This is a genomic window from Brevibacillus panacihumi (genome assembly GCF_003710985.1).
Classification (GTDB): Bacteria; Bacillota; Bacilli; order Brevibacillales; family Brevibacillaceae; genus Brevibacillus; species Brevibacillus panacihumi.
In genome coordinates, this window is record NZ_RHHT01000015.1 from 1 (window position 1) to 57,671 (window position 57,671).

At 48.2% G+C, this 57,671-nt stretch carries 53 protein-coding genes and 6 pseudogenes (1 of these 59 running past the window's edge); 40 read left to right on the forward strand and 19 right to left on the reverse strand.

From position 1 onward, the window contains the following. The 4 genes and pseudogenes from EDM58_RS07765 to EDM58_RS07780 form a co-directional block, all read left to right on the forward strand. Positions 1–1,949 (forward strand): chitobiase/beta-hexosaminidase C-terminal domain-containing protein (locus tag EDM58_RS07765; protein WP_183187448.1); only part of this gene is annotated, 1,949 nt, incomplete at its 5' end. Positions 1,950–2,222: 273 nt separating this feature from the next. After that, positions 2,223–3,423, forward strand: a pseudogene (gene istA / locus EDM58_RS07770) (IS21 family transposase). Further along, positions 3,420–3,791 (forward strand): ATP-binding protein, encoded by a 372-nt coding sequence (locus EDM58_RS07775; protein ID WP_024985588.1) that lies wholly within the window; start codon positions 3,420–3,422, stop codon positions 3,789–3,791. The pseudogene istA and the gene EDM58_RS07775 overlap by 4 nt, the downstream one beginning before the upstream one ends. Next, a pseudogene (locus tag EDM58_RS07780) lies at positions 3,760–4,140 on the forward strand (radical SAM family protein); the annotation flags it as partial. The gene EDM58_RS07775 and the pseudogene EDM58_RS07780, both read left to right, overlap by 32 nt. On the opposite strand, the gene EDM58_RS07785 reads toward EDM58_RS07780, so the two are convergent. The 5 genes and pseudogenes from EDM58_RS07785 to EDM58_RS07805 all read right to left on the reverse strand — a co-directional run bounded on the left by EDM58_RS07785 (position 4,122) and on the right by EDM58_RS07805 (position 7,823). Then, entirely contained in the window at positions 4,122–4,289 is a 168-nt protein-coding gene (locus EDM58_RS07785) for a macro domain-containing protein (protein ID WP_081787894.1), read from the reverse strand. The pseudogene EDM58_RS07780 and the gene EDM58_RS07785 sit on opposite strands and share 19 nt — an antisense overlap. Positions 4,290–4,472: 183 nt before the next feature. After that, positions 4,473–5,689: pseudogene (locus tag EDM58_RS07790) on the reverse strand (IS256 family transposase). Positions 5,690–5,799: 110 nt separating this feature from the next. Next, a pseudogene (locus EDM58_RS07795) lies at positions 5,800–6,003 on the reverse strand (macro domain-containing protein); the annotation flags it as partial. After that, the gene (locus tag EDM58_RS07800; RefSeq protein ID WP_122912846.1) at positions 5,993–7,135 is read right to left on the reverse strand and encodes a sensor histidine kinase; all 1,143 of its coding nucleotides are present in this window, start codon (positions 7,133–7,135) and stop codon (positions 5,993–5,995) included. The pseudogene EDM58_RS07795 and the gene EDM58_RS07800, both read right to left, overlap by 11 nt. A gap of 1 nt (position 7,136) precedes the next feature. Beyond that, a complete protein-coding gene (locus EDM58_RS07805) occupies positions 7,137–7,823 on the reverse strand; it encodes a response regulator transcription factor (RefSeq protein WP_122913040.1) in 687 nt (228 codons plus the stop codon). Positions 7,824–8,104: 281 nt separating this feature from the next. On the opposite strand from EDM58_RS07805, the gene EDM58_RS07810 reads away from it, so the two are divergent. The 8 genes from EDM58_RS07810 (at position 8,105) to EDM58_RS07845 (ending at position 15,178) form a co-directional block, all read left to right on the forward strand. Further along, positions 8,105–9,127, forward strand: a complete 1,023-nt coding sequence (locus tag EDM58_RS07810; RefSeq protein ID WP_122912847.1) for a DJ-1/PfpI family protein — start codon at positions 8,105–8,107, stop codon at positions 9,125–9,127. Between the two features lie 43 nt (positions 9,128–9,170). After that, a complete protein-coding gene (locus EDM58_RS07815; RefSeq protein ID WP_122912848.1) occupies positions 9,171–9,815 on the forward strand; it encodes a DUF2306 domain-containing protein in 645 nt (214 codons plus the stop codon). Beyond that, on the forward strand, positions 9,812–10,582 hold the full coding sequence (locus EDM58_RS07820) for a DJ-1/PfpI family protein (protein ID WP_122912849.1): 771 nt from the start codon (positions 9,812–9,814) through the stop codon (positions 10,580–10,582). The genes EDM58_RS07815 and EDM58_RS07820 overlap by 4 nt, the downstream gene beginning before the upstream one ends. Positions 10,583–10,927: 345 nt before the next feature. Beyond that, complete coding sequence (trxA, locus tag EDM58_RS07825; protein ID WP_122912850.1) at positions 10,928–11,242, forward strand: thioredoxin; 315 nt, start codon at positions 10,928–10,930, stop codon at positions 11,240–11,242. A 25-nt stretch (positions 11,243–11,267) separates the two neighbouring features. After that, a complete protein-coding gene (locus tag EDM58_RS07830) occupies positions 11,268–12,170 on the forward strand; it encodes an NAD(P)/FAD-dependent oxidoreductase (protein ID WP_122912851.1) in 903 nt (300 codons plus the stop codon). 111 nt (positions 12,171–12,281) lie between these two features. Next, positions 12,282–13,190: a class I SAM-dependent methyltransferase gene (locus tag EDM58_RS07835; protein WP_122913041.1), complete on the forward strand. Its 909-nt coding sequence runs from the start codon at positions 12,282–12,284 to the stop codon at positions 13,188–13,190. Between the two features lie 78 nt (positions 13,191–13,268). Then, a complete protein-coding gene (locus EDM58_RS07840; protein ID WP_036628256.1) occupies positions 13,269–14,654 on the forward strand; it encodes a DHA2 family efflux MFS transporter permease subunit in 1,386 nt (461 codons plus the stop codon). 122 nt (positions 14,655–14,776) lie between these two features. Next, complete coding sequence (locus tag EDM58_RS07845; protein WP_036623450.1) at positions 14,777–15,178, forward strand: Rrf2 family transcriptional regulator; 402 nt, start codon at positions 14,777–14,779, stop codon at positions 15,176–15,178. Positions 15,179–15,719: 541 nt separating this feature from the next. Here EDM58_RS07845 and EDM58_RS07850 read toward each other — a convergent pair. Beyond that, positions 15,720–16,313 carry a TetR/AcrR family transcriptional regulator gene (locus tag EDM58_RS07850; protein ID WP_122912852.1) on the reverse strand — a complete coding sequence of 198 codons (594 nt, stop codon included), beginning with the start codon at positions 16,311–16,313 and terminating at the stop codon, positions 15,720–15,722. An 89-nt stretch (positions 16,314–16,402) separates the two neighbouring features. On the opposite strand from EDM58_RS07850, the gene EDM58_RS26515 reads away from it, so the two are divergent. From EDM58_RS26515 to EDM58_RS26155, 4 genes and pseudogenes are all read left to right on the forward strand, one after another. Continuing rightward, positions 16,403–16,723, forward strand: coding sequence for a hypothetical protein (locus EDM58_RS26515; RefSeq protein WP_425455607.1), 321 nt, complete (start codon positions 16,403–16,405; stop codon positions 16,721–16,723). Continuing rightward, positions 16,659–17,114, forward strand: a complete 456-nt coding sequence (locus EDM58_RS26520; protein WP_425455608.1) for a GAP family protein — start codon at positions 16,659–16,661, stop codon at positions 17,112–17,114. The genes EDM58_RS26515 and EDM58_RS26520 overlap by 65 nt, the downstream gene beginning before the upstream one ends. A gap of 31 nt (positions 17,115–17,145) precedes the next feature. Beyond that, a complete protein-coding gene (locus tag EDM58_RS07860) occupies positions 17,146–17,358 on the forward strand; it encodes a hypothetical protein (protein WP_122912853.1) in 213 nt (70 codons plus the stop codon). A 145-nt stretch (positions 17,359–17,503) separates the two neighbouring features. Further along, a pseudogene (locus EDM58_RS26155) lies at positions 17,504–17,783 on the forward strand (SRPBCC domain-containing protein); the annotation flags it as partial. A 1,091-nt stretch (positions 17,784–18,874) separates the two neighbouring features. On the opposite strand, the gene EDM58_RS26160 reads toward EDM58_RS26155, so the two are convergent. Beyond that, a complete protein-coding gene (locus EDM58_RS26160; protein ID WP_246000569.1) occupies positions 18,875–19,198 on the reverse strand; it encodes a hypothetical protein in 324 nt (107 codons plus the stop codon). Positions 19,199–19,607: 409 nt separating this feature from the next. On the opposite strand from EDM58_RS26160, the gene EDM58_RS07875 reads away from it, so the two are divergent. The 7 genes and pseudogenes from EDM58_RS07875 to EDM58_RS07905 all read left to right on the forward strand — a co-directional run bounded on the left by EDM58_RS07875 (position 19,608) and on the right by EDM58_RS07905 (position 26,636). Continuing rightward, positions 19,608–21,074, forward strand: a complete 1,467-nt coding sequence (locus EDM58_RS07875; protein WP_122912854.1) for a spore germination protein — start codon at positions 19,608–19,610, stop codon at positions 21,072–21,074. A 15-nt stretch (positions 21,075–21,089) separates the two neighbouring features. Further along, a complete protein-coding gene (locus EDM58_RS07880) occupies positions 21,090–22,274 on the forward strand; it encodes a Ger(x)C family spore germination protein (protein WP_122912855.1) in 1,185 nt (394 codons plus the stop codon). Continuing rightward, positions 22,271–23,362, forward strand: a complete 1,092-nt coding sequence (locus EDM58_RS07885; protein WP_036623439.1) for a GerAB/ArcD/ProY family transporter — start codon at positions 22,271–22,273, stop codon at positions 23,360–23,362. Before EDM58_RS07880 ends, EDM58_RS07885 begins: the two co-directional genes overlap by 4 nt. A 7-nt stretch (positions 23,363–23,369) precedes the next feature. Beyond that, positions 23,370–23,588 (forward strand): hypothetical protein, encoded by a 219-nt coding sequence (locus EDM58_RS07890; RefSeq protein WP_007130946.1) that lies wholly within the window; start codon positions 23,370–23,372, stop codon positions 23,586–23,588. 462 nt (positions 23,589–24,050) lie between these two features. Further along, on the forward strand, positions 24,051–24,650 hold the full coding sequence (locus EDM58_RS07895; RefSeq protein ID WP_246000570.1) for an AAA family ATPase: 600 nt from the start codon (positions 24,051–24,053) through the stop codon (positions 24,648–24,650). Positions 24,651–25,534: 884 nt separating this feature from the next. Further along, positions 25,535–26,131, forward strand: a pseudogene (locus tag EDM58_RS07900) (AAA family ATPase). Positions 26,132–26,171: 40 nt separating this feature from the next. Next, on the forward strand, positions 26,172–26,636 hold the full coding sequence (locus tag EDM58_RS07905) for an aminoacyl-tRNA deacylase (protein ID WP_122912856.1): 465 nt from the start codon (positions 26,172–26,174) through the stop codon (positions 26,634–26,636). A gap of 77 nt (positions 26,637–26,713) precedes the next feature. Here the strand turns inward: EDM58_RS07905 and EDM58_RS07910 are convergent, their stop codons facing one another. The 3 genes from EDM58_RS07910 to EDM58_RS07925 form a co-directional block, all read right to left on the reverse strand. After that, the gene (locus EDM58_RS07910) at positions 26,714–26,947 is read right to left on the reverse strand and encodes a hypothetical protein (RefSeq protein ID WP_122912857.1); all 234 of its coding nucleotides are present in this window, start codon (positions 26,945–26,947) and stop codon (positions 26,714–26,716) included. An 81-nt stretch (positions 26,948–27,028) separates the two neighbouring features. Continuing rightward, positions 27,029–27,430: a YkvA family protein gene (locus EDM58_RS07915; protein WP_122912858.1), complete on the reverse strand. Its 402-nt coding sequence runs from the start codon at positions 27,428–27,430 to the stop codon at positions 27,029–27,031. A 459-nt stretch (positions 27,431–27,889) separates the two neighbouring features. Further along, complete coding sequence (locus tag EDM58_RS07925; protein ID WP_122912860.1) at positions 27,890–28,129, reverse strand: hypothetical protein; 240 nt, start codon at positions 28,127–28,129, stop codon at positions 27,890–27,892. 215 nt (positions 28,130–28,344) lie between these two features. On the opposite strand from EDM58_RS07925, the gene EDM58_RS07930 reads away from it, so the two are divergent. Together EDM58_RS07930 and EDM58_RS07935 are read left to right on the forward strand one after the other, a co-directional pair. Further along, complete coding sequence (locus EDM58_RS07930; RefSeq protein ID WP_122912861.1) at positions 28,345–29,112, forward strand: ABC transporter ATP-binding protein; 768 nt, start codon at positions 28,345–28,347, stop codon at positions 29,110–29,112. A gap of 12 nt (positions 29,113–29,124) precedes the next feature. Continuing rightward, positions 29,125–31,005 carry an FtsX-like permease family protein gene (locus EDM58_RS07935; protein WP_122912862.1) on the forward strand — a complete coding sequence of 627 codons (1,881 nt, stop codon included), beginning with the start codon at positions 29,125–29,127 and terminating at the stop codon, positions 31,003–31,005. 911 nt (positions 31,006–31,916) lie between these two features. On the opposite strand, the gene EDM58_RS07950 is transcribed toward EDM58_RS07935, so the two are convergent. Together EDM58_RS07950 and EDM58_RS07955 are read right to left on the reverse strand one after the other, a co-directional pair. Further along, positions 31,917–32,135 (reverse strand): hypothetical protein, encoded by a 219-nt coding sequence (locus tag EDM58_RS07950; protein WP_122912865.1) that lies wholly within the window; start codon positions 32,133–32,135, stop codon positions 31,917–31,919. Between the two features lie 49 nt (positions 32,136–32,184). Beyond that, positions 32,185–32,328 (reverse strand): CDGSH iron-sulfur domain-containing protein, encoded by a 144-nt coding sequence (locus EDM58_RS07955; RefSeq protein WP_425455609.1) that lies wholly within the window; start codon positions 32,326–32,328, stop codon positions 32,185–32,187. Positions 32,329–32,662: 334 nt separating this feature from the next. Between EDM58_RS07955 and EDM58_RS07960 the strand changes: the two genes are divergently transcribed. From EDM58_RS07960 to EDM58_RS08015, 12 genes are all read left to right on the forward strand, one after another. Beyond that, entirely contained in the window at positions 32,663–34,015 is a 1,353-nt protein-coding gene (locus tag EDM58_RS07960; RefSeq protein WP_183187449.1) for a M20/M25/M40 family metallo-hydrolase, read from the forward strand. Between the two features lie 4 nt (positions 34,016–34,019). Beyond that, complete coding sequence (locus tag EDM58_RS07965; protein ID WP_122912867.1) at positions 34,020–35,222, forward strand: M24 family metallopeptidase; 1,203 nt, start codon at positions 34,020–34,022, stop codon at positions 35,220–35,222. 9 nt (positions 35,223–35,231) lie between these two features. Continuing rightward, positions 35,232–36,515 carry a M20/M25/M40 family metallo-hydrolase gene (locus tag EDM58_RS07970; protein WP_122912868.1) on the forward strand — a complete coding sequence of 428 codons (1,284 nt, stop codon included), beginning with the start codon at positions 35,232–35,234 and terminating at the stop codon, positions 36,513–36,515. A 13-nt stretch (positions 36,516–36,528) separates the two neighbouring features. Beyond that, positions 36,529–37,707 carry a M24 family metallopeptidase gene (locus EDM58_RS07975; protein ID WP_122912869.1) on the forward strand — a complete coding sequence of 393 codons (1,179 nt, stop codon included), beginning with the start codon at positions 36,529–36,531 and terminating at the stop codon, positions 37,705–37,707. Between the two features lie 32 nt (positions 37,708–37,739). Then, entirely contained in the window at positions 37,740–38,702 is a 963-nt protein-coding gene (locus EDM58_RS07980) for an ABC transporter permease (protein WP_122912870.1), read from the forward strand. A 12-nt stretch (positions 38,703–38,714) separates the two neighbouring features. Continuing rightward, complete coding sequence (gene opp4C, locus EDM58_RS07985; protein WP_023557585.1) at positions 38,715–39,641, forward strand: oligopeptide ABC transporter permease; 927 nt, start codon at positions 38,715–38,717, stop codon at positions 39,639–39,641. A gap of 12 nt (positions 39,642–39,653) precedes the next feature. Continuing rightward, a complete protein-coding gene (locus tag EDM58_RS07990; protein ID WP_122912871.1) occupies positions 39,654–41,342 on the forward strand; it encodes a peptide-binding protein in 1,689 nt (562 codons plus the stop codon). Between the two features lie 71 nt (positions 41,343–41,413). Continuing rightward, a complete protein-coding gene (locus tag EDM58_RS07995; protein ID WP_122912872.1) occupies positions 41,414–42,475 on the forward strand; it encodes a M24 family metallopeptidase in 1,062 nt (353 codons plus the stop codon). A gap of 27 nt (positions 42,476–42,502) precedes the next feature. Next, a complete protein-coding gene (locus EDM58_RS08000; protein ID WP_183187456.1) occupies positions 42,503–43,480 on the forward strand; it encodes an ABC transporter ATP-binding protein in 978 nt (325 codons plus the stop codon). 15 nt (positions 43,481–43,495) lie between these two features. Continuing rightward, positions 43,496–44,464, forward strand: a complete 969-nt coding sequence (locus tag EDM58_RS08005; protein WP_031305943.1) for an ABC transporter ATP-binding protein — start codon at positions 43,496–43,498, stop codon at positions 44,462–44,464. Between the two features lie 24 nt (positions 44,465–44,488). Continuing rightward, a complete protein-coding gene (locus EDM58_RS08010) occupies positions 44,489–45,631 on the forward strand; it encodes an NAD(P)/FAD-dependent oxidoreductase (protein ID WP_122912874.1) in 1,143 nt (380 codons plus the stop codon). A gap of 17 nt (positions 45,632–45,648) precedes the next feature. Continuing rightward, positions 45,649–46,125, forward strand: a complete 477-nt coding sequence (locus EDM58_RS08015) for a DUF3830 family protein (protein WP_023557581.1) — start codon at positions 45,649–45,651, stop codon at positions 46,123–46,125. Here EDM58_RS08015 and EDM58_RS08020 read toward each other — a convergent pair. From EDM58_RS08020 to EDM58_RS08035, 4 genes are all read right to left on the reverse strand, one after another. Then, the gene (locus EDM58_RS08020) at positions 46,106–46,828 is read right to left on the reverse strand and encodes a Crp/Fnr family transcriptional regulator (RefSeq protein ID WP_183187450.1); all 723 of its coding nucleotides are present in this window, start codon (positions 46,826–46,828) and stop codon (positions 46,106–46,108) included. The two genes, EDM58_RS08015 and EDM58_RS08020, sit on opposite strands and share 20 nt — an antisense overlap. Positions 46,829–46,987: 159 nt before the next feature. Further along, a complete protein-coding gene (locus EDM58_RS08025) occupies positions 46,988–47,605 on the reverse strand; it encodes a hypothetical protein (RefSeq protein ID WP_122912876.1) in 618 nt (205 codons plus the stop codon). Positions 47,606–47,681: 76 nt separating this feature from the next. Next, positions 47,682–48,008 (reverse strand): YnfA family protein, encoded by a 327-nt coding sequence (locus EDM58_RS08030; RefSeq protein ID WP_031305936.1) that lies wholly within the window; start codon positions 48,006–48,008, stop codon positions 47,682–47,684. A 16-nt stretch (positions 48,009–48,024) separates the two neighbouring features. Then, on the reverse strand, positions 48,025–48,906 hold the full coding sequence (locus tag EDM58_RS08035) for a LysR family transcriptional regulator (protein ID WP_122912877.1): 882 nt from the start codon (positions 48,904–48,906) through the stop codon (positions 48,025–48,027). A gap of 119 nt (positions 48,907–49,025) precedes the next feature. Between EDM58_RS08035 and hutG the strand changes: the two genes are divergently transcribed. The 3 genes from hutG (at position 49,026) to EDM58_RS08050 (ending at position 51,556) form a co-directional block, all read left to right on the forward strand. Next, the gene (hutG, locus tag EDM58_RS08040) at positions 49,026–50,012 is read left to right on the forward strand and encodes a formimidoylglutamase (protein WP_122912878.1); all 987 of its coding nucleotides are present in this window, start codon (positions 49,026–49,028) and stop codon (positions 50,010–50,012) included. Continuing rightward, positions 49,996–51,183: a sodium/glutamate symporter gene (gltS, locus tag EDM58_RS08045; RefSeq protein ID WP_023557574.1), complete on the forward strand. Its 1,188-nt coding sequence runs from the start codon at positions 49,996–49,998 to the stop codon at positions 51,181–51,183. The genes hutG and gltS overlap by 17 nt, the downstream gene beginning before the upstream one ends. An 88-nt stretch (positions 51,184–51,271) precedes the next feature. Then, entirely contained in the window at positions 51,272–51,556 is a 285-nt protein-coding gene (locus EDM58_RS08050; protein ID WP_122912879.1) for a hypothetical protein, read from the forward strand. A 1,004-nt stretch (positions 51,557–52,560) separates the two neighbouring features. Here the strand turns inward: EDM58_RS08050 and EDM58_RS08065 are convergent. The 3 genes from EDM58_RS08065 to EDM58_RS08075 all read right to left on the reverse strand — a co-directional run. Then, positions 52,561–53,211, reverse strand: coding sequence for an HAD family hydrolase (locus EDM58_RS08065; protein WP_246000573.1), 651 nt, complete (start codon positions 53,209–53,211; stop codon positions 52,561–52,563). Between the two features lie 32 nt (positions 53,212–53,243). Then, entirely contained in the window at positions 53,244–53,474 is a 231-nt protein-coding gene (locus EDM58_RS08070; RefSeq protein ID WP_122912882.1) for a hypothetical protein, read from the reverse strand. Between the two features lie 148 nt (positions 53,475–53,622). Next, a protein-coding gene (locus EDM58_RS08075) for a tandem-95 repeat protein (protein ID WP_122912883.1) crosses the window boundary here: on the reverse strand, positions 53,623–57,671 show its 3' portion. 556 nt of this gene lie beyond the right edge of the window; 4,049 of the gene's 4,605 nt are visible here — the last part of the coding sequence; the start codon falls outside the window, past its right edge — the gene reads right to left on this strand; it ends in the stop codon at positions 53,623–53,625.

The window sequence follows — 57,671 nt, forward strand, 5'->3', positions numbered from 1 at the left end:
AAGTGCCGGAACAGGTCGCCAAGCCGGTGGCAGACCCGGCCGGCGGCGCAGTTCCGTCCGGCACCAAAGTGACGTTGAGCACAGCGACCGAGGGGGCGACGATTTACTACACGACAGATGGCAGCGAACCGACAAGCAGCAGTGCCGAATATACCGCGCCCATCGAAGTGACAACAGAGATGACGATCAAGGCGATTGCCGCGAAGGACGGTATGCTCGACAGCGAAGTGATGGAGGAGCATTATACGATCTTGTCTCCCGAGCAAGTCGCCAAACCGGTTGCAGATCCCTCAGGCGGTGCGGTTCCGTCTGGTACAAGGGTGACATTGAGCACGGCGACCGAGGGAGCAACAATTTACTACACGACGGACGGCAGCACGCCGAGCCGCAGCAGTATGGAATATACCGCACCAATCGAAGTTGCTTCGGAGATGACGATCAAGGCGATTGCCGCGAAGGACGGTATGCTCGACAGCCAAGTAATGACCGAGTCGTACACGATCTTGTCTCCCGAGCAAGTCGCCAAACCGGTTGCAGATCCCTCAGGCGGTGCGGTTCCGTCTGGTACAAGGGTGACATTGAGCACGGCGACCGAGGGAGCAACAATTTACTACACGACGGACGGCAGCACGCCGAGCCGCAGCAGTATGGAATATACCGCACCAATCGAAGTTGCTTCGGAGATGACGATCAAGGCAATCGCGATGAAGTCCGGCATGCTCGACAGCGAACTAATGGAGGAACAGTATACGATTGAAACGATACCTGCACCTGCGAATCTGACAGCTTCGGCAGCTAATCGTTCCGTTACATTGGAGTGGGATGCGGTCACGGAAACAGGCAGCGTGACTTACGCGGTTTACCAAGCAGAAGGCGCATCAGCTCCGGTCGATCCGGCGAACTGGAGGCTCGTTCAATCGAATATTGCAATGAACTCCTACATCGTCACCGGATTAACGAACGGAAAAACGTATGTATTCGCAGTGAAGGCTGTCTCTGCAGAAGGAACCAGTGATTTCTCCAATGTAGCGACAGCGACCCCAAGAGCATCAGGAGGTAACAGCGGTTCCGGTGGTGGTGGCGGAGGTCGCGGGTTGTCCAACAATGCGGATCTTGCGGATCTGCAAGTATGGGCGGGAGGCAAACCATTGAATCTAAGCCCTTCATTTGCTTCTGGAACAACGGCATATACGGCACGTACAACATCCGAACAAGTGGAGCTTGTAGTAAAAGAAGCGCACTCCGCAGCCAAAGTCATTCTACAGGATAAAGTCATGGCCGACAGGGCGAAAGTCGATCTGGAGGAAGGCAAAAATACGTTCGTATTAACGGTACGAGCAGAAAATGATGCGGAGAAAAACTATACGTTGACCATTTACCGCGAAACGCCACAACCGTCCGAACCGGCCATTGAATTTTCCGATATCGCCGGACATTGGGCAAAGAACTACATCCTGCGTGCTGTAGAGAAAGGCTTCGTTAGCGGTTATCCAGACGGCACATTTAAACCGAACAATCCGGTCACTCGCGCCGAGTTTACCGTGATGCTGGCAGGCGCTCTGAAACTGAAAAGTGAAGGTACAGCACTTACGTTTGCCGACAACGAACAAATCGGCGAATGGGCAAAACAAGCCGTTGCACAGGCGGTAGAGGCGAGAATTATCGATGGATACGATGATGGCAGTTTCCGGCCGAACAACCGCATCACGCGTGCAGAGATGGCGGCGATGATCGCCCGGTCCCTTACATTGCAGACGAATCCCGGCATGTCAACCGGCATTGCCGATGATGAAGTGATTCCACAATGGGCGAAAGGTGCAGTCGAAGCGATCTGCAAACTTGGCATTGTCGATGGGCGGGGAGGAAACCGTTTTGTAGCAAACGAAATCGCAACCCGCGCAGAAGCGACGGTGATTCTGCTTCGGATGTTGGAAGTCAACAAATCATAACCCCCCGTCCAACGGGTGGTTCAGACTGTCGACAAAGTACCTGTCGGCAGTTTTTATTTTGTCAAGAATCTTTATCTATTCACTGCGTTAATATGTTATAATAATATAAGATATACCGTAGGGTTTGCTGAACGGTTTTCAAACCACAAAAATGTTCCCAAATGTCACCGCCGGGATATAATTGACCCAGGTTCGCCGGAATGAAAATGACCCACCCCTGTAGAATACCTCTCTCTGAAATTACCGACCAAAGTAGCTTCAGAGGGGAGATATATGCTAAGGAGTGGGACTGTGATCAGATTACACGAACTTCAAGCGAGCGGCAAGAGTATCCGCGAAAGCACAAGAGAAACGGGCTATTCTCGTAATACCATTCGAAAATACCTCCGTGCAGACGGAATTCCGGAACCTCGTTCACGAAAGAAGAGAGTTTCCAAGCTCGATCCGTTCAAATCCTTGCTGGATCAATGCCTGGAAAAGGGGATTTTTAATTGTGAAGTTCTGCTGCGTCTCTTGTATTACGATCATCAAGGACTATGTGAAGCCCCGTCGGCCTCCAAAGCATGCACCTGCGGTGCAACGCTATGAGACAGAAGCCGGGTACCAAGCCCAAGTGGATTGGAAGATTTGCGAGTACATCGATTTAAACGGTGAAGTGCGTAAAATCCCCGTTTTTGCGATGGTGTTAGGTTACTCTCGAGCCATGTACATCGAATTTACAAAGCGTTGTGATATCCACAGTTTCTTACGCTGCCTGATGAACGGATTGGAATACTTCGGTGGTGTCCCGAAGACCATGCTGACCGACCAAATGAAGACCGTGATTCTAGGCATGGGCGATGATCGTAAGCCGAGATGGCATCCGTTGTTTGAAGATTTTGCTGCTGCAATCGGCTTGATTCCCAAGGTCTGTCGCGTTCGTCGTCCCCAAACGAAAGGAAAGGTCGAACGAAGTGTTCAGTTCATTGAGCAAAGCTTCATGCCAGGGCGATCATTCACCGATCTTGGTGACCTAAATCGCCAAGCCAGACAGTGGTGTGATGAGCAAAACCGTCGGATCCACGGTACAACTGGAGAAAGACCGATCGATCGCTTGGCACAAGAGAAGCTCGGTATGCTTCCGTCTCCGGAACGCTGGGCAAAGTACCGATTTGAACCGCGGAAGGTAAGCCGTGACGGATTTGTAAGCTACGACGGCGTTCGTTATGGCGTTCCATGGCAGTATAGCGGACGTGAAGTAAGGGTGCGAGACATAAACGGATTCATCGAAATTTACTGTGAGAAGCAGCTCATCGCTCGGCACGAGAAGCAGTACCGATCCCGAATGCTCGTCATGTGTGAGGGCCAATACGCGAATCTGAGTACGGCTCAGGGATATGCTTATCCAAAGCCGCAAGGCGTTCAGATTCCTGTTCAAGACGTGGAAGTGCGTCCGTTGGACGTGTATGAGCATCTTGTAGAGGTGGGCGTATGATCGAGCTGGAACAAGCCCGTCACCGTTTGGAGGAGCTCGGATTGGGCCAAGCGGCCCAATCGCTCGATGCCAAGCTGGAAGCCGCCAGTCGTAGCCAAAGTACGTATCTCTCTTTTCTCATTGAATTGCTGGACGCTGAGATACAAGAGCGCCAGCGCCGAAACGTAGAGGTTCGCATGAAGCTGTCCCACCTGCCTTTTCGGCGCACGCTGAACGAATTCGACTTCTCCTTTCAGCCGGGGATTGATGAGCGACTGATTCGTGAACTGGCGGCTCTTACGTTCGGAATATTTGCGCGTGTTCAAGTCCTGATCTTCCGGAAAGGTACCCAGTTAAATGAATATAGAGATCAAAGATATCCTGTCTAAGAACATTCTTAGCGAAGTGAAAGGTTATCTGGATGTCGGATTTACCCATTCGTTGAATCCGTACAGTGGCTGTGCCTTTTTTTGCACGTATTGCTACGTAAGGGAAATGCCGATTCAACGGTTTAAGGATATTCCATGGGGAGAATGGGTGGATATTAAAACGAACGCAGCAGAAAACTATCTGGCTGAGGTGGTCAGACTACGTCGCAGAAACAAATCTATTAATATCTTTATGTCCTCTGCAACGGATCCTTACCAGCCGCTCGATCGAAAGGTAGCTCTTACAAGAAGGATACTCGAAGCAATGATTGAAATGCCGCCTGACCTACTTCAAATCCAGACAAGAAGCCGCCAATCATTCACCGTTTGAACAGCTACTTTTGCAGCTTCAGGCTTGGGGAATCCAAAAACCCCTGTTGAGATCGCACAAAATGTAATACTCTTTATATCCGGGATCTTAGCCGCTAGTTCCAAACAAGCGCGATAACAAGCAGCCAGCGGGAATGTAAATTATTTTGTGTAAATGGGTTTTTAAGAAATGAAGAGTTACATCATAGGCTTTACATGGAGGGGCGGGCATGATAGGCTGGTTCGCCATGCGATGCATGGTATACTGGCATCGCCCAATCGCAAGAAATCATGCCCGCAGAGGCTCCATGTCAAGCCGGCTCAACAGTTGGATTAGGCGGACAGTTCCGCTTGCAACCGATCCCCAAAATGGATGGCAAGCTGCGATATACATTCTTTCCAACTCCTGACTGGCATAGTCCACTTCCTCGAAGCCTCAATCGTCGCAAGATAGATGATTTTACGCAGAGCATCATCAGACGGATAGGCGGTTTTCGTTTTTGTTACCTTGCGGAGTTGACGGTGATATCCCTCAATCACACTCCTGGTGTAGATCATCTTGCGAATCTCTGGAGGATAGGTAAAATAAGCGGTCAACTCAATCCAGTTATTTTCCCAGGAACGGATAATAATCGGATACTTCTTCTCCCACCTCTCTTTAAAGGCAGAGAAGGCAACTTCGGCTTCTTCTAACGTAAGAGCTTGATAGACTTTCTTTAGGTCCGCCAAGACTAGTTTCTCTTCCTTGAACGGTACATATTTCATGGAATTCCGTATCTGATGGATGACGCATAGCTGAATCTGCGTTCTCGGAAACGCGGCGTTAATGGCCTCTGAAAACCCGGAAAGCCCGTCCTTACACGCAATCAGGATATCTTCGACTCCACGACTTTTCAACTCCGTACACACATTTAGCCAAAAGCTAGCACTCTCGTGCTCGCCAATCCAGATACCCAAAATATCCTTATGTCCAGACATAGTAATTCCTAGAACGCTGTATGCTGCTTTATTGATGATCCGATTATCTTGGCAACTTTAAAGTGAATGGCATCAAGAAATACAATAGGGTAAACGCGGTCAAGTGGTCTACATTGCCATTCCGCTACCATTGGCATGATCTTATCCGTTACTTTACTGACCATCGCTGCTGATACTTCAATTCCATATAGATCCTTCATGTGCTCCTCAATGTCTCGCGTAGACATCCCTTTCGCATAGAGAGCAATGATTTGGTCCTCTAAGCCATTCACGGTAGTCTCGTGTTTTTTTACAATATGAGGTTCAAATTCGCCGTTGCGATCGCGAGGCACACGGAGTTCAGTATTGCCAAATTTGGTTTTTACCGTCTTTTTGCTGTAGCCGTTTCGACTGTTTCCAGTATGATCACCTTCAGAGCTATGCTTGTTGTAGCCCAAATGCTCATCCATTTCAGCTTCAAACAACTGCTGGATCGTGTCACGAAACAGGTCCTTCAGCATCATGTGGACATCCTCAATCGTGCGGCAATCCTTAGCCAATTCTTTAATCGTAAGATCTCTTTTGTCTTGCATAAATGATCATCTCCTTAATGGGAAGTTTAACTATTTACACAAAACTTTTTACGCTCTCCAGCCAGCTCGACACGATGTTTATCTGTTAATTTAGTTTCTTTAGGTACAATGGGACCTACCGTATGAAGCACATAATCTGACGGTAAGTTATAGCCCCTTGTGATCTTAGCCCCACCTGTTGCCTCTGTCTCGCCTTGTATTCGCATGATCGTGCTGCAATCTTCGCGTAGTTGTGGTCCTGCTGCGGAATGAATAGCATTATCGATACAAGCGTGATAGGGCTGAAAGCATCCCAGTAAATACTTATTGGCGGAAGCCCGGGCCTGTATCACGGATCATAAACTTTATTTTGTTACCTTCTTTATAACATTGAACAACAATTTCACCAAACGAGGGTGTGTGTCTGACGGCATTATCCAACAAATTGTTCATCGCTCGTTCCAATAAATGCATATCACCGCTAATGAAGCAGTCATCTACAGTATGGGTCGAGATCGAGAGGTTCTTTTGGCGAGCTAGCGGACTTAAACTGTCAATCGATTTCAGGATGATGAGTTTAAAATCAATCGTTTGCTTGTTAAGATTCATCTCCACATGCTCCATCTTTGTAAATGTGAAAAGGTCCTCTACCAACCGGTCCAATTGCGCCGATTTTTCCTTACAAACCGCCAAATACTTGGTTATTTTATCCGGAGATTGGGCAATGCCCTGCTCCAGACCATCCAAATATCCTCTTAATACGAAGAGTGGAGTCCGCAAATCATGCGCAACTGCTGCGATCACGAATCGGCGTGCTTCTTCCAATTCCGCTTGTTTTTGAAAAGCTTTTTGTATTCCATTCACCATCACTTCGAATGCATCGCGTACTTCAGAGATTTCGGTGATCCTGGATCTAGGCAACTCCACGCCCCAATCTCCTGCAGCGATTTTTCTAGCTGCAAAACTCATCTTTTCGAGAGGCTTAAGAAGAAACCTTCGCATTTCAACACCGACAATAAAAAAAGCTAACAATAGCCCGGCAAATATCGAAATGATCCGAACCCCATTTGACTTCGGAAGATAAATAATGACCTTTCCAAGTAAATGACCGTCCTCTATAATGGAGAACCGTTCGGTAGAAGGCAATATGCCATGGCTCTGCGGATTAGAACGGTAAATTTCTTGATCTGATGCAGATAGAATAGCCGCTTCCATTTTCGCTTGTTGCAACTCATGATGCAATTGGTTTTGCCAATTCGGATCCCTCCATTTGTCCGAATTGGTTTCGATCAGCTGTACGATCTTCTCGATCCATTGTCCTTGCAGAATCTCGGCTTGAGCTCCGTTTTTTGCGAAGCTGAGCGTTTTTGTCTCTATGAAGTGTGTTGTCACATAAAAGATCCACGGCACTAACATTAAGAAAAAGAAAAGCAGTATAGTAAACGAACGAATACGAAGTGTTCTCATCTTAACCTCCCTCGAAGCGATACCCTATTCCCCATACGTTGACTAGGTATTGAGGATGGTTCGGATCGGATTCAATTTTCTCGCGAAGTCGGCCGATGTGCACCCGAATCGTATGCCTGTCGCCTACCCCGTTCCAAAATTTCGAAAGTATCTGTTCATATGCAAAAACATGCCTGGGGTGTTCGGCAAATAATCGCAATAATTCATATTCCCTCGGGGTGAGCACTACACTCTTCCCATCCACGAATACTTCTCTTGTGGATAGATTTAGCTTGAGGCGGCCAAAATCCAAGATTCTCTCACTCATTTGCAGTTGGGAAACAGAACGCCGTAGTACAGCTTTTATCCTGGCTACGATCTCGCCTGGTGAAGCGGTTTTGACGATATAATCATCGCCGCCGAGCGTCAAGCCGCGAATCTTGTCTACATCGTCGCTGCGTGCGCTCAAGAAAAGGATCGGAACATTACTCTTCTCCCGAATCCGGCGGCATAACTCAAACCCGTTTTGACCCGGCATCATGATGTCAAGCACAATACAATGAATGGAATTCTGCTCAAACAATGTCCAAGCTTGAACAGAATCGCAAGCGGTTATAACGCGAAAATTTTCATACTCTAAAAAGTCGCTCAATAGTTCGACAATGCTTTGATCATCGTCAACAACCAGTATGGTACTGATTTCACTCATGAATATCCCACCTTTGAAAACTAGTTTATCATTTAACCCCATGCAACAAACAGAACCACCTAATTTGTGATGATTTGTTTATTGTTTTGTGACCTTTATCCAACTTCATTTGAGATACTCGTTTGTTACGATACTTCTTGTCGAGTCGGACAGCAAATATCACGAGTCAGGGCCCGTTCAACGCAAAAAACGGATGAAGGAGGTTGACATAAACTTTTCCCTAATACGATCCGCAGGTTCGAGGATCAATCGACTGACTTTGAATATGAGGAGGTTTATGGATGTTAACGGTTCAAGTCGTGCTTTTTGATGGCTTTGACCTTCTGGATGCCATTGCGCCTTACGAGGTTTTTTGTGCCGCGGCAATGTATGCTGAAAACGCGTTAAGCGTAGAATTCGTTACCGCTGAAGGGCCGAGAATCGTCACCAGCGGCATCAACGGGTTAAAAATTGAAGCGAGCGGCAGACTGAACCCGGAACGTACGGGCATCATTCTCGTACCTGGCGCGTCGGGTGACGTCGAAGGAGATGGGCCGAATTCGCCCCCAGCCATTCTGTCTCGGGCATTGAATACGGAATTGGCTGGATTGATTGAGCGAGCACTCGGGCAAAAAGACATCATCGTTGCCACGGTTTGCGGCGGTTCCCTGTTACTGGCCATGGGAGGGCTCTTGGAGGGCAGACCGGCGGTAACGCATCATCTGGGCATGAATGTACTTGGAGCAACCGGAGCCATTCCCGTCCCGGCACGCGTAGTGGATAGCGGCAATCTGGTTACTAGCGGCGGCGTTACTTCGGGACTCGATGCAGCGCTGTATCTGGTGGAACGCGAGCTTGGACCGCGTATCGCGCACGCGGTAGAGCAGCTGTTCGAATATGAACGGAGAGGAACGGTCTGGCGGGAAGAAGGAAGGGCGCCTAGCTCTCACAAGGCAGAGACCGACGAAGAAACGAACAATACGGGGATGATTTATGATACCTCGGAAATCAAATTACCCGGAGAATCTGAATTCGACGGGGATTGGGATACGACAATTGCTACGCCTGTTGGGAAACTGGAGGTCAAGCTCTCCATTTCCATAAGGAATGGGTTGATCCAAGGCCAGGCCACACAAGGGGATGAAACGGTCGAGTTTATAAACCCCTTACTTCAGGACAATAAGCTTACCTGGTCGCTGCGCGTCACGAAACCTATGCGGTTAAATCTAAAATTCGAAGTTATCGTGCGTGGAGATGACATGATTGGATTCGCCAGGGCCGGCATACTGCCTGCATCCAAATTAACAGGCAAGCGTGTTACCTAACCCATAAATGCGAATTGGCAATTAAAATGAGGGGATGGATCGCATGAAGGAGTGGAAAATATCATACGGACTTTTGGCCTGCATCAGTATTCTATTTATCCTTTACGCTTTGGTGGCCAATTTTATTATCGATCCTGGAGCCAAGGCGTTTTTAAGCCATAAAATCGGCCTGAAGCGCGAACTAAATCTTCCAGTCTGGATCAACGTTATGCACGTTCATGTTGCGTTTGCCTGCATCGCCATGGCGACGGGGGTGCTGAACTTCTCCAACCGCGTCTTTGAAAAAAGCCGCAAGCTCCACCGTATAAACGGCTACGTTTATTTAGTATCCGTCCTTCTTGTCGTGCTTACTTCCGGATATATGGCTCCTTATGCTACCGGAGGAAAAATAAGCAGTATGGTGTTCAACGCTCTTAATCTAATATGGCTGTTTATCGCCATTACGGCGCTTGTACAAATCAAAAAGAAACGCATCATTCGGCACCGGAACTGGATGATCCGAAGTTACGCCTTTTGTTTTACGAACATGACAATTCATCTCATCACCTCCCTTTTTTATCAGGGATTTGGTCTCATTTACGCTACCAGCTATACAATTGGCGTTTACGGCTCTATTGTGCTGCTGTTGATCATTCCTAACATCATTATCAGAAATATCAATCGATCCAGAAAGGCAGTGGTAGGATGAAAAAAATTATGGGAGTACTCATGTCGTTTGTACTAGTTCTATGTCTAGTTACCTCTGCAGCAAGTGCGAATTCAAAAGAAAATAATGATCCATTCAAAGACAAAAGGATGCATGTTCAAATCGTCTTGTTCGATGGTTTCGATCTGCTGGACGCATTAGCACCATACGAAGTATTCGCTGCTGCGGGAATGTTTTCAAACGGAGCGGTTACTGTGGAATTGGTTTCCGCAGAAGGCAAGCGTTCTGTCCCGAGCGGTCTGAACGGGCCCGCTCTCGAAGCGCAAGCTGCATTAGACCCCAAGCGTCCTGGAATCATTTTGGTGCCCGGGGCTTCGGGCAAGCCAGCGGGAAATTCGGAAGATGCCATTCCAAATATATTAAAGAAGGCCATGATGACGGGCTTGTCGGAGAAATTGAAACAAGCTTTTAACAATGAGGAAGTTATTGTAGCTACAGTATGCGGTGGTACACTGCTGCCTGCGATGGGAGGTTTGTTGAAAGATAGACATGCCGTTACCAATCAAATAGGCATGGAAGCGTTAGGAGCTCTCGGTGCAATTCCGATTGAAGCAAGAGTCGTTGAAGATGGTCCTCGCTTCGTAAGCGGGGGAGGCGTGACTTCGGGTCTTGATGTGGCCTTGTATTTGGTTGATCGTGAGTTAGGTCCTCAAATCGCGAATGCTGTAGAACAGTTATTCGAGTACGAGAAAAGAGGCACGGTGTGGCGAGCGGAAGGCATTGCGCCGATCAATTTTGACGAAAACTAATACCGATCCGATAAGAGCAACAGCGGCAGACTAGGATGCAAAAGACCCTAGCCTGTCCGCTGTTGTTGGCTCGATCACAGGCCAAAAGAATGCAACTGGCCTTGGTTTGGCTAAATTTTCATGAGATTGACTTGCATCTTATACAAAAAAAGTTATCATAGATACATGAAGTCTTTAATTTGAAATGGAGGAGTGCTATGAAAATTCACAAGCAACTGATTATGCGTTTGAGGTGATGTTCTATTTTTTAGTGGCAACAACGCCGGACAAGATTACAAGACCCATCTTATGACAAATTAAAGATATTATATATCCATAGTATATTTAATTGAAAGGAAGATCACGATGGCTATTCAACATGCGAAAGATTCTACTTTTAAAGAGATGGTGCAAACGGAAGGTATAACAGTAGTGAATTTTTGGGCTCCTTGGTGTGGTCCATGCAGAATGTTTGCACCTGTATTAGAGGAGTTTGAAAAGGAAGCAAATGATTCCATTAAAGTCGTTAAAGTTAATGTAGACGAAAATCCGGTAACCTCTTCACAATTTCAGATTATGAGCATACCGACAACCATTATATTCAAAGATGGGCAGCCTCTATATAAAGAAATAGGCATATTGTCGAAAGGTGAACTGCAGCAGCTTGTTGCCTCCAAATAAATCAACAAAAAAGGGGGAGATTCTTTTGACTTATGATTGTGCTATTATCGGCGGAGGCCCGGCAGGACTCAATGCGGCTCTGGTACTTGGGCGAGCCAGACGCAGTGTTGCGTTATTTGATAACAGCCAGCCCCGAAATGCGGTTACACATGCCTCTCATGGATTTATAACAAGAGACGGTGTGACACCAGCCGAGTTTAGGCGTATTGCATATGAGGAGGTTCTGGGGTATCCCTCCGTTGAACTTTTACCTTGGGAGGTAACCGAGATTCACCGGACTGATCACAGGTTCGTCGTCGTGGCGTCAACCGGAAAACGGATTGAAGCACGCAAATTAATGATCACCACTGGACTTAGGGAGATTTTCCCGGATATTCCAGGTTTGCGTGATTGTTATGGAACAAGTTTGTTCAGTTGTCCCTACTGCGATGGTTGGGAGCTTCGAGATCAGCCGCTAATTGTTGTTTCCGAGAACTCTGGAGTGTTTCATATGGCCAAGCTGCTCTATACCTGGAGTAAAGATCTTGTGATTTGTACAAATGGGCATGCGGTTCTGGACAACGATCAAAAACAACTGTTGAAATCCAGAAACATCGAAGTGGTTGAACAAGCAGTAACGATGTTTATCGGTCATGAGGGGAAATTGCGGCAGGTGGAATTTGCGGATGGCACGCGAATCGAGAGAACGGGAGGATTCATTACACCGGAATGGAAACCGAAGGCGTCTTTTCAGGGTTCGCTTGGTTATGAGGTAAATGAGTTTGGCGGTATCGCCACAAATGAGTGGGGCAAAAGCTCGGTTCCAGGTGTGTATGCCGCCGGGGATGCAGCTTACGTAATGCCTTCCCAGTTGATTTATGCCGCAGCAAGCGGAAGTAAAGCGGCGATTGGCATCAACATGGAGCTGACAGAAGAAGATTTCGTTTAGCTCTAAGTGGACATGTCCTTCTCTTGGGGAAAAAGTTCCTTAGAGAGAAGGACTTTTTTCAAAAGTCATAAGTGTAATGATTACATATAACAGAAAGGGATGAAGAGGATGATGACGAACGATTTTTTTAATGATGCCGTTTGGGAAGCAGCTTGGAGGAAGGATCCAGATACAGCGGTTAGCAAAATGAAAAAAGCTGGAATTGATCCAGCACATACTTTTGACCATAGGGCAAAGTCATTTAACGAGCAGGCGTTTAGCGAAGAAGGCAGGCGAAGAACAAAACGGATTATGAATTGGCTGGAAAGTCAGGGTGTGACATTTAAAGATACCTCCATATTAGACATTGGAGCGGCCTCAGGCGGATTTACAGTGCCATTTGCGGAGAGAGGGGCTAGTGTTACTTCTGTGGAGCCTAGTCTTCCATTAGTTGAGCTATTGAAAAGTAATATAACGGGATTAAAGAACGGGAATGTAGAGATTGTGGCTGAGCCTTTTGAAGACATTGATATTCAAGCAAAGGGGTGGGAAAAAGCCTTTGATTTCGTATTTGTCTCCATGTGCCCGGTTATTGCCGACTGGGAGAGTGTGGAGAAAGTGCTGAGCTGCGCACGACAGTATTGCTATATCAGCCTGTCTGTCGGCTCCAGGGAGCACAGTCTGGTAAAAGAGATTTGGCCTTTGGTCACTGATCAGCCCATGAAAACGGAACATTTGGAAATGGCTTATTTGCTCCATTTACTGTATCTCAAAGGGTATTCCTATCAGTCGCTCGTAACCCGGGAAATGAAATCTACAGAGGTACCTAGAGACACGGCGCTCCAGGAGGTGATGGAATGGCTGAGAATCTTCGGTTTGCCTGCGGACGACCAGAACAGGAAAATCATAGCCAATTATTTGGAACGGACCTATCCGACGGATAAGGTTGTCATCCAGCAGGGTGGGCGTTTTGGCAAGGTGCTTATTCAGTTGAAGGATCAGAGCATGTACACCGGTGTCCAAGAATTTTCCCATAAGTAATTTCTTTAACTATATAATGGACAAAAAATATCTGTAATATCTACAAACTGGAGTGTCTGTAGTAAATTGAGGAACGTTATGAAAAGAAAACCTGTAATCATTGTCGCATCTCTAATCGTCGCGAATTTTTTGGCACAACTCATGCAAACCATGCTGAACACGGCTTTGCCACAAATGATGCTTGACCTTGGAATCCAGGTCAATCGGGCGCAATGGCTGATCACCGTCTATCTTCTGGTTTCTGGAATTGTCATCCCTGTGACGGGATTCCTGATCGGAAAATACTCGACGCGAACCCTGTTTTTCGCATCCGCTGGGGCCTTTACGACAGGGACGCTAATTGCCGGCTTCTCCGTCGACTTCACATTGATCCTAAGCGGACGAATTATTCAGGGGATTGGCGCCGGATTGCTGGTACCGGTGTTCCTGAATACGATTATCCTAGTGTTCCCAAAGGAAAAACTCGGGGCAGCGATGGGACTGGCCAGTCTCATTGTGGGACTCGCCCCTGCACTGGGGCCGACGATTTCCGGCTTCGTGATTCAACATCATTCTTGGAGAATCTTATTCTATGGGGTGGCGCCCATAGCGATCGCGAACCTGTTTGTCGCCTATTATTGCTTGGAAAACGTTTGGGATACGCATAAAGCGAAATTGGACTGGAGATCGATTCTTTATTCAAGTTTGGGCTTCGGCAGTCTGTTGTATGGATTTAGTATCCTTAGCGATCAGGGAAAAGGGATTCAGCTTGCGCTGACCTTCCTTATCGTGGGATTCGCACTGTCGTTTCTGTTTGTGAAGCGCCAATTCAAACTGGCCGTCCCTTTGCTTGATTTCAACGTATTTCGTTACCCGAGATTTACTTATGCATCGATTATAGGCGTAGTCCTGTTCATTGTGATGGCCGGGGTGGAACTGCTGCTCCCGATATATGCACAAAATGTCAGGGGACTACTGCCTAGAGAATCGGGGCTAATGCTGCTCCCAGGTGCATTGCTGATGGGGGTGTCCGGAGTGGTATCGGGTAAAATCTACGACCGTTATGGCGGTCGCTATTTGATTCGGATCGGCTTCTTCGGGATAGCCGCCGTAACGGCTCTATTAACGATAGCGCTATCGATTCACGCTCCGTATGGTCTGTTGGTAGGGTTATATGCGTTGCTTATGACCGGGGTCGGTTTTATGATGACCCCAATTACTGCTTTTGCCATGGCGAGCTTGCCGAATTCGATGATGAATTACGCTTCGCCGATGACCACGGCCATACGTACATTGGGCATGTCAATGGGCGGGGCACTGCTCATCACCCTGGTGACAATTACCGCAGATTATAGCTCATTCTCTTTTCCGATCAATATGCATCAAGGAATTCAAGCCGCGTTTTGGTCACTAGCCCTCGTTGCAGCGAGTGGTTTTCTTCTTACTTTCTTTGTTCCATATGGTAAAGGTTCAGTGGAATCGTAGGTCTTGGAGTGTTGCCAGTTACAACGAATAAAGGAGTAATAAGGGAGGCGATATTTGACATAAGCCAATATAAAAAGTTATTATGGGCACATAAAGTCCATAATTGAGGTGAACATCACGTTATGAAATTTTCTAAAGCGACAAACTATGCTCTTCATACTATGCTCTTTCTTGCCGCATTCCCGCCGAACAAACTTATTGGCGTACAGCAATTGGCGGAGAGACAAGAGGTTTCTCCAACGTATTTATCCAAAATCCTTACCAAGCTGGTCAAGGCAGGAATGATTGAATCGACTTCAGGAGCCAATGGTGGATATCGCTTAAAACGGAATTGGGAAGAAATCTCGTTTCTCGACGTGATTCATGCCATTGAAGGCTCCGCCTCCTTATTCGACTGTGAAATGAATCATGGATCAGAGTGTTTAGTTCAGAAGGTGATGGTATCGGCTGAAGAGAAAATGGAGGACTTTTTAAAAAACCAAAAATTATCTGAGATTGCTAAGAAAATGACGGTAGTTCTTTGAAGAAAAAGTTCAACAATTACACATCCACAACATCACCACCCACGGAAACACGGGTTCAGTAAATGGAACTTTAGCATTCCATGATCAGCAAAGGTTTGCTTTTTGTGATGTATATAACTTCAGAGGTTTTGGGAGAAATGCAAAAATTAAGACGATCACATCGTATGTCATTCAAATTTCTTAAACCGCAATAATGCTATTGTTTTTTTGTTGTATAAGTGTTTTGAGAGACTCATGGAAAGGTCTAACGACATATTGGACGTTTCCATTTGTTTTATAAAAGTTCGTAAAATTGCATTTTTTATTCTAAAAATAGTCCACCACCGCATTTTAGAGGTATTTTGGCGGCATGTGCTAGAGATGTACGTTTAAAATAGGAGTTGTTAACATGAAACCCGAACTAACTTTTGTAAAACATTTCAGGTCGGGTATTTCTTATCGATTGTTAATCTCAAAAGAAGTATTCTACTAATTTACAAAAAAAGAGCCATGTTCGCGCGATGAATCGCAAATAGGTTTTAGATGATAACATTTGGCTCTTTTATTGGTTGCAAAGTTCTTTTAAGTGGTGAGTAATAATTTGTTCCGTTTTTTCAATGGTGAATATATCCGGTCTTAATAGAGCATGTATGGATAAACCTTCAATGACTGCAGAAAGCCTTAATTTTTCTAATTCAATATCTATGTCTTTTTTTACATAGCCTGCCTTTATCAAGATTTCAAGCAGTGCCTCCATTAAAATGTATTCTCCTTCGATGAGTTCAGCTTTTTTCGTGTTCAAAGCTGCACTTGTAAGTGAACGAATGACGAAAACCAGCCATACGCCAGCTTCAGCTTGTTTATCCCGATCTACAGGAACCAATTCTAACAACGTTTCCTGTACCGCAATGAAAGGGTCTTGTGACCATGATTTATTCTTCGACCGTTCTTTCCCGCGAGCAAGAAAATAATCCATGATAAATAATAGTAACTCATCTTGGTTTGAGAAATAATGTCTCAGTGCTCCGTCAGACATTCCAGCCTCAGATGCGATTCTGCGGATAGATGCTTTTTCAATACCTTCGGTTTCAATAATTTTCCAAGCTGTTTCAGCGATGAGCTTTCTTTTGTGATCATGATCAACAATTTTCGGCACTTCAAATCACCTCTTGTTTTATTTAACACACTGTGTTATTATTATTTTATCACAGTGTGTTAAATAAATAAAGGAGGGGAGAAGTTTAGGTGATTGAAATCATTGAATCATTAATTCCTGCCAACATAGATTTCACAACAGCACTCCTCATTATTGTGCTCTGCGCTGTCATTGATATTTTAAGCCCCGGGGTATTGGCGATTACAGCTTATATCCTTCTCATACAAAAAGAAAAAACAGCATCGCGATTGATCGTTTTTTTTATTTTCGACACAATTTTGCTATTTTATAATGGGTATCTTGGTTTATCTTTGAGTTGGGCCGATTCTTGGTTTTATAGAAAGCATGGCGAACAATCAAATTTCAAGTTGGTTTTATACGATTCTTGGAGCCATCTTTGTACTCATTAGTTTATATAAGCCTAAGAAAAAAATGGAATCCCGATTTTTGGAATGGTTACCTACGCAAGTGTCTATAAGAGCGATGATCATACTCGGTATTATTGTCTTTGCGATTGAGTTTACCACAGCTTTACCGTATTTTTACTCGATATTACTAATGGATGGTTTAGCGTTTCATACGGGTTTGTCCATTGGCATTTTACTTGGCTATAACGCGATTATGGTACTTCCTTCAATCTTACTATTGATCGTGTTTATACTATGTAAAAACTGGATAATGAATCAGCTTGAACAACTGCGATCAAAATTAGTAAAAGCTCCGTTGTCTTCTGTATTAGTCGGAGTGGCAGTTATTGGGGCGATTTTATTCAATATTGGCATCAGGGGAGTTCTATCTTGATATTCGTTATGTAAAAAGGAGATGTAGCGTTATGAAAGAGATTGCAAGCGGTGCAAGTTTACTTCTATTGCTTCAGGGAGTTGGAGGGATCATAAACCGATTAACGGGTGGGGGATCAAGTTGGTTTCTCGTCAATTACATCGATGCATTGCAAGGATATGAAATAATAGCCAGTATAATTTTAGTGATATTGGGAGCAATTATTGGTGTGGGTTCTCTTAAAATAAAGGGTAAAGATGACTAACCTATTATGTCTTGAAGACCTCATAGTTATTCAACCACCACAACATGGATGTAACAACCCTCGAGGCATTAGCAGAACCTAACCGGTTGCTATCATTGAATTATTGCGGGAATCCCTCTAACAGTTGGTGAAAATAGCCATCAGTATGGAATCCTGGAACAAGACAATTTATAAGGAAATTGTGGAGCCCGAGAAAATTGTCTATACTGATTATTTCTTAGATGAGGATTGCGTAATATAAATGAAGCTATGCCCGCACCTGAAGTGACAATGGAATTCATTGATTTAAGAGTTTAAATAAAATTGGTCAGTCGTTCAGTATTCGATTCAAAGGAATCCTCCAAGCCGTTCTCGACATGGGATTGCTGGAAGGCATTACTCAAACCGAGGATCGCTTGAACGAGCTTGTAGAAACTCTGAAGTAAATTAAAGTTCGCATTATGAATAGATCGGCAAAAAAAGGAGCACCGCAGAAAGGTACTCCTTTCGAACTCGTGAACGATTTAAATTGCTCATGTGCGGATATGGGTAATTCTTACGATTTATTATTTTCGGTTTTTTTGTTTGCGTGGCTTGGTTTGCCGGAGCTTATGCAAGATCCGAGCTAATTCCCCAAATCAAATTCTTCTTCCCGCGCTCTTAATACCATCACATATATCCATTTCTTTTAATATATTGTTTTATAAATTAGTTCTACTTTTTGTACATAATTTGATTTTATCAGTTGCAGCAACCGCAGTGAGTTGTTACAGCAACCACTTCTCGATCCTCTTCTGCGACCGAGGACGCCAGCACGATGCATGAATGCGGTGTTATACGAATCCCTTTCCCCTACACAGTACCTGCTTACAAAAACTGCAATGGTTTGATCCGGCCTCGTAAACAGCCATAGTTTATGCACAAAAAAACTACGACTGACCAATTAACTCACAGACTTTGCGCTCGATGTTCTGCAGGTAATTTTCAGGGCTTTAGTGCATCGTCAACACAACGAATTCACCGCTTCGGAGGATATAGTCGTTCCAACTTCGACGACCTGTCATCCGTCGGTGCTTCGTTTTCGTTTGACGGAAGAACCCATTTCAGGAGCACAAGCCCCTTTTTTAGTCAAGCTTCTTTCCAGCGACTACTGCTGAATAGCTTGAGCATTTTCAAAAATCCGAACACCGGGCAAATCTAGAGGCGGATCCCACGCAGCGTTTTCTTAATGCCTGAATCCGAGATCTTTGATGGGCTGGAGAAGCGTTTTGAGTTCGCTAGCGGAACCACTTTTTTTAAGTTTTGAGCGGCCAAAATGGTTCCGCTGAACCCTTCACGTACGACGTAAAGGGTTTCATTCCCTTTTTCCGGCTGAACGGCCACCCATGGACAACATGATGCCTTTGTTCTCTTTCACCACGCGCTCAAGTTCCAAACGAATTTGTTCTGTAACCGAAGCTCGAAGCAGCGTTAAATAACGCTCATACAATCTCATTGAATTACGCTCGGATGTTGCTACTCCACGTCCGTTAAGCTCCTAAGTGATTCCAGCGATTGTTAAGTGACGCTTGAAGCGAAGTTCTTCAACGAGGGCAAGAACGTCAAATCCGTATGACGTGTGCTTCATGCAAAGAGCATCTGCCTGAGCAGATCTGAAGTATCTCGATAAGTTCCCGCACTCTTCATGGGGGCTGTGATAAGCCATGTTCCAAACCTGAAACACGCCGCGAAGCGTGGAGATATTCTTCTTCCACGCGGCATGATGACGTTTCAATTTTCTACCGCAATCTGGGCAAGTCTCGATTTCCGCACGAAAATAAATGATTTGCCCGGTGACGATTCGATTTTTTGGTAATGGCATGAGAAAGACCTCCGTCAATTAGCTCTTTTACTACTTCGACAGAGGTTCTGGAAATCCTTGTTAGTTAATTGGTCAGTCGTAGTTTTTTTCTAATCGATAATCTATAAATCATGAATAAGAGAGTCGTATTTACGTTAGATCATCCAACTTTGGCGAATGCTGCGAGCGAATCTATAATAGCCTGCTTCTTCCTTCATGCCAGCAAGTACGGGAAGTATGTTCAAGAAGACTGCAGCAGTTGCGGTCATATACTAGACATTCTCACTGATCGAATAACTTAGTAATGTCGTAACCTGAAGCTTGATTTCACCTCACGATAATTTGCAACAGCATAACTGCCAATGGAATAAGAATCCACCCAATAGGAAACAATGATAATGATGAGATGTGAGAATCTGGAGGTTCGTCGATGGCAAGAAAAAAACAAAATCAATCGATCAAGAATGATTTTTTCGGAGACATTCAATCAGCCCTCGGGTTACCCCCGGACTTGGTCTGCCGATCCTTGTTTGTCCAAGGGGAACAAACCGTGCAGTGCGTATATCTGGAATCGATGGTCAATAAAAAAACGATTGACGAATATATTTTGAAATCGTTCACGGAAAATACGTTTTCCGAAGGGGAAGCGCCTCTTTCCGCCGAAAGCGGTTTTTTGCGCGAATTTTCCTTTTCCGATCCATATGAACAGTTGCGGGAACATGCCGTAAAAGCTCTCCTGGCAGGCCATTGCGCACTAACCGATTTTTCAAGGGAGCGCGTTTGTCTCATCAATGTGACCGAATCCAAACAACGCTCCATTGAAGAACCGAAGTCGGAATCGACCATTCGCGGGCCGCACGAAGGCTTTACGGAAAGCATTCTGACCAATGTGGGGCTTGTCCGCAAAAGAATCCGCAACCCATTCCTCCGGTTTGATAAAATGAACATCGGCAATCAAACCGGGACGACTTTGCTTATGGTGTACATGGAGAACCTCGCCCCGGAATCGCTGGTCCGGGAAGTGCGCGGCAGATTGTCAGCCATCCGGACGGACAGTGTGCTGGAAAGCGCTTATGTGGAGGAATTCATCCAGGACCGGATTTGGTCTCCTTTTCCGACGCTTACCAACACCGAGCGCCCTGATATGGTAGCTGCCCAGTTGCTGGATGGTAAAGTGGCCGTAATGGTGGACGGAACGCCCAACGTCCTGCTTGCCCCCATGACGTTTTTCGAGTTTTTCAGTTCTCCTGAAGATTATTATCAGCGGGCGGACATCGCCACGTTTATTCGCTGGATTCGGTTGATTTCCTTTTTTACGGCCGTGTTCGTCCCTTCCTTGTATGTCGCGGCCACGACGTTCCATCAGGAACTGATCCCGACCCGACTTCTGATCAGTTTGTCCGCCCAGCGGGAAGGGGTTCCCTTCCCCGCCATCTTCGAAGTGTTGTTAATGGAAGTCGTGTTTGAAATTATCCGGGAAGCGGGGCTGCGTATGCCGCGGGCGGTCGGACAGGCGCTTTCGATCGTGGGGGCGATTGTACTGGGGCAGGCGGCGGTGGAAGCCGGTCTCATTTCCGCCGCGATTGTCATTGTCGTAGCCATAACCGGCATCACCAATTTTGTCGTTCCGGTTTACAGCTTTGGCATGTCACAACGCCTGCTTCGCTTTTCGTTCGTGCTGTTGGCCGGCTTTATGGGCCTTTTTGGCATTTTATGCGGTGCCCTGTTTCTGGTTGCCCATCTGGTGTCGCTTAAGTCATTTGGCGTTCCTTACTTCACTCCCGCTTCCCCGTCCATAGGAACCGATTGGAAAGATGTGTTGGTGCGGCTGCCCCGGCCCTGGCTGGATCCGAACGGTCTGCCCGGATATATTCGGAATATGAAGAGAAAAAGGTAATCTGGAGGAACAAACATGACCAACCGGTATGCAGCGGGTCTGTTCATCCTGATGATGTTTACCGCCCTGCTTACGGCTTGCTGGGACAGGACGGAGATGAACGAACTGGCGCTGGTCAGTATGGTGGGGGTGGACAGCGACCCGGAGAGCGACAAAATAACCGTGTATTACCAGATCATCAACCCGCTCAGCGGCACTTCCGCCAAAGGTACGTCGGGAGGCGAACAAGCCCCTGTATACACTTACGAAATCAGTGGATCGTCTTTTGGAGAAATCAAATCTACGATTTACAAAATGTTGCCGCGCAAGTTATTTATGGCCCACTGCAAGGTGCTGCTCGTTTCCCAGCGGGCCGCCAAACAAGACATGCGCGATATTGTCAACTTTATCGAAATGCAACCCAACGGCCGCTCGTCGGTCCCGATGCTGATCGTCGACGGACCGTTATCTCAGGTCATGAGAACATTAACTCCCCTGGAGCGGGTGCCGTCTGACACAATCGATTCCAGGGTCGACCTGCTGATCCGGAATTCGCTCCTAGTGGGAAAACAGATCAAGGTCAGTGATGTGATTGAACGGATGGAAAAGTTGGATACGATCGTATTACCGTTGATCACCGGAATGACAGAGGCACCTTCTTCCAACAGCGGGGAAAGGTCGGCGGATATCGACGCCAATCAAAACAACTTTATCATCCGAGGCGGGGCGGTTTTCCGTGATTATCGCATGGCGGGCAAACTGAATGATACGCAGCTGGTCTGGTACCATTTGCTAAATGGCGATCGAGGTCGCCACGTGCGACAGTTTCAGGTGGAAGGAAAACAGGTATCCGTGGAATTGAGACTGGTTCGCATAAAACGTGAGGTCTTCTGGAAATCCGATCAACCTGTCGTTCGGATCCGCTTGGACCTCGAACTTTCCACTGCCTATACAATCGAGTTCGTCCCGAAGTCTCGGAACGAGGTGGAGAGACTTGAAAACAGACTGAATCAGATCATAGCAGACGAGTCGCTTGCTTTCTATCAAATGATAAGGGAGCGTGGCTGGGATCTGTTAAGCATCAACGACTTGTTGCGCAAACAAACGCCAAATCATCCGGATATCGACCAAGCGGCGAAAAATGCGCAAATTGAGATTCGTGCAAATACCCGGCTGCTCCGAACGGGAAGCATGAGTCAACCTTATGGAGGAACAGGATGAAGCCAATGATTTCCCGATTCCAGTTTTATCTGCTGACAATCAATTATATCCTCGGAACCACCCTTTTCGTGCTGATCGGGCGGCTGGTCGTACAGGCGGGACAGGATGCCTGGCTCATGCCCTTGTGGGCAGGAAGTTTTGGCATACTCGTCGGTCTGTTCTGGATTTTTCTTTTCCGATATTACCCGGGCAAAAGTCTGGTGCAAATCCCGCTGGAAGCTTGGGGACGTTCTCTGGGAACGCTTGTTTCCGTCCTGTATTTTCTTTATTTCTGTATTTTGGCTGGATGGGCTCTTCGAAATTTAAGCGATTTTTTAAATGGAACCATCATGCCGGAGACGCCGAAAACCGTTTTTCACGTCATGTTTTTGCTTGTCGCCTTTTACACGGTCGCTCAGGGGACGGAAGCCATCGGACGATTAAATCAAATCATCACTCCGTTTTTGTTCTTCCCGTTCTGGTTTGTTCTGTTGCTGGCAATGGTGAACTGGGATTGGGGAAGACTTCAGCCAGCTTTCCATTCCGACCTGGGTGCCATTTTGCAATACCATTCCTTTTTGGGCTTTCCCTATATGGAAACTATTGCGCTCACGATATTGTTTCCGCTGGTCAAACAGGGGGCAACACGCCCCTTTTTGCTTGGGTTGATGACCGCTTCCCTTTCTCTTAGCATGACCTTGTTTATGATTATCGGTTTATTAGGAGTGGAGAGGGCGTCACAACTTACCTTTCCAGTGTATACGACCGTGCAGGAAATTTCCATCGGAGAGGTGATCGTCAACATCCATTCCATTATCTCCGTTATTTTACTGATTCTGATTTTTATCAAGCTGTTGGTACTCGTTTACGGAGCTTCCGAAACGCTGCGTCAAGTATTTCGTCCAAAAACCCGGTGGCCTCATTTTCTGGGTTTGACGATTTTGTTGTCGGCGACCGCCTTGTCCATCTATGAAAACCCGATCCAAAACGAGGAATGGGATGAAAAATATACATTCATATATGACAGTTTCTTTGTTCTACTGATCCCCTTTTTGTTGCTAGTGACAACATGGGTCAAACGCACGTTCGAGAAGCGAAAAGGAGGATGAATTGAACATGTTGATGCTTCACATCCTGCTGGCGCCTTTGATAGGTTTGCCGATGTTGGGATTGCTTCGAAAGAGACTTTATCGGGATGCAGCAGTTTTTGGGGCTGTATCTGTTATTGGATACGGATTATGGATTTGTATCGTGAATCATCGTCCTTTTATCATTACGATTTTTATTGAAAGAATGATTGAAATGTTAAAATCCATTTCAACGACGATGATATAAACGTAGAATGAATAGTTTTGCGGGTTCTTCCCAGTTTGTTACCACTATGATCCGCCAATCCTTGTGATAGAACTTTAACAGGAGATATGAAGGATGACTGAAGTGGCAGACTTCACCTGAAAGGTGCTCCTCCCTTTGGGTGATGTGTTTCAGTCAAACACCATTCTACCAAAGATTTGGATCCCTTTTATCGTTATCAAGAACATATGTAACTATACAAAAATCGCTCGAATAGTCAACAACATAACTTTTCCACGTTGTATAACCAAGGATAGCCCCGCCAAAATAAAAGATTTTGTAAAATGGTAAGGAAGTTGTTCATTCCTGATGATTATAGTCAAAGGGAAGGGGGCAAACCATGATCATAGCCACGAAACTTCATATTCCTCGATCGCGAAGCTCGCTTGTTGCGCGTTCCCGTCTCACCCGGCGTTTGCATAAGGGTTGGATTGCACGCTTACTTTGATCACAGCTCCAGCCGGGTATGGCAAAACGACATTGCTCGGCGAATGGGTGATGACGCTGGAAAATCCCGTCGCCTGGGTCTCGCTTGATCAAGGGGATAATGATCGCACGCGCTTCTGGGCACATACCATTGCAGCGTTAAAACAAGCGTATCCGTCTTTTGACCAACAGGACGTGCTTCGTCATGCCGCGGAAGATCCATCGGGTGTGTCGCTGATTGCTGCGCTCGTCAACGGGCTGCATCGCATTCCGCAAACGAAGGTGCTCGTTTGGGATGACTTTCATCATATCGAAGAAGCGTCAATCTTGAAGGGCGTCACTTATCTGCTGGAACGTTTGCCACTACATGTCCATCTCTATCTTGCAAGCCGAAATTCTCCAGCGCTTCCTCTTTCCAGACTACGAGCAGAAAATAGGCTGATCTGGTTGGATGCGCGCGATCTCCGGTTTGCGCCGGACGAAACGACCGAATTTTTTGCAAAGTGCGGCGGTATACAATTATCCAACGAAGATGTGGCGCACATCGGCATACTCCGGGTTTTCCAATGTACATCCATATCCGCTCCATGTGCAAGGAATTTAAAGGGAAATCGTTGATTTCCTTGCACATGAGTTCGATGAAAACGGAGCAAAACCTTTGTCGTTTCTCAATTTTTTATTCGTTCAGCAAGCCCTAAATAGGGCAGCAACATCAGTTTTTTGTCTCTGACCTAAAACTAAAGAAAAAAGCTTCTGGTTTCCAGAAGCTCAGGCTGTCGACTTTCTCGACAGCCCCATTATGTTTACTCATTGGCTAAGCGTTTCTTTGTCACCCATTCATTCCAATATTCTACTTCCTCTACACCTTCTCCTATTGCTTGAATTTTGCCAGTACAATATTCGCATACTAAAAAAAGGATCTTCTTCACGGATAATGGAGCACTGTTTTGGGGTTAATTTATCTAGTTCCCATAAGTAGAAATGTTTATTACAATGATCACATTTTACGATATCATTGTCATCTGCCATTTTTTCCTCCCTGATTATCCTTAAGAAGTCGTTATTTATATGGTACAACAGATCTCCTTCCATTCCTATCCTTCAGCAAATTTCTATCTTTCTTTGCTTGCTTAGATTTTTTTTCATAGTCTAATTGATCTCTTGTGGTTTTTTGTAAATGCTCGTTATAACTGGGGTTGTAACGAACTTTATCAAAAATTTGAAGTCAAAGTTACCGAGATAACGCTGATGTTTTAGCTCCTTTGTAATTGGGCTGCATTTTGGGATGCAATTACAGGATTAGTAATGCTACCGAAAAAGACGTAAATAAGATTGACAAGAACAACAGCCTGAACGACGTCCAGATTTAATAATCAATGGCGCCAATTTTCCTTAAGGCATAGCAGCGAGATTTTATGATCGGGCAGCCTTTGCGAAACATTTATAGCCTTGCAACGTCTTCTCATCATAGGAAGATCTTGTATGCTTATGAGGTGAACTATGTGATTATTTGGATAAATGGGGCGTTTGGTTCCGGGAAAACGCAGACATCGTTTGAATAGAACAGAAGACTCCCAAATTCATTTGTGTTTGACCCCGAAAATGCAGGCTTTTTTATCAGAAAGAACATCCCAAAAGAAGTTTCCAAAGGTGATTTTCAAGATTATACGATGTGGCGTGAGATGAATTACTCGATGTTGAAATACATAAACAGTGAATACAACGGCACCATTATTGTACCGATGACCCTGGTTCATCCTCAGTACTTCAGTGAAATTGTAGGCAAGCTAAGGAATGAAGGAGTCGCTGTTCACCATTTCACGTTATGCGCTTCAAAGGACGTTTTGCTGAAAAGATTGCGCACAAGAGGAGAAGGAAGAAATTCTTGGGCGGCGCGACAGATTGATCGATGTATAGACGGATTATCGAACGAAGTTTTTCGACATCATCTGGATACGGATAACTTGGAAGTTGGAGATGTCGTAGAAACAATCGCTTCGAAGTTATCTATCACTCTTCAGCCGGATCATAGAGGGAAGATGAGAAAGATAAAGGACCGTTTCACCACACAGATAAAGCAAATTCGTTTCTTTGACTAAACCTACATAGGCAGATAAGCAAAGGGAAAGCGGGAGCACAATGGAAAACTTTGAATGGAAATTAAAAGATTATATAGCCTCGAACAATATCAAAGCAGAACATCTCAGTCTGGACAAGTCTTGTCATTCCGTCGAAGAAGCTGCCGAAGCTGTAAATGGCTCGGTGCATGAAATTGTGAAAAATATTTGTATGATAGACGGAAATGGAAGGTTAATTGTGGCCATCGTGAAAGGGGAGGACCGCGCTAGCACATCACGAGTAGGGAAAGCACTGCAGATAGAAAAACCTCGATTGGCGGAAGAAAAAGAGGTTTTGGAAAAAACGGGTTATCCAGCTGGTGGGGTTCCATCTTTCGGTTACAATTCGCTATTCTTAGTTGACCCAAAAGTGACCGAATTAGATTTTGTATATACGGGCGGAGGCTCACCGTATTCATTAGTGAGAATAAAAGTCGACGAGCTGCTGGAAGTTAATCAAGGGACTGTTGTTCGCGTAAGAAAATAGAAGTTCACTTCTTCCCTCGACCTCATCTAGATCGGTGAGGTTTTTTTGATTTGTTCCAGGGAGCGGAAACCTAAGGGCTACTCCGGGTAGGGTAGCCCACGACCGTCAAAAAGCTCGACGATGTAGTTGTATACACGTCCATGTACGTCCGGGAAGACAAACGCAAATACACCTTCTTGGAGCTTCAACGTATCGGAAGATTGCTCGATCCAATACGGGATGTACATAATGTCTAGCGAGTCTTTTATGTAACTGACATTTCTTTCTGGCACCGTGTAATAGAAAGATTTATTGTATACCGGCTTTTCCATACCAAAAACCACTCCTTTGTCAGAACATATCACATCGGAGCGGGACAAGAAAGTGGGTATACGAGTCCCAAATAGGTCGGATTATGCAAGAAGCCATTGATAGAGATACCAACTGACCCATACGCCCAGGAGTATCCAAATGATAATGAAGATTGCACCCATGATCCAGTTCTTTGGTTTACCTTTCGCCAGAAGTGCTTGAGCTTTTTCTCGGCAGTCATGTATCACTTCGTTCGGTATAAGCTTCAGGGCGACCCAAATACCCAGTGGAACTAAAATAATGTCATCTAGGTAACCCAGAATCGGGATAAAGTCAGGGATGAAATCGATCGGGCTGAAAGCATAGGCAACAACGAGAATAGCGAAGAGCTTGGCATACCAAGAAACCCTGGAGTCCTTATAGGCGAAGTATAAGACATATGCTTCTAACTTTAATTTCTTGGCTTTATTTTTTAACACTTGGAAGGTCGTTGCTGCGCGCAAATCAATCACCTCCAGAGTAATGTAACAGACGATATAGCAGCATTCAATTCAACTGCATAAAAAAAACTCCCCACCTAGTAGGGAGTAAAAGTTATGAACAGCTCTCGTGGGAGTGTTTCATCATCTCAGAGTATTTAACAAATTTCATTTCATGGTAAAAATGTTTTTTGTAATAGTAAATATGTTTGGCAGGATCTTTATGCTCGTAAAATTTAGCTAACATTTGATATTCGGATGCTTTCTTAAAATGATAGTCTCTTTTATCCTTATACACCGTCATCACTCCCTGTATTCATGTCTGTGTATCATATGCAACGGTTCGCAATCGAGCAATGGACAATTGTCCCGTTCACAATAAAAATTCACAAGCTGCATCAGATAACAGCAACGAAGCGAAATAGGGCTTCGTGATCTGACTAGGGAGAATTCTCGGCAAGGTGGTTATGCGTAAGGTAACAGCTAGAAAATGGCATCAACAGCTACAAGGGGCCAAATATTCCGAAGTGCTTTGCCATCGATGGATCCATGCTGCAATAACTCCAGGTGAGAAGAATATACTTGAATTTCATCCTTGTAATATTCAGCCAAACACCATCCAGATGGAGTATTGGTAATAGAGAACTTTCTATCTGCGTAAATAAATTCAATTTCATGCCCAATGGAAAGATCGTGTGTAAGCTTCTTGAAAGTATAGCCCATATTCGGCACCCCCTATTGTTTTTGAAAAAAACGGTAATTGTAATATCGAGCCGTCAGGATTACACCTGATGGCTTTTCTATTTTTCTTTCCTTACAAAACCGAAAGCAAACTGTAAGGAAGATCAATGGCTACTGAATTGGAACTTCGTTACAGTAATAACGAGCCGTTACGAGAACTACAGTCAAATGCTTCGAAATGAAATGGAGGATTATCAATGAGTGCATCCGTACTAGATGTAAAAAACGTTCAGAAAATATACGGAAGAAAAGGGGAGAGTCAGTCGCATGCTTTGAAAGGCGTATCGCTGACGATCGGAAAAGGAGAGTTCGTCGGCATCATGGGACCGTCCGGTTCGGGGAAAACGACCCTGCTAAACGTCATTTCCACGCTGGATCGTCCAACGGAAGGCTTGATCGAAATCGCTGGAACGAACATTACACAGATGAAACAGAACCAACTGGCAGATTTTCGTTCGCAAAAGCTGGGCTTTATTTTTCAGGACTTCAACCTGCTGGAAAACTTGACGGTTTATGAGAACATCGCGCTGCCTCTATCTCTCCAGGGTGTACCTTCCAAAGAGATCGGCACCAAGGTAAACAAGGTTGCACAAACACTCGGGATCGATGAGATTTTGCAAAAGTATCCGGTGCAAATATCCGGGGGACAAAAGCAACGGGCCGCAGCTGCACGTGCGTTGGTGCATGATCCGGCCATTCTGCTGGCGGATGAGCCGACTGGCGCGTTGGACTCCAAGAATGCCAAAAGCTTGCTCGAAACGATGACGGACCTGAACGAAAATCACCAGGTAACCATTATGATGGTCACGCATGACGCATTTTCCGCCAGCTATTGCAAGCGAATCCTGTTCATTCAGGACGGAAAGCTGTATAGCGAGCTTCAAAGGACTGGGGACCGTCAATCCTTTTTCAAACAAATTCTGGATGTACTGGCCGAGCTGGGTGCATCACAAGATGTGCACTAGGAGGTACGTTTTATGCTTTTCAAGCTATCACTGTCCAGTATGAGAAAGATGATGAAGGATTACCTGGTTCTATTGGTGGGCCTGGTCATCTCCATCTCGATTTTCTACATGTTCCAAACTCTTGCCCTCAATTCGGATTTCACCAAAGGCAACTCGGTGATTTCATCCATTCAGATCGTGTTCAACGTTGGGGCATTTCTGCTTGCGTTCATCACCGTGTTCTATATTATCTACGCCAACTCCTTCCTGCTGTCGCTGCGCCGCAAAGAGCTCGGCATGTACATGGTGCTAGGGGCAAAAAAAGGGAAGATCAGCCAGATCCTGTTCTGGGAAACACTGATGATGGGGATTGCTTCTCTATGTATTGGAACTGTCGTCGGCGTCGTCTTGTCCAGCGGGATCGGCAAATTGCTGATGAGTCTATTGGAGATTTCTCCAGAGGGGTATCACCCTTTTTACGTGCCGGCGATCTGGATGACCTGGGGATTTTTCCTGGTGTTGTTCCTGATCACCTCTACCATCAACGTCATCCGCTTGGCACGGGCAACTGAACTGGATCTCATTCGAGCCGAGCAGCAAAACGATAGAATCAAACGCAGAAGAATCGGCGCTATTATCGTTGCTTTAATCGGAGTGTTCCTAATCGCTGTAGGCTATTTTGCACTCATTGAGATCTTGGCCCTCCAGGTGCTTGGGTTGATCGTTGGAGCTTTTGCCACGACGATCGGAACATACCTGATTTTTATCTCGCTGCTGCCTGTTTTTGTACAGGCATTGAAGAATAATCAGGAGCTCAACGATCGCCAATTAAATGCATTTACCTTTGCCCAGCTGCGTTTTCGAGTGAACAACCTGACCAAAGTGCTCGGCACGGTCGCGATGCTGATTGCACTGGGCGTCGGGGCGATGGCAGGGGGATTGGCTTTCCAGCAGAACGTAGATCTGATTTCCAGTGCGCAGCACGTCTACGACATTACCCTGCATGATCCGGCAGAAGAGGATTATCAGGCATTGAACAAAATGACGGTAATCGAGCAGAATACGTACCGCTACAAGATGGACGAGAAAGGGTACTACTTCGCAAAGGATGATCTGCTTGCCCATCCGCCATTGATCTCGACCAACAGCATCGAGAACTATTCGTCGGAGAACAAGCCAAAAAGAGTAACAGAGCAGCTTCCTCATCCTGCGTACATCATGTATGCGAGTCCGGATGAGAATCCGAACTTGGAGGCGGTTCCGGCAGAATGGGATCAGGCCATTTCCAGCGAAATTATCATCAGCTATGATATGCTGAGAGGGAAAGCTGTCCAAATCGTGGACCGGGCAACCTATGAGGGAATTGCCGGAAGCGAACACCAGGTGCTGCTTGCCCAAGTAGATGATTATTTGAAATACAAACCAGAACTAAAAGCCATGGATCAGCGGCAAGAACAGTGGATCAAAACGGCGCATCAGGATGAAGAACGAGAAGTGTATCTGTCTACCAAATACAGCACGTACGAAGCGGTGTACGCCTTCACAAGCGGCACCATGTTCATGGGCTTCTTTTTGGGAATCGCCTTTTTGGCAATGATGGCGAGCTGCCTGATGTTCAAAATATTGTCCGGCGCTACACGCGATAAAGACCGGTACAGTATGCTGAGAAAAATCGGCGTGCGTCATTCGCTATTGGTTGGCTCCATTTACAAGGAACTGTTCCTTGTCTTCATCTTCCCGGCTTTGGTAGGTCTAACTCACGTCCTGGTAGGCATGCAGATGTTTTCGTTTATTCTGCTCGACCCTTACGTGAACATCTGGGTGCCAACCTTGATTTTCCTCGCGATCTATGCGATTTACTACTACATCACCGTTCAGCTTTACCGTGGAATCGTATTGCCCAAAGAAGCGTGAATAACCGTCAGGGCTTTTGCCCTGACGGTTTTCTCTTTTTTCACTGGTGCCAAATCTAAACTAGGCTAATTTAATATTGGTGTACACAATAAAATTAAGGACACCGATCAGAAGCTGGAGGCAAAGAGAGGCAGCAGCAAAATATAAGGCTTTTCGTCCCACACTTTTAAATTCCTGGTTTTGGTTAAACATGGAGACGAGCCATATAATTAATCCTGCGGGAAAGAAAATAAAGCTAAAAAAATAAATAATAAATTTTTCAAATTTTTTCATTAGATTTCCACCATTGAGTTTTTGATCATTTTACAACATTTGTATGTAATTAGCAAAAATCCAATATCTTGGACAAACGGCCTTGCTAAATGAACCGTACCCAAAAAAGAGACAAAGACTCGGTTTTTGCAAATTCTAACCAACCAAGCTAAAACCAACAAAAATCCCGATGAAGAGACCAAGGTATGCAATCAAACGATATTCAAATGTATACGGGGAGTCAGAAAGCAGCCACTTGTTCCCCAAAATAATAAAACAGCAGTACAAGATTACAATCAAGATTCCCATTAGTTGCGACTCTATCGGTTGTGACGGAGTTTCATAAGGGAGCATCGGCGGTTCCTTCACGTGTGATAATGTAATTGGCCCGAATCCAAAGATAAGCAAGCCCGAAAAGATACATACAAAAACAGCAGGTATACCTGTAACGAAATTAAGGAAGAAGATCATAATCGGTGGAACTCTCGACATTTGAATCACCTACTACATGTTTGGTAACGATTTAAATTTGCACATGAAAGTGGAAATACCTGCTCATGTACGTAAGGGAGGAAGCCGGGCGATGGAAATACTCGAATAGGCCAAACTGCGTAAATCATAGCAAACGCATACAAAAAAAATCCTCGAAAATCGAGGATTTATAGCCTTCCAATATCTCTACTGACTGCAAACCCGGACATACTCTTCTTTTGCCCAACCTGATTCGCTTCGTAATTCGAAGGAATGCCGATGTCAGGTCCAAATTCATCACTTGCCTCGGCAGTGCCGGACTGCTCTAAAGCCTCAGCGTAGTCACTGCTTTCTTGCAAGCTCTCGTTTGTTTCGCTTCGTTTATTCGGCTCTTCTGAATGAACCATCATAATCCCTCCTTTACCATGACATGTTGCCCCATTATCCGCGAAAAGCCTATTTCGCCCGAGGCGAGCTCTCAAACCCGATTTTCTTATGCGTCCCATCACAGAAAGGCTTTTTCTCGGACTGACCACAGCGACAGAGTGAAAACGATGCTCCTACCTCATACTTGTCCCCGATTCCATCCACTAATTCCACAGGACCGGTAATGCGAATCGAACCATTGTCGTTGATTTTGATCGTTACCTTTTCCTGATCCACCATGTATCCCTCCTTCGTTATTATCATTACCAATTTATTGGGTACAGCAGGGAGTTAGGAAAGAATATTTTGCATGAGCAGTTTGGTTTTCTAACGAAAGAAAAGTAGACTGCCATTTTTTGGACAAGCCTCCTAAAAAGACTTTTCATATATGTAAAATATTTTACCCATCCCTTTTTTCACCTTGTGGTAAGATTGTGAAAAATTCAAACATTCGAGAAACGAAATGAAAATCAGGCTCAAGCACCACCACCAACAAAGGAATGATTCCATGTCCATCCAATGGAACCTCATAAAAGCGGAAGCAGCCAGCTACCTGCAGAAGCTGATCCAAATCGATACGACGAATCCCCCGGGCAATGAGTTGGAAGCAGCTCGTTATCTGGCAGAACTCGCCCGCAAGAACGGCCTGCATGCCGAGATCCAGGAAACGGCAGAGGGGAGGGCCAATCTTCTTATCTCCTACCAACAGCCTGTGGCGCAGGCCTTGGAAGCCCCAGCGAGCAGCTCTCTGATTCTGCTCTCTCACCTGGATGTGGTCGGGGCTGACGCAAAGGATTGGGAGCATGGGCCCTTTTCCGGCGCCATTGTGGATGATGTCCTCTGGGGACGCGGAACGATCGACACCAAGCAGTTGACCATCATGGAGCTGATGGCGCTCATCCTGTTAAAGCGGGAGAACCGCACGTTCGCAAAAGACATTCTGCTCGTCGCCACAGCAGACGAAGAAAGCGGCAGCACCTATGGCCTCCTGGAACTGTTGAAGACGCATGGCGAAATCTTTCGCAACAAGCATGTCATCAGCGAAGGGGGAGGTTTTCCGATCCTGGTCCATGATATTCCCCATTACTTGTGCGAAACAGGGCAAAAGGGAATTTGCCAAATCACCTTCCACGTGGCTAACAGTCAATCGACGCCGTACTACGTGGACAATCGTCCCATGCATGCCGCAGCCCGGCTCGTGCAGCGCATCACGCAATTTCGCTGGGAGGCGGAACCGCCGAAGACCACGGTCTATCTCCTGGACCAATTGCTGCAAAGCTGTGGGCTAGAAGAGGCAATCTCAGCGCCGATTGCAGAAAAATTACGTCTTCTTCAGCTGTTTGTCAGCCCCTTCATGGCAAATGTCTTGCGGGCCATGACCGAAAATACGATGGCGCCGACCATCTGGAAGGGGGGCAGGCTGGCCCGACAGCCACAAGGAGAGGCCGTCATCTGTATAGATTGCCGCCTGCTGCCAGGGGTGACAAGAGAGATGGTGGAGGAGAAGCTGGCCCAATTGGCAGAAGACCTGCCCGTTTCCTGGCAGATCGAGAGCTTTTCCCAAGGGTACGAAACGGATTTTGAAAGCCCGTTGTTCGAGGTGTTTGATCAGCGTGTACGGGCGCAGCTCGAGGGCAGCAAGGTAGTGCCGTTCATCGCCACTGGCAGCAGCGACGGTCGCCATCTTTTGCCCTATCGATCCCGTGTATTCGGCTTCTCTCCCATGCTTCCCGATGTCACGTTTGAAAAGGTGCTTCCGCTGGTGCATGGGGTAAATGAGCGCATCCCGCTGGACTCGCTGCTTTTTGGAATCAGGGTTTTATACGAATCAATCGGCCAATACATGACGAGAGGGGAGTAATCAGGTGGTACAGCAAACCTATCAGATCGCAAAAGAAAAGTTGGATCACGCCGTAACCCTGCTGGAAAAGGCGGGGGTGGATTCCTGGCTCGTGCTGACGCGAGAAGGCTCAGACCCAAGCATGCCGCTGCTGTTTGGCATCCGTTCGTTTCATACAGCAGCCATCTTTATCAACCGCAATGGCCAGCATAAGGTCATAGCCACGGTGAGCGATAAAGGAAACTACGAGGGAACAGGATTGTTCGCTGAGGTAATTCCTTATTACTCCAGCCTGGATGAAGTCTTTTTGCAGGAGCTGGAAAAGCAGTCCCCTCAAAAACTGGCGCTCAATATTTCTCATCACGATCATCTGTGCGACGGCTTGACGCTTGGCTTGTACCTGTGGCTGGAGGAGCTTGTGGGCAAAGAGCGCTTGCAGGCAATGGAAGTATCGAGTGAAGCGATTCTAAAAGAGCTGCGCAGCGTGAAATCTCCTGCAGAGATCGCCTGCATACAAAAAGCGGTGGATTACACCATCGAGATTTACGAGGAAGTATTCTCCCAAATCAAATGCGGCATGACGGAAATCGAGATCGGCGAGCTGTTCGTGCAGGGGATGAAAAAGCGCGGCCTCTCGAACGGTTTGGGCAATCCGCATGATCCTCCGCTGGTGTGTACGGTTCGGAATGGGCTGGCCCACCGCAAGCCGGGTGATCACAAGACGATTCCGGGAGATATTGTGATCATCGATTTCTCGCTCAAGTACAACGATTACGTATCGGATATCGCCAGGACGGTGTATCTGCTAAAGCCAGGAGAGACCAAGGCACCGGAAGAGATCCAGCGAGCATTTGACACCGCCATTGAGGCGATTACAGAAGCGATTCAATTCATCCGTCCGGGCGTGAAGGGCTGGGAGGTCGATGCCGCAGCGCGCCAGGTGATCGAAGCGGCTGGCTACCCGACCATTCGCCATTCCACCGGACATCAGGTCGGCAGAGAAACGCATGACGGAGGGACCATCCTGGGGCCGCGACGCACACCGCCGAGACCAGCTGTCGAAGGGACGGTACAGGTGGGAGAGATTTACGCCATCGAGCCTACAGTGATTCAAGACGATGGTCTGCCCTGCATTCTCGTAGAGGAGAACGTACTGATTACCGAGCAGGGAGCGAAAGTGTTGAGCAAAAGGCAGCTGGAGCTGGTCACCATCGCTTGCGGATCATAGGAGGATGCCATGTCTTCGATCGAGTGGACAAACGATTTGGAAAGGGAAACGGTGCAGCACTTCAAAGAGCTGATCCGAATCAACACATCGGCTCCTGCCGGAAATGAGTCAGAAGGCGCGCGCTATCTCGCGGATGTGCTTCGGGCTGAGGGAATAGAAAGCGAGATCGTGGAAAGCGAGCCGGGACGAGGCAATCTTCTCGCCAAAATACAGGGCGGCCCAGAACCCCCGCTGCTGCTGATCAGCCATTTGGATGTGGTGCCGGCAAGCCTGGACCAGTGGATTCATCCCCCTTTTGCCGCTGTCGAAGAAGACGGCTGGATCTACGGAAGGGGAGCGCTGGATACGAAAAATCTCGTAACGATGGAGCTGATGGCGTTCATCCTGTTGAAGCGGGCTTCCAAGGGCAAGGCTTTGAACCGGGATGTCTATCTGATCGCCACAGCCGATGAAGAACAGGGCAGCCGAAAAGGTATGGAATACCTCGTCCGGCACCATCCCGAGTGGTTTCCTTCCGGATGGGTGATAAACGAAGGCGGCGGCTTCTATGTGACGGCTGGCGACAAAGACTACATGCTCATCACGGCAGGTGAAAAAGGCGTTTGCAAGGCGACGCTGTTTGCCACTGGGCAAGGCGGCCATGCTTCTTGTCCTCCAGAGGAGCAGGCCATCGAAAAACTGGCCAGAGCGATCGAGCACATTACCGCCTATTCGTTCCCGGAAGAGATTGTGGGAGTGGGCAAGCGATTTTTGGATATTCTCGGGACTGCTGAAATGGATGCCGCTTTGCAAGATTTGCGCCGCTATGTGCTGCGCAACAGCGTCACCGTCAATGCCGTGGCAGGGGGAGAGCGGATCAATGTCATTGCCTACAAAGCCCAGGCACAGATCGAATTCCGCCTTTTGCCCCATGTCAGCCAGGCGAAGGTGGAAGCGTTGCTTGAGGAATGGTGCACGCAGTTCGGCATCAGCTATCAGATCGACAGCTTTGAACCAGGCTTTGAGAGCAGCTTGGAGGACTCGGAGCTCGTAAATGCATGTGCCTCTCAATTGCGCGAGCATGATCCGGAAGCCACGCTACTTCCGATACTCGCACTGGGCAGAACTGACGGACGCTTTTTGGGTGCAAGAGGGTCGGATGTGTACGGTTTTTCCCCGCTTTTGCCGCAGCTGCCCTTCGCTGACGTGTTGCGAAAGGTGCACAACCATAATGAAGCGATTCCAGTCAGCTCCCTGTTGTTTGGCACGAAGGTGATTGCCGAAACGTTGCGACAAATCTGTTTGGATTCGTAAGGGGGGAATGGAGATGAAATATGTCATCAACCAGCAAAAAATGGACCAAGCTGTACGCTATTTGCAGGACAACAGCATCGACCTGTGGCTGATTCTGACCAGCGAGGGGAGCGACCCGTGTCTGCCATTGATCACAGGCGTGAAGTCGGTAGGGCCGGCGGCATTTCTCATCAGTAAGGACGGCAAAAAATACGCGATGTGCAGCGGCATTGATGCGCAGGACATCGAGGAGTCCAATCTGTTTGATCAGGTGTTCAAATACCCCACGGAACTGGGAGAAACTCTTCAAGCCTTTGTGACAAAGCATCAGCCTAAAAAGATCGCGCTGAATTACTCGCGCAAGGAAAATTTGGCGGACGGATTGACGACCGGGCGCTACCGCTGGCTGCGGGAAGTGTTGAAGGATTGTTTTTCCGGCGAGTTCGTCTCTTCCGAATCGTTCCTGGAAAAGCTGCGCAGCATCAAGACGCCGTTGGAGATCGATCGAATCAAGCAAGCGATCGTCATCACGCAGGAGATTTACGATACGGTCTTTGCGCAGTTGCGGGCAGGAATGTCGGAAATCGAGATCGGGAAGCTTTTCGTCAAGGAATTGGAGAAGCGGGAGGTCGTCAATGGCGTAGACCGCACCTTGTCCATGCCGATCGTGATGAAAGAACGGATCGCTCACCGCCCGCCGGGAGAAGCCATCGTCGCCCCCGGGGATTTGCTCATCATGGATTTTTCGGTGGATTATGACGGTTATGTCTCCGATATCGCACGGACGGTGTACTTCCTCAAGCCGGGAGAAACCAAGGCTCCCGCTCATATCCAGGCTGCATTTGACGCAGCACACGCGGCGATCACAGCAGCAGGCAATGCCCTGAAGCCGGGAGTCCAGGGCTATGAAGTGGATCTGGTCGCCCGCAATCTGCTGCTGAAAAGAGGGATGCCGGAGATCACGCACGCTACCGGTCATCAGATCGGTCGAGATGTCCATGACGGAGGGACATTGCTCGGCCCGAGATGGGAGCGTTACGGGAATGCGCCATATGGGCTAGTGGAGCCTGGCATGGTATTCACGCTGGAGCCTACCATTTTGCCGGAAGACGGGCCGACTTTCATCGTGGAGGAAAATGTCCTTGTCACCGAAACAGGCATCGAATATCTCTCCGTACGGCAAGATGAGTTGATCCTGATTCCAGCGCAGTAATACAGACAAAAAGAAGAAGGCGGTGATTTTACGTGGCTAGCTATATCATTCGTCGGCTGCTGCAGGCCGTTCCCATCATTATCGGGATTACGCTGCTTACCTTTTTCATCATGCAACTGGCGCCGGGGAATCCCATGCAAACCATGATCAACCCGAAAATCCCGCTGAGCGAGATGCAAAAGGTGCAAGAAGAGCTGGGCTTCAACAAGCCGGTCATCTACCAGTATTTCAACTGGCTCAAAGAAATTTTGCAAGGAAATCTCGGCTACACTATCAAGACGGGACAGCCAGTGACGCAATTGATTATGGAGCGATTACCTGCGACGCTTCTCCTTACCTGTACGGCATTTTTGCTCAGCTTTGTCATCGGGATTCCATTAGGCGTCTATTCGGCTCTGCATCGCAACAAAACGCCTGATTACGTATTGACGGTCGTTTCTCTGGTGGGCATTTCGATCCCCTCGTTTTTCTTCGGCTTGGGCCTGATATTCCTTTTTGCGCTGAAACTGGGGTGGTTCCCAACCTCGGGTATGAAAACGATCGGAAAAGACTTGACCGGGATTGCTTTGTTCATCGATTACGCCAGACACATTATTTTGCCGGCCGCGGTTCTGGCGCTGCCCACCGTTGCCGTCGTCATGCGGTTCACCAGATCCAGCCTGCTGGAGGTCTTCTCGCTGGATTTTATCCGGACAGCACATGCCAAAGGTCTGAGCAAGCGTGTGGTCATCTTCAAGCACGCCCTGCGCAATGCACTTATTCCCGTTATCACCATTTTTGGCCTTTCGATTCCGTTCCTGTTTGGCGGCGCCTATATCACGGAGCATATTTTTAACTGGCCGGGCATGGGGAGCTTGGGGATCTCCGCTATCGTAGGACGCGAGTATCCGGTGATTATGGCCTTGAATCTGTTCACCTCGATTCTGGTGCTGCTTGGGAACTTGATCGCGGATATTTCCTACGCGTGGGCTGATCCGCGGATTCGATATTCGTAAGGGGAGATGAAAATGAGCCAACATGCAGATCTTGCAAGCAACCCTGCCGTACCCGAGCCCCTCTCTTCCCTGAAAAAAGACAGCATCGTCGCAGAAGCCTGGAAGCGATTCAAAAAGAACAAATTGGCGATGGTCGGGGCCGTCATCCTCTGTCTGCTCGTACTGGCCGCCGTATTCGCACCGTTGATATCTCCCTATGATCCCTACTCATCGGTAAAAAATCAGGCAGGGATGCTGAATGTAATGGCGCCTCCGTCCGGGGAGCATTGGCTCGGGACGGACAGTCTGGGACGGGATATCGTCAGCCGGCTGATCTATGGAGGGCGGATTTCCTTGAGCGTCGCGCTGGTGGCGGTCGCCATCTCTACCTGCATCGGCGTTCTCCTCGGCTTGCTGGCGGGGTACTACGGAAAATGGGTGGACGCGATCATCATGCGCATTACCGATATCGTGATCTGTTTTCCGGTTCTCTTCCTCGTGATCTCGGTCTCTACCATGCTGACACCGAGCATCTACAACGTCATGATCATTATCGGTCTAGTCAGCTGGACGACGATGACGCGGCTGGTGCGGGGAGAGGTGCTGCGGATCCGGGAGATGGAGTATGTCGAAGCGGTTCGGGCACTGGGACAAAACAATCTGGTGATCGTGTTTAAACACGTATTGCCAAATATCATGGCACCGATCACGGTTCAGGCGACGCTGCAAACGGCGGAAGCCATCCTGACGGAATCAGCCTTGAGCTTTTTGGGTGTAGGCGTACAGCAGCCGATCCCGAGCTGGGGGAACATGCTGCAGGATGCGACGTCGATCATGGTGCTTCAATTTAAACCGTGGATTTGGGCTCCGCCGGGAATCGCCATTCTGCTGACGATTCTCTCGATCAATCTGGTCGGAGACGGTCTGCGCGATGCACTTGATCCAAAGACAAAAAATTAGGAGGTATTTCAGGTGAAAAAAGGATCTTTTCTAGCTCTTCTCCTTGCGGCTGCCTTGGCCGTGGTGACCGGCTGCTCTTCCTCATCCAGTACACAGCCGCAGACTCCTTCCAGTCCGACTGAGACTGCTGCGCCAACAGAAGGCGGAAGTCTGACCATCGCTTCGGAAAGCGAGCCGGGCAATCTTAATCCTCATATCTGGGCCACATCGTCCGATACGTTTGTCACGCACATGATTTTCGATTCCCTGGTCATTCCGGACAAGGAATTGAAAATGGTCGGAAGCCTCGCTGAGAAGTGGGATGTGTCCGAAGACGGCAAAACGTATACCTTTCACCTGCAAAAGAACGTAAAGTGGCATGATGGAACCCCCTTCACGGCGAAGGATGTCGCCTTTACCTTTTCTTCGCTGGCGAAGCCCGAGTATGATGCAGGCGGTTACTGGCGGGTGTCTCCGGTAGTAGGAGCGGAAGAGGTGCATGAGGGCAAAGCGCAGGAAGTGACGGGGATCAAAGTCATCGATGATCACACGATTTCCTTTACCACAACGGAAAAATTCGCGCCGTTTCTCTCGGGACTGTTTATCGGGATCGTGCCGGAGCATCTCTTGAAAGACGTCTCGCCGAAGGAGTGGGCGAAGCACGACTTCAACCGCAATCCAGTGGGCACCGGTCCGTTCCAGTTCGTCAAATGGGAATCGGGGCAGTACATTGAGCTGAAGGCCAACAAAGAGTACTTCAAGGGAGCGCCCAAGCTCGACAAAATCGTCGCACGCTTCGGCGATACCAATACCATGCTTGCCGCTTTCATTAATCGTGAGGTGGATGTGGCCCCGGTGCCGATCGCCGAGATCCCGAGCATCCAATCCCTTGATTACGCAGAACTGAAGGTCGCCAATCAATTGAGCATGTACTACATCGGATTCAATGCGCTGAATGAACATTTCCAGGACAAAAAAGTGCGGCAGGCCTTGGCTTACGCGATCGACAAGCAATCGATTGTAAGCTCGATTTTGGGTGAATACGGCAAGGTTTCGTTCGATGTCTTCCCGATGAATCACTGGTCCCATAATCCGGATGTGCCTCAGTATCCGTATGATCCAGCGAAAGCGGAAGCGCTGCTCCAGGAAGCGGGATATGCGAAGAACGGAAAAGGCATCTATGAAAAGGGCGGCAAAGAGCTGACGTTTACGTTGGAAGTGCCGACCGGAAAAACTGAACGGGAAAAAACGGCGGCTCTAATTAAACAGTATTTTGAGAAGATTGGCGTGAATATGGAGCTGCGCGCGCTTGATTTCCCTACTCTGGTCACCAAGCTGCTGCCGAAAAATGCAGACGGCACGCAGCGCAAGGTAACAGCTGACGACTACCATGCCTACATTCTCGGCTTTGGTGTAGAAGCCGACCCGGATGAGTATCGCAGCTACTTCGGAAGCAAGTACATGCCGCCGAACGGCTACAATTTCGTGAGCTATTCCGATCCCGAGGTCGATCAGCTTTTGGAGCAGCAAGTAGCCGAAGTCGATATGGAAAAACGGAAGGGTCTCTTCTGGGAAGTGGGCAAAAAGCTGGCTGAGGACGAAATCTGGATTCCTCTCTATGAGCAGGAAGCCCCTTATGTTGCCAACAAGCGATTGGTTGGTTTTGATCCTGATTTCCGCGGCCCTACGTTCAATGCGCAGGATTGGGCTGTCACTCAGTAAGCAGGAAAGTCTCCCTCCCGATCGGGTGTGGGAGGGAGATCTACTACCTTTTCACAGAAGGAAGATTGGATATGAAAAGACTGGAAAAAATTCGCGAGTTTATCCGGGAAAAGGGCATTGACGCATTCTTCGTCCAATCGCTCAAGAATCTTTCCTATTTTTCCGGGTTTACCGGGAGCAACGGCTATCTCTTGAATACGGCGACGAAATCTGTGCTCGTCACCGATCAACGCTATTCGGAACAAGCAAGGCAGGAGGCGCCGGACTGGGAGATCATCGTGCACGGACTGGACCCGTTTTCGACCTTGGCAGAAGCGATCGGAAGACTGGGGGCTGCCACAATCGGCTACGAGTCCAAGGAGATCACGGACTTCCAGATCACAGCCTTGCGCGAAGGAAATCGCAGTGTTAAGTGGGTGCCTTTCGTGGATGTCTGCATCGGGCTTCGTTCCGTCAAAGAAGAGAGCGAGATAGCTTGCATCCAAGCGTCTCTGAAAATTGCCGAGGATGCTTTGGAAAAGCTTCTGCCAAGCATCCGGCCCGGTGTGAGCGAACGCGAAATCGCCATTGAACTGGAAATCCTCATGAGAAGGCTCGGCAGTGAAGCTCTTGCGTTCGATACCATCGTCGCATCGGGCACCCATTCTGCCCTTCCTCATGCCAAGCCCTCAGACCGGACGATCCAGGAAAATGATTTGATCGTCATTGACTTTGGCGCTACCTGGAAGGGGTATCGATCGGATATCACCCGCACGATCATCGTTGGCGAGCTGGAGTCGCCGTTGCAGAAAATCTTTGATTGCGTGCATCAGGCGTTGGAGGAAGCGGTGGCGGGGATCAAGCCAGGCTCTACGTGTCACGAAGTGGATAAACTGGCCCGCGATGTGTTTTTGGCGGCTGATCTCGAGTCCTATAGCTTGCGTGGGCTCGGGCATGGAGTGGGCCTGGATATTCACGAATATCCGCGTGTGGTGATGAACAACCAAGCCCGGATTGAACCAGGGATGCTGTTTACAGTGGAACCGGGCGTATATGTGCCGAACGTGGGCGGCGTGAGAATCGAAGATATGGTCGTGGTGACGGCAGATGGATGCCAGGTGCTGACGCGATCTCCCCGCATCATCAGGCTGTAAGGAAGCAGGTGAGTAGGCTTGAGCGAAATGTTGCTGGAAATAAAAGAGCTGAGTACGGGCTTTGACACGGAAGATGGATTTCTTCCTGCATTGGACAAAGTCAGTCTCTCATTGAAAAAAGGGGAGACATTGGGGGTAGTCGGGGAGTCCGGGAGCGGCAAGAGCTTGACCTCCCTATCGGTCATGAATCTGATCCCTTCCCCGGGCAGGGCAGTCAGCGGCGAGATCCTGTTCAAAGGCAAGAATCTGCTGGCACTTGGCGAAGATCAGATGCGCGCGATTCGCGGCAATGAAATCTCGATGATTTTTCAGGAACCGATGACCTCGTTAAACCCTGTCTATTCGGTGGGGGAACAAATCATGGAGGTGCTCCGACTGCACCAAAAGGCAGACAAAAAAACGGCGCGGGCGAAGACGATTGAGATGCTGCGGCTGGTGGGAATCCCAGCCCCGGAGAAGAGAGTGAACGACTATCCTCATCAGCTCTCCGGCGGGATGAGGCAGCGGGTGATGATTGCGATGGCCTTGGCCTGTCAGCCCGATTTGTTGATTGCAGATGAACCGACTACAGCCTTGGATGTGACGACGCAGGCGCAGATTCTCGATTTGATGGGCGATCTGAAGGATCGGCTGCAGACGTCTATTTTGCTGATTACCCACGATTTGGGCGTCATTGCGGAGACAGCGGACCATGTGGCGGTCATGTACGCGGGCCAGGTGGTAGAGTACGCAGAGGTCAAGCAATTTTTCCGCGAACCGCTGCATCCCTACTCGCGTGGACTGATGAATTCGATTCCTACTCTGGAGCAGACCAGGGAGCGCCTGGAGGTCATCAAGGGTGTCGTACCTACCCTGCAGCAGATGCCAAAAGGGTGCCGCTTTTGTACGAGATGCGATGAAAAGCAGCCCCTATGCGAAGAGGATGCGCCGCCGCTGCTGGACTACCAAGGAAGTCAGGTCAGCTGCTGGAAATACACGGAACGTTGGGAACCGTCACCCAGATAAGGAGGGAACCTACTGATGCACAAAGATAACATTCTCGAGGTGAAAAATCTCGTCAAATGGTTCCCCGTAAAAAAGGGCTTGTTTTCGAAGACGAACAGCTATTTGAAAGCGGTGGATAACGTCAGCTTTTCCATCCCCAGGGGAGAAGTGCTGGGGCTCGTAGGCGAATCGGGTTGCGGGAAATCGACAACAGGCAGAGCAATCCTCCGCTTGATCGAAGCGACGCAGGGAGAGGTGTTGCTGGAAGGGCAAGATTTGTATCGCTTGAATAAAGCAGCGCTCAAAGAAAAGCGAAAAGACATGCAAATCGTGTTTCAGGACCCCTATGCCTCGCTCAATCCCAGGCTGACGATTCGCAGCATCATCGGTGAAGCGATCAAGCTGCATCAGGTGGTAGGCGAAAAAGAGCGGGAAGCGTTCATGGAAGAGCTGCTCTACGAGGTGGGCTTGGGGAAGCATTTTCTGAACCATTTCCCCCATCAATTCTCCGGCGGTCAACGCCAGCGCATCGGGATTGCCCGGGCCTTGGCTGTCAGACCCAAGCTGGTGGTAATGGACGAAGCGGTATCGGCACTCGACGTCTCTGTTCAGGCGCAGGTGTTGAATCTGTTTCAGGATTTGCAGGAAAAGTACGGGCTTACCTATCTGTTTATCACCCACAATTTGAGTGTGGTCAAGCATATCTCCAATCGGATCGCCGTGATGTACCTGGGGCAAATCGTCGAGTTGGCCGACAAGGAAGAGTTTTTTCAAAATCCGCAGCATCCGTATTCGCGGGCTTTGATCAGCGCGATCCCGTCGTCCAGCCCGGAAATCAAGCGGGAGCGAATCCTGTTGAAAGGCGATTTGACCAGTCCGGTAGATCCGCCGCAGGGCTGCCGGTTTTATTCCAGATGTCCGGAAGCGCAAGCGATCTGCAAGGAAGTTCAGCCTCCTCAAAAAGAGGTGAGGAACGGGCATCTCGTCGCATGTCATTTACGATAATTACGAGGAAAGGGAGGCAGAATCATGCGAGAAAAAGCGGAAATCGTGATCGTGGGTGCAGGAGTGATCGGTTGCTCCATTGCTTATTTTTTGTCAAAAAAAGGATATTCTGATATTGTGGTGATCGACAAGGGGGGAATCTCTTCCGGGATCACAGGCATTTGTCCCGGGGGCGTACGGCAGCAGTGGGGAACCGAAATCAACTGTCTGATGGCCAAAGCATCGACTGAGTTTTATCAGCGGATCAACGACGAGCTGGAACCGGAATATGAAATCAAGTTCCGCCAGGTGGGATACCTGTATCTGTTTCACAGCGAGCAGGCGGCCAAAAACTATCAGCCGAGCCTGGAGCTGCAAAACAGGCTGGGCATCCCCACCAAATTTATCACTCGGGATGAAGTGAAAGAGATTGTGCCGGGGGTCAATACGGACACCTTCCTTTCCGCTTCTTATTGCCCGACGGATGGATTTGCTGACGATGCCTACCATGTGACGACCAGCTTTGCGGCAGCGGCCAAACGGCGAGGCGTCCGGTTTATTCTCGACGAGGTTCCGCAAATCCTGGTGGAGAACAATCGAGTGGTGGGTGTGCAGACGGGGCGGGGCAGGATTGATTGCAGCTTCGTCGTCAATGCCGCGGGACTAGGCTCCAAAGAATTGGCCGCAACCATCGGAGTGGAGATTCCGATCCAGCCGGAGGTTCGCCGGATTTTGTACACCAATCGGATCGAGGAGCGGATTTTGGAGCCGCTGCTGATCTCTTTTGAGCGCGGTTTCGCAGCCAAGCAATTGACAGACGGAACGATCTATCTCAGCTATTTGGGCAGTGATATGAAGCCGCCGTACAATAGCTTCGATTATCAGATGAAAGCCGCCGAAGTAGGCATGGAGCTGTTCCCGCCCTTGGAACAAGTAGAGTTCCGCACACATGTGGACGGCACCTACGACAGTACCCTAGACCATCAGGCGATTCTTGGAGGGGTGGACGAAGTGGCAGGGTACTACCAAGCGATCGGGATGAGCGGACACGGCTTTATGATGGCCCCTGCCATCGGAGAGACCATCGCGGATACGATCATCGGAAACAAGACGTCTGTTGATATTTCGCCGCTTCACTTTAACCGTTTCCGCCAAAATGCGCTGATTCCAGAGCCGAGGGTGGTCTAATGGAAGGGAGAGAGAACATGTCCAATCAGATTAAGCTGTCTTTTCCCCATCATCAGATCGAGATTTGGGCAGACCTGTTGACGGAAAAAGCACCGATTACGTGCAAGGCGATTTGGGAGATTCTCGAAACGCCTCTGCAGGTATCCTGCAAGCATGCCATGTACACGGGAAAAGAGCTTTCCATCCAGCTTCCACAGGAGCGCTGCGACACAACCCCGTTGCATGAGGTCGCACCCGAAAATCAAACCTGCTTTCCGGCGGTCGGCGATCTCTTGTTTACGTACATGCCGCCCTATGCCTGGAACGGCATCCCCGCACCGATCTATGATTTGGGATGCTTTTATGGGCAGGACTGCCGAACCTTTTTCCCGATGGGCTGGGTGCCAGGCAACCGTTTTGCAGCCATTCGCCAGGAAGATCTCGAAGCCTTTGCGCTCATGGGTGCCAAGGCGATCCAGGAAGGCCAGCAGACGATCATCCTTCAGCGTGCTTAGTGAGCTTCCAGGTCTCATCCTGAACAAGTGATTCCAGACGGGGCAGATCGGTTATCACATAGTATTTGTTTTGCTTCTCCAAAATGTGGTGCCGCTCCAGCCACTTGAGGGTATTGATGACGGTGATTCGTGTGGTGCCGACCAGATTCGCCATCTCCTGATGGGTAAAGGTCGTGGCGATCTGGATCGAATCCTGCTCCAATGGCGTGCCGTAATTGAGCGCCAACTGGATGAGAGTGGCACAGATCCGGTGCGGAGCCTTCCTGTAGCTTAGCTGCAACGACTGCGCGCATAGCATGCGGTATTTGCGGCTTTCAAAATGAAGCAGCTGCTCCACCAAATGGAAGTTTTGCTTCAGCAATTCTCTGAACCGGCCGGTGCTGATTTTGTAGAGAACCGTTTTGGAAACCGTAATGGCGCTGGTGGCATGGGGCAGGTTGCCAAGCGAGTCGTACTCTCCGATCAAGCCGTTTTTTCCAATGAAGGCCAATGCTTTCTCCTCACCGGCTGGCGTGGTGGCATATAGACATACCCTGCCGCTTGCGATGAGATACAAGTGTTCAGCCTCGTCATCCTGTTCGAAAATGATCGTATCCTTTTTACATTCGATCGGGGTCCCGGCTTCCTTCAAAAGTTCCCATTGATCGGGCAGATTCTCCAGCCACGGGGTTGCCTGATAAACTTCTCTGATGGACTCTAGCAATGTATCCACCTCTGCTGTTCGAAAATTGTGAAAGTAGGGTTGTTAAAAAGGATTATATCACAGGCGGGAATTGACAGGGGATAGTGCCGCTTTGAAATGGAACAAGCAACGTAAAACCTCTTGGCAGCAAGAGGTTTTTTCTTATGTCTATGAGACGGGCTATTTCTGGCTTGACGTTTCCAGTACCCGTTCGAACGCATTGCCATTCCATTCGTACACGCGTTTGAACGATGTGCCTGCTGCATTATTGTAATAAACCGTTTCAAAGGATGCATGGCTCCCTTTCGTAAACAAAATGGAGTAGCCACGCTCGGAACTGATGATCTCTTGATCGGGTACTATAGGAAGCTCCTTGATTTTGTCGTCGATGATCGTAAACAACCGATAGATGTAAACATTGCTGGATGCATATTGCCCGATGGCAAAATCGGGATGACCATCCTGGTTGTAATCCGAGAATTGAAAGGAAAAAGGCTTTTGAAAGCGCAATTCCTCGAACGACTCATTCAATCGGGCAGTTGAGACGATTTGGCGACGATCGTCCAGCAATTGGAGCTCAAAGGTTCCTGTCCAATTGGGTCCCAAAAAGGGTCCGGGTTCATGCTCTACGCTATAGAGGCCATCTGTCATCGCGAGGACAATACGGGTGGCTTTGGAAGCAGCGGATGTGGAATCAATCAGACTGTCGGCCAATATCGCCCTATGCTGAGGAGCTTCGGACGTTCCGGCATGCAAAAGGGCGGCGAAGATAAGCGTACAGAGTGGCACTCGCATCATTCAGATATCCTCCAACGTATAGGGTTACTTGTATGACGTCAGAGGAATGGAAATGGTTTCTGGTTGACCACTCCTTTTAATGACGGGGGGCCCATAACATGATCGAGACGCCAACGATGCAGACCATAGCCCCGATCCAGTCGTACATATCCGGCGTTTTTTTGTCAATCCACCATCCCCACAATACTGCCAGAGCGATGAAAACACCGCCGTAAGCAGCATAGACTCTGCCAAACGAAGGGAAGTTTTGGAGAGTAGGAATAATTCCATAAGAAACAAGAATGAGGCTGCCGACGATCCCATACCAAAGCGGCTTCGATTCACGCAGCCATAACCAGACCAAATATCCGCCGCCAATCTCTGCAAGTCCAGCGAGAATAAATAGAAAAATAGCAAGCACGATGTTTCACACCTTCCATTCAGGCAAAATTGCGCCGAGTTTCTTCCAAAAAGGATTGCACTGCCGGAGCCAAATAACGATTTTTCATATAAGCCACATAAATGGTCCTTTCCAGCGCAGGAGAATGGATCGTTTTTCGGACGATGGATGCGTCCATGGGTTCGGATACATAATTTTCGGGAATAATGGTAATTCCCAAATTTTCCCTAACCAGGGTTAATGCGGTTTCAAAACGTTCAATCTCAAATTTGATTGTCGGGGTCGCTTGCTCGAGTGAAAAGGCTCTCAGGATATCTGCCCTTGTTTGAAAACCTTCCGTGCTAATAATGAAGGATTCCTGTTCCAGATCTTTGATGTGAATAGACTCCTTCTGCGCCAAAGGATGATCTCTGTGCAGGACAAGGACCAATTTTTCATCGTATAAAGGGAGTGATTCGATGTCCTCTTCTTCTATACATTGGTTGGTAATGAGCAGATGCGTATGGTATTTCCGCAATGATTCCTTCACTGCCTTTCCACCCAGCACTTCCAACAGCTTAAAGTGAATGTCAGGAAAGCGGTCTTGATAGGTGCGGATGACTTTGGGAATCCAGTGCTTGACGGATTCAATGATGCCAATGATGAGTTCGCCGCTTCCCGTCAGCTTTACTTCTTCCATTTCTTTTTTCAACATGTTCATTTGAGAAAGCAGCAGGGTTGCTTTCGTATATAAAATTTTACCAGCGTCCGTCAATTCCACCCTTCTGGTATTTCTCTCCAGCAGCGGAGAGCCGACCTCCAGCTCCAGATTTTTAATGGCATTGCTTAAGGAAGGCTGTGAAATATGCAGTCTTTGTGCGGCTTTGGAGTAGCTCAACTGATCCGCAACCGTCACAAAATAATGTAATTGTTTGATGTCCAAGTAAATCACCTGCCACTATTTATAGCATCAAGCTATTAATTTATTTAAATTATATATTAGAAATAATAAGTTTGTCATTATATAATCAAAAAACAAAATCTACTTAAGGTTCAGAAAGGGTGAATAGATTGCCTAGGAGTGTTTCAGCTGATGTATGGACCGGTCGGATTGATCATACGGAAAGAAGAAGCAGTTTTCGTTACCATCAACTGGTGGAGCGAGTAGATCTCGAAAACATGCCGATTTCTGCGGATCGCACATGTGCCCTCATCGGGTTTGAGTGTGAAGAAGGAGTCAGGCGCAATCAAGGTCGAGTAGGTGCGGCTCAAGCACCGAATGCAATCAGGCAAGCGCTTGCAAGTCTTCCTTGGAGACAGTCGGAAGGGAAACGGCTTGTCGATGTGGGGAATGTTTCTTGTCAAGGCGACAAGCTTGAGGAGGCCCAGGAGGAATTGGGTCAGGCGGTATTTGAACTATTATCAAAATCGGCGACTCCTATTATTCTGGGCGGGGGACATGAAACCCTGTATGGACATTATGCAGGTGTACGAAAGCATATAGGAAATGATGCTTCCCTGGGGATCATTAATATTGACGCCCACTTTGATCTGCGCTCCTATGAAAAGCAGCCGTCATCGGGTACGATGTTTCGGCAAATCCTGGAGCATGACCCGAATAGCCGCTATTACGTGCTGGGAATCCAGCGGTTTGGCAATACGCAAGAGCTCTTCGATAAAGCGGATGAGCTGGGAGTTCGTTACGTATATGAAGAAGAGATGGCCGGCGAACGGATGCAAGACATTCTGGCATCCCTGCATGCATTCATCGAAAATCATGATCATGTCATGCTTACGCTTTGCACGGATGTTTTGAATGCAGCCTTCGCTCCGGGAGTCAGTGCTCCGTCTCCTTTTGGCTTGACCCCCATGCTGGTCCGATCCTTGATCCGCGCAGTTGCCGCTCATAAGAAAACGCTTTCTTTTGATATTTGTGAAGTAAATCCGGTCTTGGACGAAAACGGAAGAACGGTGAAATTAGGTGCTTATCTGACGAATGAAGCCATCATGGCATTTTTAGGGGGAGACAACTATGACTTTAGCACTTAATCAAGTAAATACGATTTTTCTGGCGGTAGCACTTCTCGTATTGGGAACGTATCTGGTCAAAAAAGCAGGATTCCTGCAAAAGTTCTGTATACCGGCACCGGTTGTCGGGGGGCTGTTATTCGCCATCGTGGCAACAGCCCTGAAAGCGACTGGCGTTTTGGAAATAACCCTGGATACCTCCTTGCAGAGTCTGTTCATGCTGACTTTCTTCACCACAGTAGGGCTGGGAGCAAGCTTCAAGCTGATCAAATTGGGCGGCAAGCTGCTCGTCATTTACTGGATTGCCTGTGGCGTCTTGGCTTTGGCACAAAACGTGATCGGTGTCTCCCTGGCTTCGTTATTCGGCATTCATCCTCTGATTGGTATGATGGCAGGGGCCGTTTCCATGGAAGGTGGACACGGTGCGGCAGGCGCGTTTGGACAAACTCTGGAAGATATGGGAATCCAATCAGCGTTGGCGATCGGGATTGCGGCGGCAACCTTTGGTCTCGTAGCAGGGGGTCTGGTAGGCGGACCGACTGTTAAATACCTGGTTTCCAAATACGATCTCAAACCAACGGAAACAGAAGAGACCGTCGAGACAGTAGAAGAGAAAGCACAACCGATTACGACGAATACCTTCTTCATCCAAGTACTGCTCATCACGTTCTGTATGGCATTGGGAACGTATTTGGGCGAGCTGTTCTCGACAGCAACCGGCTTTGTTCTCCCCGGTTATGTAGGGGCTATGTTTGTGGCAGTCATCGTGCGCAACATCGCGGACAAGCTCAATCCGAATGCGATCGACATGAAGAGCATCAACCTGATCGGCGACGTAACACTTGGCATTTTCCTTTCCATGGCCCTCATGAGCATCAAATTGTGGGAGGTCGCAGATCTTGCGCTTCCAATGCTGGTTATCGTGTTTGTACAGGTTGTATTTATCGTCCTGTTCGGTGCTTTGATTCTGTTCCGACTGCTTGGCAAGAACTATGACGCTGCCGTAATGGTTGCAGGCTTTACAGGACATGGTCTTGGCGCGACACCTAATGCAATGGCAAATATGGCGGCAGTAACGGCCCGTTTTGGACCTTCGCGAAAAGCGTACCTGGTCGTTCCCATCGTAGGGGCCTTCCTGATTGATGTGTTCGGCATGCCGATCATCATCGCCACGATCAATTTGTTTAAATAAGATGAGAAAAGATCCCTTCATGCTGGAGAGACAATCTGGCTGAAGGGATTTTTTGTGGTATGATCAATCTATGAAAAAGGGGGAAGCTATGAAAACAAAAATAAAGAGAGTAAAATTCCAGCCTGAATATAAAAATCCGAAGTATTCGGTCTTTCTCGAAAGTCCGGAGGGAAATGAACTATACATCGAGTTTGATTATACCTACACAAATAAAACATACATGCCGCTAAAAGTAGAATACAATGGGGTGGAAAATGGAGCAAAACTCGCTTGGTATACAAGCAAGGTAGAAAATATGACAGTATATTCATTCTTGGATACAATCGCGAAACAGATCAACAAAAAATACAATTTTACTTCCAAAGATGAATAGGATGACAGGAAGGAATCTCGGGGTAACCACCTTGAGGCAGTGCAGAAACCCCTTTGGCAATCAAAGGGGTTTTTTTGCTTCCGATCGTCACTCTGTTGAAAACCTCTTCTTATATAAAACATATACACCCATAAAGAAAGGAACGGTCACCAATCCGTACCAGAGGATGGAAGTGTATGTAGGGGAAGACCAGTAAACAATGTGAAGCTGTCCTTCTGGATTTTCACGAAGATGCTGCTGAATGACTTTTAGAAACTCTATCTGTTCCTGGTTAGATCGATACAAGTCCCATGTATAATAAGCCCAAAAAATCAGGAGATTTACAATGAGTGAAAAGATGAAGGATCTAACTAACGTTGTCAAAAAACCACCTACTATACCTTTTTTGGAATTATATCACAAAAAGGGAAGATAGGGTATTTTTGGGAAATGCTTGACCATCAGAAAGATCAGTCGTCTTACTGGTGATCCAGAAGGCGTTCCATCAGATCAAGCAATGTGTTTCCAACCGTTTCGGGGTCCTCCAGCATGTGAAAGTGACGGCCCGGAAAAGAGGCCGTAGCAGTTGTGCCTGGGAATGATGGCATCTACAAATATATAGCCAATGATCTTGTGATCGAGACTTTCCCTTACAGAGGGAAGCAAGGAACCAGCGCCGCTATGACCAACCAGGACGATTTTGGAATGAGGAGGTATTGTCCGAAGCGCTTCCGACACGGACCAAGCATGATCTTTCCAGTAACAGGGTGAGGTGTCGTGATTGCGAAGCGTGGGTATGAACACCTCCGTACCCATATTCCTTATGTACTCAGCTACAGGGCGCCAAGTAAAGGGGCCCACAAGTGGACTGTGAAGCAGAACAACGGGGACATCGTGTACGCGCAGGTTCATGGCAGATCCCCTTCCGTACATGCTTTAGACGTCAAAGGCCAGGTTGACAACTTTCCACTCTTCATCGATTTTTTTTAAAGGTTACATGTAAAAAGGTTGGGGGGCTGACTAGCTCAATACAGCAATTCCTCCAAGCGCTGGACATACGCGAGGGGAGTGACTCCGTGACTCTCCATTTCCGCTGGCTCACTTTGATAGGCAATGAAACCGATTCCGCCGTCTTGCGCCGCTTTGCCATCGATCCAGGAATCTCCGACCATGATCCACTCTTCCGCCGGAATGTTTGGATATTTGTCCAGAATATAGTGAATGCCGGAGGGAGAAGGCTTTAATTCCGTCATTTGTTCCCGCCCGGCGATCAAGTCAAAAAAGGGAATGATGCCAGTATCCTGAAGTGCCTGTAAAGCAGCGGAGCGCGCATTGTTTGTCAAGATAGTCAACGTATAGTGATGTCTCAGTGCATCGAGAACATCCTTTGCCCCCTCCTCCAGGGAGGCGCCGATCATTCCTTCTGTTTCGTAAGCGACAATGGTATCCCAGATGGAGGCTTCTATTTCTTCGGTAATCCGGCCCGAATTGCGTCCGAGATCGATCAGCTGCGAGGCGGAATGTCTGGTGTAATCAAGATTCGGATGGATCATCTGATGCTTCACCAGCAATTGAAAGACTGCTGTCTTCATCCCCGGAAAGTTGATACGGGATTGCAAGAGCGTATTATCCATATCAAAAATAATGGCCTTCCGTTCTTTTAGCATGTTAGGCATGTGTATCTCCTCTTTTCCATATAGAGCTTCTCTCAAGCAAGCCCGCGAAATAGCCGTGAGCAGAATCGAAAAAGCAGGGCAGAGAGCGTTGCGACAACCAATTTGCCCAAAGCATTTTCTGCCAAGCCAGATGTGAAATAGGTCCAGGCTTTCTGTACAGGAGAAACTCCTGGCACCCATTGTATAGCGAAGGTCAGACCGAAAATATCGGGAAGACTGATGATGAGATAGGTCACGGCAAAACCGAGGATCAATCGCGTCATTTCTGCACCTCCTTACCAAATAGTAACCAATTCATACTCCCATGCAAAGGGAAAGCTCATGCAACAATGAAAAAGCTGGCAGCGGTTGATTTCCGCTGCCAGCTTTTGTGCACACCTATCATGCTGAAACAATCCAGCCTAATGCCATCTAGCGTGACGGCTGAAACAATCTCTTCAGCACAGCATCTGCTTCTGCCCTGGTCAACGGCTGATCGGGACGGAAGCTTCCATCTGCAAAGCCAAGCATGAGACCCGCATGTTTCACAGATTCAATAACAGGCCCTGCCCAATGGCCTTGGGTATCCGGGAACGTATTGCTATCTACCGAAGCATTCAGTCCGAATACTTTCGAGGCAATCACAGCCATCTCCGCACGCGTCAACCCCTGCTCTGGGCGGAAATTTCCAAGAGCATCGCCAGCGAAAATGCCTGCGGCCGTCAATTGGCTCACTTCTTTTGAAGCCCAATGTGCGGCAGGTACGTCCAGGTAGCTGTTTGACTCCGCGACCTGATTGAGCTCCAACTGGTGGGCGATCAGGGACGCTACTTCAGCGCGAGAGATGTTTTCCGCAGTACGCTCGGAGGCATCGGCTGAGAGTATGGTATAGGTCCCGAATTTTTTCACCTCAATTTCAAGTCCGATCGGATTCTGATTCTGGTCCATGATCACCTGTCCGAATTTTACGCCGGACTCGCCTGCGTCATGGACGACAAACATGGCTAATCCGTTCAAGAAGGCTTGACGCAATTGGGGATCAGCAGGTACCTCCAGGCCTGTCAGCGGGAACAATACCTGTGATTCTTGAATGTTGTAGTTCGATTCAATCTTCATCGACTGACCTACGATTCTCACGTTTCTTCCTTGGGCGAAGGATTGGAACGGCTGGGTCATCATGGCACGCTCTTGCACTTGCTGTAATTCACCAGGCTTGCGAATGGGGATGACGTTGAAGATCAGGTTCTCCTCTACATCCGTCAATTGACCCAATGCTTCCGCAGGCAGGGTAACGCGGGCTCCGCCGCCTGCTTCCATGATCAGTCCGAGTGATTCTTTTTGCAGTTTGCGAAGGGCTTGTCTGGCAATGCTGATCTCTATCTCGTCTGCTGGTTGTTCCGGCAGATCATCGATGCTGATTTTTGCAAAACCGGTCGCATCTGCCGCTGCTTTTGCGATTAGTTGATCCACCTTCGATTCTCGTAAAGTGACAGAGTCAAAGATTTTGCCATTTGCTGCTGATCTGCGGGTGATGTCCACTTGAACAGTCTCCGAGCCAGTTGTTACTTTTGCCTGGCGTGTTTCGGAGACTGCTTTGGAACTGCTAGCTGAATGGGAGCCCCTGTCTCGGTCGCGATCACGATCCCGGTCAGGACGAGGTTTAGGCTCCGGTTTTGGTTCAGGGCTCGGCTCCGGGTTCGGTTCTGGCTGCGGCTCCGGCTGCGGCTCCGGGTTCGGTTCTGGCTGCGGCTCCGGGTTCGGTTCTGGCTGCGGCTCCGGGTTTGGCTCCGGTTGCGGCTCCGGATTCGGTTCTGGCTGTGGTTCCGGGTTTGGCTCCGGTTGCGGCTCCGGGTTCGGTTCTGGCTGTGGTTCCGGGTTCGGCTCCGGCTGTGGTTCAGGTGTCGGAGGATCCTGAAGCGTGATTTCCAGCGTATAGGTCTTGGTAGCACCTCCGCGTGCCGTTACGACGATCGTGACATCGTTTTTGCCGACAAGCAATGCAACTTCCTTATCACCGCCAGTTCCCACAGATGTACCTTGGATCGTGATCGTTGCCGTTGGATCTTCCCCAGTGGCGAAGATCGTGACCGTCGATTGATCGCCAGGAGCGGACAGCGTGTATGCACGTTGGCTTGGTTCGAATGCGGGCGTCAAGTCGAGCGATGCTACGGAGAGCTCGGAGAGATTGGTGGACACGACATGAACGGTTCTTTTTGCCTCCGCAGTATTGCCGCTACTATCTTGAACTCGATAAGTAAGAACGTACGTACCGATTCGATCCTGGTCTACGAAGCCGGTGATACTGACCTGGTCAGTAAGGTCGTGATCTCCTTCATCGAAGGCTTGATACCCTGGCTCATAATAACTTTCACCCTTGTGTAAGTACATTGTCTCATTGTGCAAAGTAATAACAGGGGGAATCTCGTCTCTCACATAAAAGCTGGCCTCGGCTGATACAGATTTCGGGTCTGGGATCTGATTCGTTACACCATTGTCAGTAATCGTGTATGAAAATTTCGCCAGTCCCTGAAAATCCGCAGCCACAGTGAAGATGATTTTGCCGTCTATTATTTCGACTGATCCACCATGTAAAGCAATGACATTGGTTACTTGCAGAATCTGCCATTGTTCATCTTCCGGTCCGGCAGAATCGTTGGCTGTCAGCTTGTCAAAAGGAATGGTTACGACGGAAGTTCCCGGGACAACCGTCTCCAGCCTGTCATCTTGTGCCACTGGCGGATCGTTCACCTCGGTAACGGTGATGGTTGCATCGACAGCGGGACTGAGCAGAGCACCGTTCGCATCCGCAGCTGCTTGTACGCGGAAGCCAAATCCTGTGTTGCCGTGCGCATTTTCCGTTGGCATGAAGCGCAGGCCAGCTTGTCCTTCACTCACCGTAATATATTCTCCGTCCTGGATGAGGGTTGTCCCGTTTTTGTGATAAAGCCTACCGCCGGTGATGCCGCTGATTTTGAAGTGTGTGGCCGTGGTGCCGCCAGCATGTGTGGGGCTAATCACCAGTCCAGTTGTTGACATCACGTCCTCAGCCGTCGTCGCAGGAGTGACGATGGGACGATCCGTCAGAGGGACAACCTGGAAAGAAACTGTCGCTGTTCGACTGGTCAGTCCCAAAGCGTCTTCTATCATATATTGAAAGCTGGCAGTACCAACAAAATTGCTTTCGGGTGTAAAGATGACATGAGTCTCGCTTTCGTCCATGTGCACGGTTCCACCGACGCTATTTCCGACCAAGAGAAAAGTCAGTTTTTGGTTGGACTCATTTTCCGCACCTGGGTCGTCATTATCAAGCAGCTTGTCGACAGGGATCGTCAGCTCGCCTGCATTTTCAGCGATGGGGTCCAACGTATCGCTTGTTGCCACTGGTTCGTCATTCACTTCGTTGACTGTGATCAAGGCGTTTGCCGGAGCGCTTAATCCTCTTCCGCTTTGATCTGCAGCGGCTTGCACCTGAAAGAGAAATAGATCACCTGCTGGTGAATTGAGGTCTTCATCTGGCAAAAATTTCAATCCAAGCGCTCCCTGATCAGCAGTGATGAAGCTACCTTCCCTGATCGGAGTGGCACCGTCGTTCTGATACAAGGTTCCGCCGACGATTCCGCTGATCCTGTAATAGCAGGTTGTGATTCCACCCGTGTTGTCAGGGATAATCTCCAGTCCGCCGGATGTTGGAGTGTCTTCATCCGTTTCTGCCTGAGATATGCTGGGGGTTTTGGCTATTTCATTGATGTCGAAGGTTACGGTTGCTGTATCTTCACTGATTTGCGGATCGGGTGAACCGTCCGTGCTGCCGTTGTCTTTTAGCTTATAGGTAAAACGGGCAGGACCATGGTAGTTTCGTGCAGGACTGAAAATAACATGACTTCCGGAGATGCGTACGGTTCCGGCAGTGGGTTCCGAGACCGGATCGATGATCTCCAGGGTCTGGTCACCTTCGTTGTCGGCCCCAGGGGAGTCATTCGCGATCAGTTCCGAGAATGGAATGATTTGATCCCCTGAATTTTCGTCGATGGAAGGCAAAGAATCATGATGAGCAACGGGCTTGTCATTGACTTCCGTGACTGTGATCGTGGCTTTGGCTGCAGCGCTTAGCCCTTTGCCTGCGTTATCCTGAGCTGCTTGTACGTTGAATGAGAACAAATCCCCGGCGAGGGAGTTGGCATCGTGCAACGGGACGAACGTCAACCCATCCGCGCCTTCCTCTTTTGTTATGAAAGAATCGCTCTCAATCTCAACAGTTCCATTGCCCAGATACAGCTTGCCACCTGTAATGTTTGAAATCTTGTAGTGGGTAACAGGGGTTTCGTCTTGGGTGTCTTGCAAGAGATAGAGATCTCTGGCGGGCGTGTCTTCCGATGTCTCGGCGTCATGGATCACTGGTGCTTGGGATGGAGGAGTTGCGTCCTCCGTTTCAAGAAGAAGCTGGGGGTAATTTCTTGCATCCTGATCTGAGAAAAACAGTA

What these genes read in the sequence shown, in the direction of transcription:
- EDM58_RS07775 (WP_024985588.1), top strand. Translation starts at nt 3,420, where the DNA reads ATGATCGAGCTGGAACAAGCCCGTCACCGTTTGGAGGAGCTCGGATTG.
- EDM58_RS07800 (WP_122912846.1), bottom strand. Translation starts at nt 7,135, where the DNA reads ATGAGAACACTTCGTATTCGTTCGTTTACTATACTGCTTTTCTTTTTC.
- EDM58_RS07805 (WP_122913040.1), bottom strand. Translation starts at nt 7,823, where the DNA reads ATGAGTGAAATCAGTACCATACTGGTTGTTGACGATGATCAAAGCATT.
- EDM58_RS07810 (WP_122912847.1), top strand. Translation starts at nt 8,105, where the DNA reads ATGTTAACGGTTCAAGTCGTGCTTTTTGATGGCTTTGACCTTCTGGAT.
- EDM58_RS07815 (WP_122912848.1), top strand. Translation starts at nt 9,171, where the DNA reads ATGAAGGAGTGGAAAATATCATACGGACTTTTGGCCTGCATCAGTATT.
- EDM58_RS07820 (WP_122912849.1), top strand. Translation starts at nt 9,812, where the DNA reads ATGAAAAAAATTATGGGAGTACTCATGTCGTTTGTACTAGTTCTATGT.
- trxA (WP_122912850.1), top strand. Translation starts at nt 10,928, where the DNA reads ATGGCTATTCAACATGCGAAAGATTCTACTTTTAAAGAGATGGTGCAA.
- EDM58_RS07835 (WP_122913041.1), top strand. Translation starts at nt 12,282, where the DNA reads ATGACGAACGATTTTTTTAATGATGCCGTTTGGGAAGCAGCTTGGAGG.
- EDM58_RS07840 (WP_036628256.1), top strand. Translation starts at nt 13,269, where the DNA reads ATGAAAAGAAAACCTGTAATCATTGTCGCATCTCTAATCGTCGCGAAT.
- EDM58_RS07845 (WP_036623450.1), top strand. Translation starts at nt 14,777, where the DNA reads ATGAAATTTTCTAAAGCGACAAACTATGCTCTTCATACTATGCTCTTT.
- EDM58_RS26520 (WP_425455608.1), top strand. Translation starts at nt 16,659, where the DNA reads ATGGCGAACAATCAAATTTCAAGTTGGTTTTATACGATTCTTGGAGCC.
- EDM58_RS07860 (WP_122912853.1), top strand. Translation starts at nt 17,146, where the DNA reads ATGAAAGAGATTGCAAGCGGTGCAAGTTTACTTCTATTGCTTCAGGGA.
- EDM58_RS26160 (WP_246000569.1), bottom strand. Translation starts at nt 19,198, where the DNA reads ATGCCATTACCAAAAAATCGAATCGTCACCGGGCAAATCATTTATTTT.
- EDM58_RS07875 (WP_122912854.1), top strand. Translation starts at nt 19,608, where the DNA reads ATGGCAAGAAAAAAACAAAATCAATCGATCAAGAATGATTTTTTCGGA.
- EDM58_RS07880 (WP_122912855.1), top strand. Translation starts at nt 21,090, where the DNA reads ATGACCAACCGGTATGCAGCGGGTCTGTTCATCCTGATGATGTTTACC.
- EDM58_RS07885 (WP_036623439.1), top strand. Translation starts at nt 22,271, where the DNA reads ATGAAGCCAATGATTTCCCGATTCCAGTTTTATCTGCTGACAATCAAT.
- EDM58_RS07890 (WP_007130946.1), top strand. Translation starts at nt 23,370, where the DNA reads ATGTTGATGCTTCACATCCTGCTGGCGCCTTTGATAGGTTTGCCGATG.
- EDM58_RS07905 (WP_122912856.1), top strand. Translation starts at nt 26,172, where the DNA reads ATGGAAAACTTTGAATGGAAATTAAAAGATTATATAGCCTCGAACAAT.
- EDM58_RS07910 (WP_122912857.1), bottom strand. Translation starts at nt 26,947, where the DNA reads ATGGAAAAGCCGGTATACAATAAATCTTTCTATTACACGGTGCCAGAA.
- EDM58_RS07925 (WP_122912860.1), bottom strand. Translation starts at nt 28,129, where the DNA reads ATGGGCTATACTTTCAAGAAGCTTACACACGATCTTTCCATTGGGCAT.
- EDM58_RS07930 (WP_122912861.1), top strand. Translation starts at nt 28,345, where the DNA reads ATGAGTGCATCCGTACTAGATGTAAAAAACGTTCAGAAAATATACGGA.
- EDM58_RS07935 (WP_122912862.1), top strand. Translation starts at nt 29,125, where the DNA reads ATGCTTTTCAAGCTATCACTGTCCAGTATGAGAAAGATGATGAAGGAT.
- EDM58_RS07950 (WP_122912865.1), bottom strand. Translation starts at nt 32,135, where the DNA reads ATGGTTCATTCAGAAGAGCCGAATAAACGAAGCGAAACAAACGAGAGC.
- EDM58_RS07960 (WP_183187449.1), top strand. Translation starts at nt 32,663, where the DNA reads ATGTCCATCCAATGGAACCTCATAAAAGCGGAAGCAGCCAGCTACCTG.
- EDM58_RS07970 (WP_122912868.1), top strand. Translation starts at nt 35,232, where the DNA reads ATGTCTTCGATCGAGTGGACAAACGATTTGGAAAGGGAAACGGTGCAG.
- EDM58_RS07975 (WP_122912869.1), top strand. Translation starts at nt 36,529, where the DNA reads ATGAAATATGTCATCAACCAGCAAAAAATGGACCAAGCTGTACGCTAT.
- opp4C (WP_023557585.1), top strand. Translation starts at nt 38,715, where the DNA reads ATGAGCCAACATGCAGATCTTGCAAGCAACCCTGCCGTACCCGAGCCC.
- EDM58_RS07995 (WP_122912872.1), top strand. Translation starts at nt 41,414, where the DNA reads ATGAAAAGACTGGAAAAAATTCGCGAGTTTATCCGGGAAAAGGGCATT.
- EDM58_RS08000 (WP_183187456.1), top strand. Translation starts at nt 42,503, where the DNA reads ATGTTGCTGGAAATAAAAGAGCTGAGTACGGGCTTTGACACGGAAGAT.
- EDM58_RS08005 (WP_031305943.1), top strand. Translation starts at nt 43,496, where the DNA reads ATGCACAAAGATAACATTCTCGAGGTGAAAAATCTCGTCAAATGGTTC.
- EDM58_RS08010 (WP_122912874.1), top strand. Translation starts at nt 44,489, where the DNA reads ATGCGAGAAAAAGCGGAAATCGTGATCGTGGGTGCAGGAGTGATCGGT.
- EDM58_RS08015 (WP_023557581.1), top strand. Translation starts at nt 45,649, where the DNA reads ATGTCCAATCAGATTAAGCTGTCTTTTCCCCATCATCAGATCGAGATT.
- EDM58_RS08025 (WP_122912876.1), bottom strand. Translation starts at nt 47,605, where the DNA reads ATGATGCGAGTGCCACTCTGTACGCTTATCTTCGCCGCCCTTTTGCAT.
- gltS (WP_023557574.1), top strand. Translation starts at nt 49,996, where the DNA reads ATGACTTTAGCACTTAATCAAGTAAATACGATTTTTCTGGCGGTAGCA.
- EDM58_RS08050 (WP_122912879.1), top strand. Translation starts at nt 51,272, where the DNA reads ATGAAAACAAAAATAAAGAGAGTAAAATTCCAGCCTGAATATAAAAAT.
- EDM58_RS08065 (WP_246000573.1), bottom strand. Translation starts at nt 53,211, where the DNA reads ATGCCTAACATGCTAAAAGAACGGAAGGCCATTATTTTTGATATGGAT.
- EDM58_RS08070 (WP_122912882.1), bottom strand. Translation starts at nt 53,474, where the DNA reads ATGACGCGATTGATCCTCGGTTTTGCCGTGACCTATCTCATCATCAGT.